Below are 56239 nucleotides of genomic sequence, written 5' to 3'. Positions count from 1 at the left end.
TCGAGCGCCGCGATCCAGGCCTTCAGCGTCGGCATCGGCGGCTCGTTCGGGTTGGCGGCCATGATGCCGGCGACGCCGATCTCGACCGGCGGCTCCTCGCTCGCAAACAGGATCTCGTTCAGGCGCTCGCCGGGCCGAATGCCCGTGAACACGATCTCGACGTCGTACCCCGGCTGCAGGCCCGACAGGCGGATCATGCGCTCGGCGAGCTCGACGATGCGAACCGGCTGGCCCATGTTGAGCACGTAGACCGAGACATCCGGACGCTGCGGCGCCAGCGCATGCGAGGCTGCCGTGATCACCAGATCGCAGGCCTCGCGAATGGTCATGAAGTAGCGCACCATGTCCGGGTGGGTCACCGTGACGGGACCGCCCGCCTCGATCTGCGCCTTGAACTTCGGCACCACCGAGCCGTTCGACGCCAGCACGTTGCCGAACCGCACCGAGATCAGCCGCATCGGCGGCCGTCCCGCCGGCCGGTCGGCGAGCTGGCGGTCCAGCGCCTGGCAGTACATTTCGGCGAAACGCTTGGTGAGACCGAGCATCGACACCGGCTCGATCGCCTTGTCGGTCGAGATCATCACCATCGCCTCGGCGCCCGAGGCCACCGCGGCATCGGCGACGTTGATCGAGCCGAAGATGTTGGTCTTGACGCCCTCGCTCCAGTCGCGCTCGAGGATCGGCACGTGCTTCAAGGCGGCGGCATGGAACACCAGCTCCGGCTTGAAATCGCCGATCAGCGCGAACACCCGGTCGCGATCGCGGATGTCGGCGATGCGCCCCTCGACGGCGACGGCAGCCTCGGGATCGGCCGCGAGCGCCTCGGTGATCGCGTAGAGCGCCGGCTCGGAATTCTCCAGAATGAGCAGCCGCGCCGCGCCGAATGCCACGACGCGCTGGCAGATCTCGGCGCCGATCGAGCCGCCACCGCCGGTCACCACGACGGCTTTGCCGCGCACCAGCGCTTCCAGCCGGCCGTAATCGATCTTCTCACTCGGCCGCAGCAGGAGGTCCTCGACCGCGACCGGCGCGAGCCGTGGCGCATCGCCGCTCTCCAGCGACGGCAGGCGGCTCACGATCAGGCGCAACCGGCGCGCCCGCATCAGGAAGGTCTCCGGATGGCAGTCCGGATCGAACGCCGTCGGCATCATCAGGGCGCGCGCGATCGGCCGGTCCCGCCGGGCAAAGTCGGCCGCGACATCCTCGACGTCGTCGATGCCGCCCAGCACCGGCACGCCGCGAATCAATTGGCCGCGGTCGGCGGCCGACGGCGAGAGAATGCCGATCGGCCAGATCCGCTTGACCGCGCCGCTCTCGATGCCGCGCAGCACGACCTCGGCGTCGGCCGCACGGCCGATCAGGAGCGCGGGCGCCGCGTCCTCCGACCGCGCGTGCCGCCGGACCCGCGTGTAGCGGAAATAGCGATAGGCGAACCGCAGCGCGCTCAGCGCAAAGATCTCAAGGAACCAATAGAGAATGATCGTGAGCTTGCCGAAGAAGAACGTGCCGCGGACGTTGGGCGCAACGATGATGTAGTCGAGCACCAGCAGCGCCAGCGTCAGCACCGTCGCGACGCGGACGATGTTCAGCGCGTCCGGCAACGAGATGAACCGCCATTTCGTCGTCAGCAGGTTCGAGAAGTAGAAGACGACGAAGCTGAAGGCGATGAAATATGGCAGGATCTGAAAGAGCAGCGGCACCCGCTCCCAGAAGGTGCTGGCGCCCTCGAAGCGGATGTAGAACGCGGCGAACAGCGCGACGACGCTGACCAGGAGGTCATGCGCGGCAATCAGCATATTCCGGTAGGTCAGTTGAGACGGACGCGTCATGGCTCGAGCGTCCCTTGCACCGTGTCAGCAGACGTCCGCGATTGCAGCACCATTCCGCCGGCCACGCCGACGCCGACGACATACATCCACCCCTCATGGAAATCGAAGATGTGGGAGTTGAACAGCGAGGTGAAGATGTTCTGCACCACCACCAGCAGCCCGATCCAGGGCACAAGTCCGTCGCTGCGGAACAGCAGGAGATGCGCCGCCCACATCGCGTAGAGGATCACGATCCCGAGCGCGCCCCATTGGACCGCGACGTAGAGCGTCTGGTTGTGCGGGTTGCCGACGACCTGGCTCGAGGAGAGGTCGCGCGACCCGCTCGCGGCCAGCTCGAACAGGTGACGCGTCGAGCCCGAGCCGTGTCCGATCAGCGGCGCGTCGGCCAGGAACCGCAACGACTTGCGCCAGAACTCGAGCCGCTCGCCGATCGACGTCACGGCGCGATCGTTCCTGTAGTCCTGATATTGGCTCGTGAACGTCGCCACCTTGCCCTGCAATTGCGGGGACACGGTCCATGCCGCGAGGCCCAGCGCAAGGGCAACGGCCGCGATCAGCAGGTTGGCGCGCCATTTCAAGTGGATCAGCCCGAACACCGCGAGCAGGATCGGGATCGTCACCAGCGCGGTGCGCGACACCACGATGAAGATCATGTTGGCGAGGAACGCGACCATGATCGCGGTGAGCAGGCCCGCCGGCACGAAGCGGCGAGCACGCAGCAATTGGGCGATCGGATAGGCCAGCGCCACGGCGCAGAGCGAGAACTCCTGGCCCTGGTCGATGTAGTTCTTCACGAAGATGCCGCGGTCGGCGTTGGCCTTGAGCGCAAGCGCCGGATTGAACGCGACCGCGGTCGACATCGCGACCATCAGCACGCAGGAGGCGAGAAACGCGGTGAAGACCCACAGCCCGCGCTCCGACCGCTGGAAGTGATAGAGCAGCGCCGGCAGCACCAGGAGCTTCGCCGCCGGTCCCACCGCATAGAACCGCGCGCCCCACGCCACGTCCGACCACAGCGTTCCGATCAGCGCCAGCAGGAACAGCGCGATCGGCGCCAGCGCGATCGGCCGCTTCAGGACCTGCAGCAGACGTTCGACGTCGAGAAACGGCAGCATCGTGATCAGCATGACGACGCCCAGGATCGACACCAGCGAGGTCGACCACGGCAGCGAGGCGGCCAGCAGAATCGCCACGACATCGACCGTCGTCCGCCACGCCGCCGGATCGCGCCAGCGGCGCGCCAGCAGCGCCGGGCCGGGATGACCTGCCAGCGTGCTCATCGCGCCTCGCTCCGGGCGCGATCGACCAGCGCCGTCGTGCTGTGCCCTTTCAGGATGTCGATCAGGATCACCTCACCGCCGCCGGCCTCGACGACCTCGTGCCCCACCACCTGCTCGCGCGTGTAGTCGCCGCCCTTGACCAGGACGCTCGGCCGGACCAGCTCGATCAGGCGCAGCGGCGTGTCCTCCGCGAAGATGGCGACGAGATCCACCGCCTCGAGCGCGGCCAGCACCTCGGCGCGCGCGCGCTCGTCCTGCACGGGACGGCTCTCGCCCTTCAGCCGCTTGACGGAAGCATCGCTGTTCAGACCGACCACGAGACGGTCGCAGGCGGCGCGCGCCGCGGTCAGCACCTTGACGTGGCCGGGATGCAGAATGTCGAAGCAGCCGTTGGTGAAGCCGACGCGCAGGCCCTCTCCCCGCCATCCCTCGACACGGGCGGCGAGTTCGTCGTCGCTCTCGATGATCTTCTCCTCGGCCGCGCGATAGGCATGCGGCAGGATCTTTCGGCGCAGTTCGGCCGACGTCACGCTGGCGGTGCCCTGCTTGCTGACGGCCACAGCCGCCGCGGCGCTCGCCATCCGCAACGAATCCTCCCAGGCGGCGCCCGCCGCGAGCGTCGCGGCAAGCACGGCGACGACCGTGTCGCCGGCGCCGGAGACGTCGCGCACCTTCACGGGATAGGCCGGCACGTGAATCGGATCGCCCTCGCGCGGGACCAGCGTCATGCCGCGCTCGCTCTGCGTCACCAGGATCGCCTCGCAGTCGGCGAGATAGATCGCATCCTGCGCGGCCGCGGCGATCTCGTGATCGGTCTCGGCCCGGCTGCGGGTCGCTTCCGAAAACTCCTTGCGGTTCGGCGTCAGCACGCTCGCGCCGCGATAGATCGCGAGATTGGCGCTCTTGGGATCGACGATGACGCGCTTGCCGGCCTTGCGCGTCGCGTCGATGACGTTGCGCAGCACGCGCGCCGTCAGCACGCCCTTGGCGTAGTCGGACAGCAGCACGATGTCGGCCCGCGCGATCAGCGGCAGGATGGCCTCGATCAGCTTCTGCTCGATCTCGCCGGACGCCGGTGCGGCGCGCTCCCAGTCGGCGCGCAGCATATGGGTTGAGAAATGCTCGGAGACGAACCGCACCTTGCGCGTCGTCGGGCGCGAAGGATCGCGCACCAGCACGCTCTCGATGCCGGCCTCCCTGGCGAGCTCGGTCTCGAGCTGGTCGCCGGCCCCATCCTGGCCGACAAGGCCAACGAAGATGCAGCGGGCGCCGAGCGCGGCGATGTTGCGCGCGACGTTGCCGGCGCCGCCGATATTGGTCTCGCTGCGCTGGACCGCGATCACCGGCGCCGGGGCCTCGGGGGAAATCCGCGACACCTCGCCATAGACGAACTCGTCCAGCATGAGGTCGCCGATGCACAGCACCGTCTGGCGGGCGATCGCTTGCGAGAGATCGTCAAAGTCGAACATCAGCGGCAGTCTCGGTGCAATGGTCGGAACCAGATCGTCTAGCGGAAGCGGTCGGAGGAATCGAGATAATCTCGGACATAACCGGCGACCGCATCCTCGAGCGACGTGAAGCCGCCGTTGTAGCCGGCGGCCAACAGCCGGTCGACGTTGCTCTGGGTGAAGTACTGGTAGCTGCCGCGAATCGCTTCGGGCATGTCGATGTACTCGATCCGCGGCGTCGCACCGAGCGTGGCATAGGCCGCGAGCATCATGTCCTTGAAGCTGCGCGCCCGGCCCGTGCCGACGTTGAACAGGCCCGACACGGAGGGAGAAGCCAACAGCCACAGCATCACGCGAACGACGTCGTCGACATGGATGAAGTCGCGGCGCTGGTCGCCATCGGCGATGCCTTCGCGGTGCGACTTGAACAGCTGCAAGGTGTGCCCGGCCTTGATGTCGTCGAAGCGTCGGGTCAGCACGCTCATCATCGATCCCTTGTGGTACTCGTTGGGACCGAACACGTTGAAGAACTTCAGCCCAACATATTGCGGCGGCAGCCGCTCGCCGCGCTCGGCGCGCGCAGCGACCGCCATGTCGAACAGATGCTTGCTCCAGCCGTAGAGATTCATCGGCCGCAGCGTCCTCAGCGCGGTGAGCGACGGATCATCGACGAAGCCCTGCGCGCCGTCGCCATAGGTCGCCGCCGACGAGGCGTAGATGAACGGCGTGGTGTTCGCCGTACACCAATCGAGCAGCCGCAGCGAACTGCGGAAGTTGCGCTCCATCACCAGGTCGCCGTCGACCACCGTGGTCGCGGAGATCGCGCCCATGTGCAGGACGGCCTCGAGCCTGCGACCCTTCAGCCAGGCGTCCAGATCGGATGGCGGCACGACGTCCGCCAGTTGCCGCTTGGCGAGGTTGCGCCACTTGCCCTCGCTGCCGAGCGTGTCGCAGACGACGACATCGGTGCGGCCCGCATCGTTCAGCGCCGCAACCAGATTCGATCCGATAAACCCGGCGCCGCCGGTCACCAGCAACATTCAGCAACCCGTCCTGATCCCGAAAACCCCGGCCCTCGCGTAGCGCATGCGACGGCAAAGTGTAAGCGCTTTGGTGACGGCCCGCTCGGCCCACTTTACGTGCGGCGGCCGAGCGGCTACCAGCGCGCCTGAGCCAGGCAGACAAAGAATGAATTCGAATTCGACCAAGGTGGAGGTGGACACCGCGGACACCAGCCCGATCCTGATCATTCCCTATATGTGGATCGGCGATTTCGTGCGCGGCCATACCGTGGTGCGGGTGCTCAAGGAGCGCTGGCCGAACCGGCCGGTCGACCTGCTGGTGACCTCGCTCTGCGCCCCGCTGGTGGATTACATGCCCGGCGTCCGCTCCGGCATCGTCTGGGACCTGCCGCGCAGCCGGTTGGCGCTCGGCCGGCAATGGCAGCTCGCTGCGATGTTGCGCGAACGCCACTATCGGACCGCCCTGGTGATGCCGCGGACCTGGAAATCGGCGCTGGCGCCCGCGCTCGCCGGCATCCCCGAGCGCGTGGGCTTCGTCGGCGAGGTCCGCTTCGGCCTTCTCAACCGCTGGCGCTGGGGCGAGAAAGCGCTCCCCCGCTTCATCGACAAGAATGCCGCGCTGGCGCTGCCCGACCGGGCGCCGCTGCCGCCGGAATGGCCCGTCCCGCAGCTGCGGGTGCCTCGGGACGACGTCGCACGCTGGCGCGAGGCCCATGGCCTGGGCAACCGCCCGGCCGTAGCACTGGCCCCGGGGTCGGTGGGCGCCGCCAAGCGCTGGCCTTTTTACGGCGAGGCGGCCCGGCTGCTGCGCGAGGCCGGCCTCGACGTCTGGGTGGTCGGCGGGCCAGGCGAGAAGGCGCTGGCCGCCGAGATCGTCGCCACCGGCGGCCCTGCCGTCCGGGACCTGACCGGAACCGACCTGCGCAACGGCATCCTGGCCATGGCCGCGGCCGGCGTCGCCATCTCCAATGATTCGGGGCTCATGCACATCGCCGCGGCGCTGGGGACGCCGACCATGGGCATCTTCGGCCCGACCAGCCCGTACCATTGGGCGCCGCTGAACGGCCTCGCGGCGACGGTCCAGACCAGGACCCAGCTCCCCTGCCAGCCCTGCCACCGGCCAGTCTGCAGGATGAACGACCACCGCTGCATGCGCGACATTTCGGCAACCGACATCGCCGCCATCGCCCAGCGGGTCCTTGCCGATGCGGCGATACCGGTCGCGCCCTAGCTTGCGGAGCGGCACCGCGCCCCATACACCGGCCCTGACGTAACCCGAGCCGCCACCGTGACCCGCGCATCCGACCCGATCGCCAGCCATCTCGCCCGCTCCCGCGCCGCCATGGAGCGCGCGGCCGACGATGCCGCGATGCTCGCCTGCGCCGGGCGGATCGCTGCGACGATCATCGCTGCGCTGCGCGGCGGCCACAAGCTGCTGATCGTCGGCAACGGCGGCAGCGCGGCGGATGCGCAGCACATCGCCGCCGAGATCGTCGGCCGCTACAAGCAGGAGCGGCCGGCTTATGCCGCGATCGCGCTGACCACCGACACCTCGGCGCTGACCGCGATTGGCAACGACTACGGCTTCGATCACGTCTTCGCCCGCCAGGTCGAAGGGCTCGGCAGCAGCGGCGACGTGCTGCTGGCGATCTCGACCTCCGGGCGGTCGCCGAGCATCCTCAACGCGCTGCGCAAGGCGCGCGAGCGCGGGCTGGGCACGATCGGCTTCACCGGCGCCAAGGGGCTGGCGATGGGCGAACTGTGTGACGAGCTGCTGGTGGCGCCGAGCGACGACACGCCGCTGATCCAGCAGATCCACCTCGCCACCGCGCATGGCATCTGCGAGGTGATCGAAGCGGCGCTGATGCAGGACGAGGGCTAGATGACGACCGATCAGCTCAAGCCGGCGGCGTTTCTCGACCGCGACGGCGTCATCAATCACGACGACAATTACATCGGCTCGCCCGATCGGATCCGCTGGATGCCGAATGTGGCCAATGCGATCCGGCGGCTCAACGACTCCGGCTATCACGTCTTCCTGTTCACCAACCAGTCCGGCGTGGCGCGCGGGCTGTTCTCGGAGGACGACGTGCTCAGCCTGCACGACTGGATGCGGGCCGAGCTCGCGGCGCAGGGGGCTGTCATCGACGACATCCGCTACTGCCCCTACCATACCGAAGGGTCCGTCGAGCGCTATCTGCGCGAGCATCCCTGGCGCAAGCCGGCGCCGGGCATGATCCTCGATTTGATGCAGCACTGGCCGATCCGGCGCGAGGGCAGCTTCGTGATCGGCGACCGGGCCTCCGACATGGCCGCGGCCGAAGCCGCCGGCCTGCCTGGCTTCCTGTTCGCCGGCGGCGACCTCGACGCGTTCGTCGCCGACATCATCGCTCAGACCAGTCCGCGATAGACTTCGGCGATCTTCTCGGCCTCGGCCTCGAGGCTGAACTTCTCCACCACGCGCGTCCGCGCCCGCTCGCCCATCAGCCGCGCCGCATCCGGATCGCGCAGCAACGGCTCGAGCGCTGTGACCAGCGCATCGACATCCCCCGGCGGCACCAGCTTCCCGGTGACACCCTCCTCCACCACGATCTCGGCAGCACCTGCACGCGCCGCCACCAGCGCGGCGCCTGCTGCCATCGCCTCGATCAAGGTGAGACCGAAGCCCTCGTTGCGCGAGGTGAAGGCGTAGATCGTGAGGCGCTGGTACCAGCGCTGCACGTCGGCGATGTCGAGTTCGCCCGTGATGACGATGCGCTGCTCCAGGCCCGCGGCAGCGATCTGCTTCTTCAGCTCGCTCGCGAACGGCATCTGCTCGGGCGTCACGGCGCCGACCAGCACCGCGGAAAAATCCGGAAAACGCGGCAGCAGCCGGCACATGGCGGCGACGAACACGTCGCTACCCTTCTGCGCGCGGACGCGGCCGAAGCAGCCGATGGCATATTTGCCCGGCAGGCCGCTCTCGGCAAAGGCCGCCGCGCGATCGGCCGGCGGCGCGTAGATCTCGGTGTCGACGCCGTGCGTCACCACCGTCGCCGCGCGCTTCAGATAGGACGCCGAGATGTCGCTGGTGGCGATGATCGCGTCCATGCGGCGGATCAGCCAGCGCGTGATCCAGCTGTGATGGCGCTGCGCGGCCGAGGTGAACACCAGCTTGAACGGCCAGCCCAGCGCCCGCAACAACACGCCGACGATCATCTCGTCGTTGCGGCGCGCGTGCCAGATCAGCGGCCGCCGCCGGCCCCACAGCTTGAACAGATCGGCCGCTCCGATCCGCGCAATCCCCTCCGGCGCGTAGGAGCCGAGCCATGCCGCGCGCACGCGCTGCGCCAGCTTCGGCGCCACCATCCGGTTGGTCGCGGTCACGCCGGAATAGCGCCGGTGCAGGTTGGGCACGATGACGTCGAGATCGGCGGCAGAAACAGGCTCGGCTTGCACTACTCACTCCAATTGCAGCGGTTCCCTATACGCAACATTAAGCATCGCCGCCAGTTCGCTATGCACGCAACAGGTCCTTCATTTCGCGGGCGTTAGTCTGCGGCAAAACAAACAGGGATCGCGTCAAACAATGACCGTGCTCGTGACCGGCGGCGCCGGCTATATCGGCAGCCACATGGTGCTCGCGCTGGCGGAAGCCGGCGAAAGCGTCGTGGTGATCGACAACCTCTCGACCGGCTTCTCCGCCTTCGTGCCCGACGGCGTGCCGCTGTTCATCGGCGATGCCGGCGACGAAAATCTCGTGGACGGCGTCATCAGCCAGCACGGCGTCGACAGCATCATCCATCTGGCGGGCTCGGTCGTGGTGCCGGAATCGGTGCGCGATCCGCTGCTCTACTACCGCAACAACACCATGACCACGCGCAGCCTGTTGAATGCGGCAGTCGCGCGCGGCGTCAGCCGCTTCGTGTTCTCCTCGACCGCCGCGGTCTACGGCAATCCGGACGAGGTTCCGGTGCCCGAGAGCGCGCCGACCCGGCCGACCTCGCCCTACGGCACCTCGAAGCTGATGGCCGAGATCATCCTGCACGACGTGGCGTCGGCGCATGACCTCAACTACGTGGTGCTGCGCTACTTCAACGTCGCCGGCGCCGATCCGTTCGGACGCAGCGGGCTTGCGACCGTCGGCGCGACGCATCTGATGAAGATCGCGATGGAGGTCGCCACCGGCCAGCGCGCCAAGATCGACATCTTCGGCACCGACTATCCGACCCCCGACGGCACCTGCGTCCGCGACTTCATCCATGTCTGCGATCTCGCCCAGGTGCACCGCTCCGCGCTGGCCTATCTGCGCACCGGTGGCGGCTCGGTCACGCTGAATTGTGGGTACGGCCGCGGCTATTCCGTGCTCGAGACCATCGAGGCCGTCCGGCGCGTCTCCGGCCGCGCCATTCCCGTCCAATACGCGCCGCGCCGCCCCGGCGACATCATGAGCATGGTCGCCGACACCAGCCGTTTGAAGGCGCTGCTCGACTGGACCCCGACCTATGACGATCTGGAGACGATCGCCGCCCACGCGCTGGCCTGGGAGGAGAAACTGTTCCTGGAACGCCACAGCGGCGCGCTGCAGCGGGCCTCGGCCTAGAATCAAGCACTTAGCCGGAGGCCGGGGGGCTTGAAAAAGCCGCCCCGAGCGGGCAAGCACACTTGGCCGCCCGGCGATTTGCCCCGGCGGCCAGGGACCAGAATGGCCGACTTTCCGAAGAAGATCACCGACGATCCCTATGGCGCCGCGATCCTGATCCGCCGCCTCGTGATGGAACAGGGCCTCGCCTACTGGCGCCGCTATCTCACCGCCTTCGCGCTGATGGCGGTGGCGGCCGGAGCGAGCGCCGCGGCGACCTACGTTCTCGGCCAGGTCATCAACAAGGCCTATGTCGAGAAGAGCATCCCGGGCATCGTCGTGCTCTCCGGCGTCACGGTGCTGCTGCTGTTCGTCAAGGGCGTGACCACCTACGGCTACGCCGTCATCCTGTCGAAGATCTCCAACGCCATCCTCGCCAACAATCAGCGGCAGCTGTTCGCCAAGCTGATGAACGAGAGCGTCGGCTTCTTCTCCGAGCGCCATTCGTCGGAGTTCCTGGCGCGGCTCACCTCCGGGGCCAAGTCGATCACCGACATCCTCAACATGCTGATCAACGCCATCGGGCGCGATCTCGTCACCCTGATCGCCATGATCGGCGTGATGGTCATGCAGGATCCCTGGATGTCGCTGCTCGGCCTGCTCGTGGTGCCGCCGGCGATGCTGGTGCTGCGCAAGCTGGTCAAGCGCATCAAGGGCCTCGCCTACAACCAGTTCACCGGCACCGCCGACATCCTCGAGACGATGCAGGAATCGCTGCAGGGCATCCGCACCGTCAAGGCGTTCACGCTCGAGGACACGATGCGCGCGCGGATCGACGAGAACATCGCCGTGGTCGAGCGCAACGCCAACAAGATGGCCCGCGTCTCCAACCGCTCCAACCCGCTGATGGAGATGCTCGGCGGCTTCGCGGTCGCCGGCTGCCTGATGTATGCCGGCTACTCGGTGGTCGCGCTCAACGCCACGCCGGGCCAGTTCTTCTCGTTCATGATCGCCTTCCTGATGGCGACCGAGCCGGCGAAGCGGCTGGCGCGGCTCAACATCGACCTCAACAGCCAGCTCGTCGGCGCCCGCATGCTGCTCGAGGTGGTCGACAGCCCCGCCAGCGAGCAGCCCGACGACGACAAGCCGGCGCTGAAGCTCAGCGACGCCAAGATCGAGCTGCGCGACGTCTCCTTCGCCTATCGCGGCAACGAGCCGGTGCTCAACCGCATGAGTTTTGTCGCCGAGCCCGGCAAGGTCACCGCGCTGGTCGGCCCGTCCGGCGGCGGCAAGTCGACGGTGCTGGCGCTGCTGCTGCGGTTCTACGAGGCGACCGCGGGCGACATCCTGATCGACGGCCAGCCGATCGCGCAGGTGTCGCGCCGCAGCCTGCGCGAGCAGGTCGCCTATGTCGGCCAGGACGTCTATCTGTTCCGCGACTCGATCCGCGCCAACATCGCCTTCGGCAAGCCCGGCGCCACCGAGGCCGAGATCATCGAGGCGGCGAAGGCGGCCTGCGCGCACGATTTCATCATGGGCTTCCCGCTCGGCTACGACACGCCGGTCGGCGAGCACGGCACCCAGCTCTCCGGCGGCCAGCGCCAGCGCATCGCGGTCGCCCGCGCGCTGATCCGCAACGCGCCGATCATCCTGCTCGACGAGGCCACCGCGGCACTGGATTCCGAATCCGAGCGCCAGGTGCAGGAGGCGATCGAGCATCTCTGCCAGAACCGCACCACCATCGTCATCGCGCATCGCCTGCACACCATCATGAACGCCGACGCCATCCTGGTGGTCGAGGCCGGCGACATCGTCGAGCGGGGCCGGCACGACGATCTGTTGCGCCGTGGCGGCCGCTATGCTTCGTTCTTCCGCCTGCAACAGCGCGACATGGGGCCGAACGTCATCCCCATGACCGCGACTTCGTGACCGCGACATCCTGAAAAGCCCATTTCACCGCATCGAGACCTTTCATGAGCGCCTCCACCGTCATCCCGGCCTTTCCGCAGCCCTCTCTTCCTGTCGTCGGCGAAGCCGGTGTCTTCCCGGTCCGCCGCATCTGGTGCGTCGGCCGCAACTATCTCGAGCACATCCGCGAGATGGGCAATGACGAGCGCGACCCGCCGTTCTTCTTCGCCAAGCACGCCGACATGCTGGCGCCCGAGGGCGCCGTCATCCCCTACCCGCCGCTGACCACGGACATGCATCACGAGGTCGAGCTGGTGGTGGCGCTGAAGAGCGGCGGCCTGAACATCCCGACCGACAAGGCGCTCGACCACGTCTACGGCTACGCCGTCGGCATCGACCTCACCCGCCGCGACCTGCAGCTCGCCTCGCGCAAGATGCAGCGCCCCTGGGAGGTCGGCAAATCGTTCGACCATTCCGCGCCCTGCTCGGCCGTGGTGCCCGCGGCCAAGATCGGCCACCCCGCCAAGGGCAAGATCTGGCTGTCGGTCAACGGCACCGAGCGCCAGACCGGCGACCTCTCCGAGCTGATCTGGAACGTGCCGGAGATCATCTGGAAGCTGTCCCAGCAGGTCGAGCTCGCCGCCGGCGACATCATCATGACCGGCACCCCCGCCGGCGTCGCGGCCGTGGTGGCCGGCGACAAGATCGAATGCGGCGTCGACGGCGTCGGCACGCTGAAGGTGAGCATCGGGCCAGCGGCGAAGTAAGCCGCCAACGCCTCCAAGCTTCGAACGACAAAAAGGCCGCGCCCCGCGCGGCCTTTTTCATTGGGGGCAAGTCGCCGAGAGCACGAACACGCCCGCCGCTCTGGCGCCCCACTCCCCTCGCGGCGGGCAATCCGAACTGACGATCGGCGTGCTGCGCTCGCCTCTTTCCAGGTCGTCATGGCCGGGCTTGTCCCGGCCATCCACGTCGCTCGGCATGCGCAGGACGACGTGGATGCCCGGGACAAGCCCGGGCATGACGGAGTCACAAACTGCCCCGGTCCATCGTCGCGGCAGCCCCACGTACTCGTAGCGGCGCACCACGCCGCGCAAGCATTATCATCTCCACATTCTCAAACAGCATCGCGTCGATCCGGGGCGAGCATCGACGGCCTCGCGACGCATCCCGCGCCCGAGTGATGCTCCAATTCCCGCCCTCTCCAGATGGAGGGCGCAGGGAAGGCCGGGCGCTGGCCGCGCCCGTGGCCCGCCTGCGAAAAAAATGCAGGCGGCAGGTACCACAGGTCTGGCCGAACACACCCGGCCCTCCCCGCGCGATGGTTTTAACAGGCTATAGCGCGCTCTTCCTGGTGCACCGGGCTTTCTGGCCACCATCCGCTGCGCGACGCGTTAGCGTCGTCGCAACGTTGACACTAGCGTCGGAGTGTCAGAACCACACGCCTTCACCGTCCGCAGGGCCAGCGTTCGTCCGTGCTCATCACACGCCGCCACCCCGCGTCCACCGCTCCCCGCTGCCAACGTCCGTGACGACCGCGAACCGTCCCCTACCGTGCAACGAGATGGGCGGACTGTAATGCTGATTTGGCGAAATTGTCAAGCCGCTTATGTTTTTCGGAAGCGCTTGACAGGATATTCTGATTACCGTGATTTGACCGACAACTCGGTAAGCCTGGACGCGGGTATCAACTAATCACCTCTTTGACCGTCCAATGACCCGGAACAGACTTAGGAAGCTCGTGGCTCAAGCACCGCCGCCAAAGAGCGGTCTCCCAGAATCCTACTGCCGGGAGGCAGACTGTCTCTTGTCAGAAACGGGAGCGAGACGACCACCCGCCAACGTTGGTCGAGTGGCACCGATGGATCGCGAATGTTGAAATGCACAACATGAAAATTCGCGTCAGCGTCGAAATGCTTGCCATCCGGCTTCACTACGCGCACCCGATGAGAGCCATTTTTCCAACCTGCCTCCGGGACCGAGAAGTCGGGCACGATAGCCAAACCGATTCCGTCAAGTTGGAATACTTGTTCGACAATCAGGAGTTCAGTCTGCGACATACGGCAACACGATATATCCATATTGAGGTCGACGACGGGCCCGAGCGAGCGTAGGGCGGATTGGCCGCAGGCGTAAGCCGCCGCCCATCCGGAACAACGACGGTGGATTACGCCGCGCCAATCCTCCCTACTCCGTCCGCTAGTTCACAGCACCGAAGATAAGTGCATGGAGCCACAACAACAGCGCGCCTATGGCGAGTACCGCAAAAAAGGCAACGGCCAACCACACTGATCGACGCCACGAACCGTAATACTCTTGCGAAAATCCGCTGGGGAGTGGCCTTCTGAGTGAGAAGAGGCTGCCGCGTCGATCGCGGTACTCACCGGCTCTGACCAACGTCTGCTGAACTCCCAAAAGGAGAAGCACAGCGCCGCATCCGAAATCGACAAAGATCAACAGGTGAAGAAAGCCGCGCAGTGCTTCGCGAAGCATGACCTTGGTCCTTACCCCACCTCGCGAGCGTAGGGCGGGTTAGCCGCAGGCGTAACCCGCCGCTCGTCCGGAACAACAACGGCGGATTACGCTACGCTAATCCGCCCTACTCTGCCATACCTGTTGCGCGACAAGCAGCGGCAACGATCACCTCGGCAAACACAACGCCAAGGGTCCATCCTTAGCAGCCAAACGGGACCAGCCGGGTTTGCTTCCCTTAATCAGTCTGGCCAACACCACTTCCGACACGCGAATGCAGGCAGCCGTCTCGGAGCCCAGCCGATCCCAGCTGACCGTGACGGAAGAAGCAGACGACGGTGGAAAGAATTCGGCCGTCTGATCTACGAAGGCCAGGGGATTGGCATATGGCGCCGCGTCGCGATCGGTCCATTCGGGCTGCTCAGGAGCTGAGCAGCGGTTGTAGAGCCAGACGTCGCCGCAGATCGCTCGCTCGGAGTCGAGCCAATAGGCATAGGCGACCCGGCCATCGTCTTCGACCATGATCGTCGCCGTACCATCCGGCGAGACGAACTCGCGAAGAAACCCCTCGTTCAAGATCAACTCCCGGGAGCGTATGCCGCCCATCAACTAGAGACGCATCGAGGTTCCGGCTTTAGCGACAACCATAGGGCGGGTTAGCCGCAGGCGTAACCCGCCGCGCATCCGCGGGCAACGACGGCGGATTACGCTTCGCTAATCCGCCCTACTCCGTCCCACTCACCGAAACGCCGACACCACGATCGCGCCGACGATGGCGACCGTCAGCGTGTACTTCGCCGCATAGTACACCGTCCGGTTCCACGCCTTCACCTTGCGCGTCGCCAAATGAAACTCGTACAGCTTGCCGAACACCTTGTTCAGCACGCCGACGTGCTCGCCTTCGACGTTCTGCGTTGCTGAGGCCTTGACGATGTGGTGGCTGACCCAGCGGTTGATGGCGGTCATGGCGCCGTATTTCATCGGGCGCTCGACGTCGCAGAACAGGATGATGCGGTTGACATCCGTGGCGTTCTCGGCGCTGTGAATAAAAGTCTCGTCGAACATGAAGGCCTCGCCGTCGCGCCAGACGCAAGGCACGCCGTCGACCAGGATGCGGCACTTGTCGGAGTTCGGCGTCACCAGCCCCAGGTGATAGCGCAGCGAGCCGGCGAAGGGATCGCGGTGGGCGCCGAGCTTGCCGCCGGGCGGCAGCATCGCGAACATCGCGCCGTGCACGTTCGGGATGGAGTCGAGCAGCTCCACCGTCTTCGGGCACAGCGTGCGCGCCGACGGCAGGAAGTCGTCGTACCATTTCAGATAGAAGCGCTTCCAGCCGCTCTTGAAGAACGAGTAGAAGCCCCAGTCGTTGTTGGCGGCGGCGGCGCGGATGAAGCCCTCGTCGAACAGACGCACGGCCTCCTCGCGGATCTCCTGCCAGTTGTCGGTGAGCCTCGAGAGCTCTGGAAACTGCTCGACCGGGATGACCGGCGTGTTGGGCACGGCCGAGCCGGCATACATCAGCACATTGTAAGGGGCGAGATAGGTCGAGTGGTCGCCGAGCTGCCGGGCGAAGCGCAGCCGCTGCTTGCCGCGGAAGTGGACGTAGATGGTGGCCCCGATCAGGATGTAGAGGCCGATGAGCTGAGGCGCGAAGAGCTGTCTGAGCATGTCCGGTACCCATGATCCGGCCGCTCTGAGCGTGTTGCGCAGATATGTCGCCTTTTTGGCGATCGAAATGGTGCTCTGATGCCAGCCGCTAGAGCCCCAATTTAGCCGCAAGTGCGGCGGGCCGCATCATTCGCACGTCGGTTGCAGGCGGACATCCGGGTTGAAAGTTCTGCGCCGTGGCCCCGTTGCAACAGCCCCCCGGCCCCGGCTCGCGATCACGCTAGACCCGCGTCAGCTCCTGCAGGCCCTTGAACGTCAGCCGCTTGGGGTCCCGGACGCCGGCCAGATACATGCGGCGGATGAAGGCGGCCACCGCATCGCGGTCGCAGCCGGTCAGGACGACGATGGCATCCACCGCGGTCTTCTGGGCCTCCATGGGACTGGTCCTCCTGGCAATGCACCCGGCACGCGCAGGCTGTCACGATGCCGATTAACATCGCGTTAACCGTGCGGACGGCCGCCAGTTCCCATGCCGCGATTCCCGCCGCCGCTCCATACGCGAAACCGCGCAGGCCGGAGCGGCCGCCTGTCGCGCGCCGCGGCAGCGCCGCCGTCACACCATGAAGAAGTCCTCGGGCGCCCCGATCAGGCGGTCATCGCCGTGGGCCACGAGATTCCGCCGCATCGGGCGGACCGGCGGCGTGATGACCCGACGCTCCAGTTCATTGGCGCCCGGCAACTGGTCAACGAAGCGGACGGCGAAGCCGTCGGGAAAATGCCGGATGACGCGGCCGATGCAGCTGCCCACCGCCAGCGGCGTGCCGATCTCCGGCTGGATCTCCGCCGAGACCGCGGCGCCCGACATCGAGGCATCGATCACGAAGCACGGGATGATGCTGCCGTCGGCGAGCGTCAGCGCCGAATGCGGCGAGTTGGGCACGAAGCGCGCGTCGCGGCGGGAATCGCGGATCGACGGATCCTTCTGCTTCTTCTCCAGCCAGACCAGCTTCTCGGCGAGCTTGGCGCGCTCGGCGCGCGTCATCTCCAGCTCGAGCAGAAAGCCGCCATGCACGGTGTCGCTGATCTCGCCTTCGAACTTGCCGAAATCGCGGAAATACGAGGTCAGGCGATCGCCGACCTTGCCGACGACGGGCACCTCGAGCAGCGCGCGAAACGGCGACACCCGCGTGGTGCGGCAGGCGAAGGATCGCAGCCGTCCTTCCGGGGAATACCAGTTCGGAAGCGTGTAGGACCCGACCGTCTGAATCCTGACCGCGCGCTGCTTCAGGAATCGAGCAACCGACATTGCACGTCTCCCCTCGCCCCCATGATGTCCCCGACGATGGCCCGGCCGCCGCCGCGGCACGATGCGCTAATTACAATTTCTGCGTGCATTTTAGGTCGTACTAAATCGAATTGGGCATGACCGCCGTGCCCGGACCGTGCGCGCAAATTGTTGAGGAAATCTGAATGTCGAGACGGAAATCCCGCTCAACGGAATCGTATGTCCAACCCGTTTCCGCTTTCTGAAGATGCGGCCCCGTCTGATTACGGTGCAGCACGGCATGCAGTGTCGGCATCGTCGCCCCCATGGAGAGTTCAGCGCGGATGTTTCGCGTGGCGCAGAGGCAAGTCGTGATCGGCCGATCCGCGCTGCCTCGCGCGACGGCACAACCTCGTCGACGGGGTCGTGTTCCTACGCTCGTGTTGTTAGCAAACGATTCAGCTTAACGAGATTCCCACTGAGGCGCGGCTGCAACTCATGATCTCATTCTGTCGCGCGCGCGCCGACGGATGCGTGCAGGCGCGCCGTGCGCAAATAGCTAACACATTCGCGGCGTTTCACTATTTGCACGCTAACAACCTGTTCACCACTTGCGCAATCGTTGCTTGATGCGGGTGCCGCGGCCCGCCGCGTTCAAGTCTGCTTATACCATTGGCGCTTAGTCGTTAGTGAGGGAGAACGGCTGTCAGTCGTCAGCGTGTTTGCTTCCGGTGTATGAGTAACAGAGTAGTCACGCGTATGATGACCGCACGCATCGTGGTGTTAACCATCGCTCTCGGCGCGGGCGGCGTTGCGGCCTATCTGGTCAGCAATTCCGACGGCCAGCGGCAGGCTCCGGTGGCGCCGGTCGTGCAGTTGCCGACGGTCGAGGTGCTGGTCGCCAAGACCGACATCGGGCTCGGACAGGCGATCAAGCCCGGCGACCTGATCTGGCAGACATGGCCGGAGGCTGCGAGCAACATCTTCATCCGGCGCGGCGACCGTCCCGAAGCGGCCAATCAGCTGGTCGGCACCATCGCCCGCTCGCCCTTCGTGATCGGCGAGCCGATCCGCGAGCAGAAGCTGGTGAAGGCCGACGGCTCCGGCTTCATGGCGGCGATCCTGCCCGCGGGCATGCGCGCGATCTCCACCGAGATCTCGCCCGAGACCGGCGCCGGCGGCTTCATCCTGCCGAACGACCGCGTCGACGTCATCCTGTCGAAGCGCGACAAGAATCCTGACAAGCCCGGCGCCGCCGACTTCGTCAGCTCCGAGATCATTCTCTCCAACGTCCGCGTGCTCGCGATCGACCAGGCACCGAAGGAGAAGGAAGGCCAGAACACCGTCGTCGGCAAGACGGTGACGCTCGAGCTCAGACCCGAGCAGGCCGAGACCCTGGCGCGCGCGCGCCAAGCCGGCTCGCTGGCGCTGGCGCTGCGCAGCATCGCCGACGTGAACGCAGCCGACGGCAACAAGACCGAGGCACAGCAACAGCAGCAGCAGATGGCGCGACGGGGCAGCGCCATCGAGATCATTCGCTATGGGATCACGAGCTCGCTCACGGCGCAGAAGTGATCGAAAGGACGTGGAAGATGATGGGTGGGCATCAACGCGCAACGTTCGGGACGTGGGTCGTCCGCGCGCTATCGACATCGGCCGTGATCGGGCTTGCGCTCAATCCGGCGCTGACGCCGGTGAAGGCGGCTGACGACAGGCTGGAGACACCCGTGGTGTCGGTCGGCTCGTCGAAGATGCGCTTCCTCTCCCTCGGCATCGGCAAGTCCGTCGTCGTCGACTTCCCGCAGGACGTCAAGGACGTGCTGGTCGCCGATCCCAAGGTCGCCAACGCCGTCGTCCGTTCGGCCCGGCGCGCCTACATCATCGGCGCGGCGGTCGGCCAGACCAACGTGGTGTTCTTCGACGGCGAGGGACAGCAGGTCGCGGCCTACGACATCGCGATCAAGCGCGACCTCAACGGCGTGCGCCAGGCGCTGAGCCAGAGCATTCCCGGCGTGAAGATCGACGGCGTCGGCGAGGGCGTGATCCTGACCGGATCGGTGTCGAGCCCGGTCGAGGCGCAGCAGGCCGGCGAAATCGCCGCACGGCTGGTCGGCGGCGCCGACAAGGTGGTCAACTCGATCGTCGTGCGCGGCCGCGACCAGGTGATGCTGAAGGTCAACGTGTCGGAGGTCCGGCGCGAGATCGTCAAGCAGCTCGGCATCGATCTGAGCGCCAGCCTGAACTACGGCACCGCGGTGGTCAACTTCAACAACACCAACCCGTTCACCGCCTATGGCAAGTCGCTGGTCGGGACCAACGGCCTGTCCGCCACCGGCGGCGGCTTGTCGTCGGTCTCGGCGACGCTGCGCGCGATGGAGACGGCCGGTGTCGTCAAGACGCTGGCCGAGCCCAACCTGACCGCGATCTCCGGCGAATCCGCGACCTTCATCGCGGGCGGTGAATTCCCGATTCCCGGCGGCTATTCGTGCGATCCGACGACGCGGGTGTGCAGCACGTCGATCACCTACAAGAAGTTCGGCATCTCGCTCAACTTCACGCCCGTGGTGCTCGGCGAAGGCCGCATCAGCCTGCGGGTGATGACCGAGGTGTCGGAGCTGTCGAACGACAATGCGATCACGGTGTCCTATGCGCTGACCTCGGCCTCGACCTCGTCGGTGACGATCCCCGCGATCCGCACCCGCCGCGCCGAGACCACGGTCGAGATCCCCTCGGGCGGCTCGATGGCGATGGCCGGCCTGATCCAGAACCAGACCAAGCAGGCGATCAACGGCCTGCCCGGGCTCAATCAGCTGCCGGTGCTCGGCCAGTTGTTCCGTAGCCAGGACTACGTCAACAACGAGACCGAGCTGATGGTGATGGTGACGCCCTATGTGGTGCGCGCCGTCGCCCAGAAGGAGCTGTCGCGTCCGGACGACGGCTTTGCGCCGGCCACCGACTCGGAGTCGGCGCTGCTCGGCCGCATGAACCGGCTGTACGGCATCGCCGCCAAGGTCGACGCGGCCACGGGGCAGCCGGCCGGCTTCGGCTTCATCATCGACTGAGGTTGCGGGACGACGGGGGACGGGGGAACGATCATGTCGGCAACATCCACACCAGACGGCGGACGCACGCTGCGCCGGATCGGCGCCATCGCGGGGCTGGCGCTCACGCTCGGCGCCTGCAACGCCACCACCGGCGAGGTCGTCGCGACGATCCCGGACGACTACAGGATCCGCCATCCGATCGCGATCGAGGAAGGCCGGCAGTCGACCGTCGTCTTCATCGGCAGCGGACGCGGCGGCCTGACCTACCAGCAGCGCGTCGACGTCGCGGGTCTTGCGCGCTCATGGCTGCGCGAAGGCACCGGCGGGATCATGGCGGAGGTGCCGACGGGCACGTCGAACGCGCGCGCCGCGGCCGACGCCTATCGCGAGATCCGCGCCGTGCTGACCGCCGGCGGCGTTCCCGGGCACGCGATCACACTGCGCAACACCATGCCCGATGATCCGCGGCAGCTCGCCGTCATCCGGCTGAGCTATCCAAAGATCGCCGCCGTCGCCGGCCCCTGCGGGCTGTGGCCGGACGATCTCGGGCCGAACCTCGACAATCGCGGCTACAGCAGCAACCAGCACTATCAGAATTTCGGCTGCGCCACGCAGCGCAACCTCGCCGCGATGATCGACAACCCGGCCGATCTCGAGCAGCCGCGCTCGGAGATGGCCGCCTACACGCCGCGCCGTTCCGCTTTGTTCGAGAAGTACCGCAAGGGCGAATCGACGGCGGTGGCGTATCCGGAGTCCGACAAGGCCAAGCTCAGCGATACAGGCAAATGATCAACGCGTCCCGTCAGAGCCAGGATGAGCAGCCCGGCCCCACCGGCCCGGCCCTCGACGATCACATCGCGCCGGTGCCGCGCGTCTCGGTGCAGGCATTCTGCGAAACCGACCAGACCTCGTCCGCGATCCTCGCCGCCAGCCAGGACCGCCGGCTCGGCAAGGCGCACATCACGATCAAGGCGGGCGGCATGGGCCGCGCCATCGAGACCTATCATTCGCAGCCGACGCCGAACGTCATCGTGATCGAGACCAGGCCCGGCGGCGACATTCTCGGCGGCCTCGACGATCTCGCCAGCGTCTGCGATCCGGGCACCCGCGTGGTGCTGATCGGCAGCCCGGCCGACGGCGTCGCCTATCGCGAGCTGGTCCGGCGCGGCGTCAACGACTACGTCATCGGCCCGGTCGAGACCATCGACGTCATCCGCTCGGTCTGCAGCCTGTTCTCGGCCTCGGAGGCCGTGATCACCGGCCGCATCATCGCCGTGGTCGGCGCCAAGGGCGGCGTCGGCGCCTCCACCGTCGCCCACAACGTCGCCTGGAGCATGGCGCGCGACCTGACGCTGGATTCCGTCGTCATCGATCTCGACATGGCGTTCGGCACCGCGGGACTGGACTACAACCAGGATCCGCTGCAGGGCATCGCCAACGCCGTGTTCCAGCCCGACAGGCCGGATACGGCGCTGATGGAGCGCCTACTCGCCAAATGCACCGAAAATCTCAACCTGCTCGCCGCACCCGCGACCCTCGACCGCGTCTATGATTTCGGCGCCGACGCGTTCGACGCCATCTTCGACACCCTGCGCATGACCCAGCAATGCATCGTGCTCGACGTGCCGCACCAATGGTCGGCCTGGACGCGGCACGCGCTGATCAATGCCGACGACATCCTCGTGGTCGCCGAGCCCGATCTGGCGAACCTGCGCAACGCCAAGAACCTGCTCGGCGTGCTCAAGGCCTCGCGTCCCAACGACCGGCCGCCGCTGTACTGCCTGAACCAGGTCGGCATGCCCAAGCGGCCGGAGATCGACCTGAAGCGCTTCGCCAAGACGGTCGAGGCCGAGCCGGTCGCGATCATCCCGTTCGACTGCAAGCTGTTCGGCACCGCCGCCAACAACGGCCAGATGATCGCGGAGATCGCGGCGCTGAGCCGCACGCCAAAACTGTTCCAGGACATCGCCAACCGGCTGACGGGGCGGATCGACCACAAGCCGCAGCGCAGCTCGCTGCTGGCGCCGATCGCAAAGCTGCTCGGCGCGAAATAGCGCCTGAGATCATGATGCGATGCCACGGAATCGCATCATGATCTCATCTCTCTATTGAGCATGATTTCCGCGCAAACGCCTTCGGCGTTCGTCGCGAGGGAAAACCGGCTTTCCTAGTCGTCGGACCGGCTGAGCGCCCGCGCCAGCGCCTTGTCGGGCTCGCCGGCCACCGGACGGTCACGGCGCGGCGACAGCTCGCGCTGCGCGATCTTGCGGCGCTCCAGGATGCGCTTGACATAGGCGACGCTGGCGCTGGCCTGCTCCGGCGGCAGTCCTGATCGCGCGATGCTCTCGGCCTCGCTCATCCGGCCCTCCAGCCCGACGATGACGGCGAGGTTGGTCCTGACCCGCGGGCTGGCATCGGGATGCGCGCTCGCCTTGCGCAACTGCTCCTCGGCCTTCGGCAGCTCGTTCGTGAGCGCGTAGGAGAGACCGAGATTGGACAGCACGGACGGGTCGTCAGGGGCGATCTTCAGCGCCGTCATGTAGTATTGCCGGGCCTCCTCGTTGCGCCCCATCTGGTCGAGCGTGGCGCCCTGCGCCGACAGGATGCGCCAGTCGGGATCCTCGGGCGAATGCGCGCGGCTGAGCACGTCGAACGCCTGCTGGAAATTGCCGTTGTCGGCGAGCGCACGGCCATAGGCCGCAAGCAGCGTCCTGTTGCCGGGGCTTGCGATGCTCGCCTGCTCCAGCACGGCGACGGCCTGCGAGCGCTGGCCGGTGGCGCGCAGGGCGCTGCCATAGCGCAGCGCCACCTCGGGATCGTCGGGACTGGCGCGGAAGCGCTCGCGAAGCTGGTCGATCTCGGCGCGCGGGTCGGCGGCGGCAGCGCGGCTCTTTTCGGGATTGCCGCCCAGTGCCCCCGTGACCTCGCTGAGATCGGTGGTCTGGCAGGCGCCGAGACCGAGCAGCACGGCCGTGAACGACAGCGCGAACGCGGCCGGCCGGAGCAGAGGGAGAGAGCGGAGGGGCCGCGTACGCATGCAACTGAACTACTTCGGGACCAGATGATCTGCACGCTGGCAGATTAACCCTAAGGTCCCGTTAAGCGGGCGCGGCCGGCCCGCCTCAATCGATGAATTCGGCGCCGAACTCGCAGCCGATGCGCCAAGCCAGCCGGCACTTGCGCTGGTGGTCGGGCGCGAAGACGATGGTGAACTGCGGGGGAATCTCGACGAATTCGGCGATCACCTTGACGCCGCCGTCGGAAATATCCGTGACCGTGCAGTCGCGCGGCAGGCTGCCGTTGCCGTAGTGAATCTTCGCGATCCTCCTGCACAGCCGACGTTCACTCTTGCGACGGTTCGCCAACATCAACATTTCGACGTCTCACCCACTCGATCGTCCATTCCGGAGACCTCGTTTGTAGCGAGGAAACCTTGGGATCTGACTAGCGCCAAGCCCTGAAATCCAGGGGCCGGATTTGGATTTCGTTTACCCTCTGCATCCCTCAGCGGACCGGCAGCAGCACACGATCGAAATACGCCGACAGCCTCCTGACGTCGTCGAGTGGCAGGACGTCGGCGACATACTGATCGGGCCGCACGATCACGATGCAGCCCGCCGCGCGATCGATGCCGCGCATCGCAAAGATGTCCTGGCCGCTCTTCAGATCGGCACAGAACATCTTCTCGTAGTCGATGAGGCCGTAGCGCCCCTTGCGCGGCAGCAGCAGCTCCGGCATTCGTTCGAGCGCGAGCTCGCGATGCCCCTGCTGGAACACCGCGCGCAGATCGATCACGGAGTCGATGTCGGCGCCCGCCGGGGTGTGGCGGCGCAGGGGTGAGGCGGAATCCTCGCTGAGGAATGTGCATAGGCGGCGGATCGCGGACCCCGGCGCGGCCGGATCCTCTGCCTCCGCGAAGGCGAAGATGCGGAAGCGGCCGTCGGCCTGGACGACGTGGCCGAGCTGCACCGGCTTGGCGTCGCCGAGCCGGATGACCGGCGCCGAGTGAAAGCGCTTGCCGATGACGAAGCCTGTGGCGAGCGGCTGGAAGGTGTCGTCGCCGGTGAGGACGGAGGGCCGATAGTGCGTGGCGGTGCCCGCCGTGTAGCGGCCGTGACGCACGAAATAGTCCTGCGTCTTGGCCGCATCGGCGCCGCCCTGCTTGGCGGCGGAGGCGAGAATTCCTGCCCATTCGCGATCGAAATCGATCAGCTCCTGGGCGATGGCCCGCCGCTCGGCTGAATAGCTGTGCAGGAGCTCCGGCGCGCAGCGCTCGCCCAGCACGGCGGCGAGCTTCCAGCCGAGATTGAACGTGTCCTGCATCGAGACGTTCATGCCCTGCCCCGCCTTCGGGCTGTGCGTGTGGCAGGCGTCACCGGCGATGAAGACGCGCGGCAGCCGCGTTGCGACCTCCGCCTCCGGCACGTCGTCGAACTTGTCGGTGATGCGCTGGCCAATCTCGTAGACCGACCACCACGCGACCTCCTTCACCTGAAGCGTATATGGCGCGAGAATGCGCTGCGCCTTGGCGATCACTTCGTCGACGGTGATGTTGCGGCCCGCCACGCGCTCGCCGACCTCAAGCTTGGCAAGCTCGACATACAGCCGGACGAGATAGCCGCCCTCGCGCGGGATCACCAGCAGGCTACCGTCCTTGGAGGACTGGATCAGCGACTTGAAGCGGATGTCGGGAAAATCGGTGACGGCGAGCACGTCCATCACGCCCCAGGCGTGATTGGCGGAATCGCCGTGCAGCTCGCGGCCGATCGCCTTGCGCACGATGCTGCGTGCACCGTCACAGCCGACCACGTAGCGCGCCTTGATGGTCTCGACCTGGCCTTCATGCTCCGGATCGATGCGGTCGAAGCTGACGGTCACGCCGTGTGCGTCATTGCCTGCGGACGGATCGATATGAAGGTCCCGCAGCCGCCGGGCGTAGTGCGGCTCGAGCTTCGCGGCCGAACGGCGCATCACGTCCAGGAAGAAGTCGTGCACGCGGGCCTGGTTGAGCACGACATGCGGCATCTCCGACAGGCCATCCTCCACGTCCTGCACGCGGCCGCTGCGCGCAATATGCGCGCGGTTGGCGTCATCGGGCTTCCAGAACGTGGTCTCGTTGATCCAGCAGGCTTCCCTCAGCACTTTCTCGGCGAAGCCATAGGCCTGGAACATCTCCATGGTGCGGCAGGCGATGCCGTCGGCCTGGCCGAGCAGCAGCCGGCCGGGCTTCTGCTCGACGATGCAGATCTTGATGTCGGGGAACGCCGAGAGCTGGGCGGCGAGATTGAGGCCCGCCGGGCCGCAGCCGACGATGAGGACGTCGGCCTCGGCCGGCAGCGGGCTGCTCGCGCCGGCGCTCGCGACACGTTTGGCCGTGTCGAAGATTTCGGGATCGCCCGGCTGGAAGCCATTGAGATGAAACTGCACGTGACCACCCTCCCTCGCTGTTCCTTATTGATCAGTATGCTGATCATCAGTATGCTTGTCAAGCTGGTGACAGGAGATTCGAATTGACCGAGATGCGGGACATGCCGGGGCACCTGGCGCGCCGGTTTCAGCAGATCGCCGTGGCGGTGTTTCTGGCGGAGGTGGAAGCGGCCGGCTTCGACCTGACGCCGGTGCAATATGCGGCGCTGGCGGCGATCGCGGCCAACCCGGCGATCGACCAGATCACGCTCGCTGGCCTGATCGCCTATGACCGCACCACGATCACCGGCGTGATCGACCGGCTCGCACAGAAAGGCCTCGTTGTCCGCCGAGCGAGCGCGCGCGACCGCCGGTCACGGGAGCTGTTGATCACCGATGAGGGGAAAAGGACGCTGGAGGCGATCACGCCGGCGGTCGAGGCCGCGCAGCGGCTGATGGTGCGCGGCCTCAGCGCGGCCGAGGCGAACGAGCTGGTGCGCCTGATGCGCAAGGCGATCGCCGCCGCCAACGACCTCAGCCGCGCGCCGCTGCGGGAGGGGGCGGCGGAGGAGCGGTGAAGGTTGCTCCTGCTCCACCCCACCATGCGCACGGTCGCGCCCGATAAGAACTGACGCTGACACCGTCGTTGCGGCCATCCTTCGAGACGCCCGCCTGCGGCGGGCTCCTCAGGATGAGGATCGAGTGCGTGGCGAAATCCTCTGCGGTGGCGAGATGTTTCCCCTCATGGTGAGGAGGCGCGAAGCGCCGTGTCGAACCATGAGGCCCGAGATCGCGCCGACGATCCGACGGAGCGCCCTGCCCTCACGAATACCGCATCACGCCATCGTCGACCTTGCCGAAGCGCAGGGAGACGATATCGAGGGCGTAGTTCTGGTACAGCCGCCACGGCCGCTTCGAGCCTTGTTTCGGCAGATCGGCGACCGAGCGCTGCACATAGCCGGAGCTGAAGCTCAGCGACGGCAGCGGCGTGACGGTGGCGTCGTCATTGTGCGGCACGCATTGGCGGTAGCCGTGCCGGTCCATGTAGTTGAGGAGCCGGCAGACATATTCGCAGGTAAGGTCGCATTTCAGCGTCCACGACGCGTTGGTGTAGCCGAGCGTCGCCGCCAGGTTCGGCACGTCGGAATACATCATGCCCTTGTAGTTGAGCGTCTTGGCGAAATCGACGGTGCGGCCGTCCACGACGACCTCGAGGCCGCCGAGCACCTGCAGCACCAGGCCGGTCGCGGTGACCACGACATCGGCCTCGATCTCGCGGCCGTCGGTGAGGCGCAGGCCGCGCTCGGTGAAGGTCTCGATCCCGGCCGTCACGACCGAGGCACGCTGCTCGCGAATGGTCTTGAACAGGTCGCCGTCCGGCACCAGGCACAACCGCTGGTCCCACGGGTTGTAGCGCGGCGTGAAATGGGTGGCGACGTCGTAATCGGGACCCAGCGCGGCGCGCACCCCGCCCAGGATCAGCTGCTTGACCCGCTGCGGCTTGCGCCGGCTGAGCTGGAAGAAATACATCCCGAACAGCACGTTGCGCCAGCGGATCAGGTGATAGGCGAGAGCAGCGGGCAGATGCCGGCGGAGCTTGTTGGCGAGCGCGTCCTGCGCGGGGCGCGACACCACATAGGTCGGCGAGCGCTGCAGCATCGTCACATGCGCGGCGGACTTGGCCATCGCCGGCACCAATGTGACCGCGGTCGCGCCGGAGCCGATCACGACGACGCGCTTGCCGGCATAGTCGAGGTCCTCAGGCCAGGCCTGCGGATGCACGATGCGGCCCTTGAAATCGGCCATGCCCTTGAAGTCCGGCAGGTAGCCCTTTTCGTAGCGGTAGTAGCCGGAGCACATGAACAGGAAGCCTGAGGTCATCCGCACGGTCTCGACCGTGCCCTGCTCCGTCCGGCGCTCGGCCTCGACGGTCCAGCATGCGTCCGCGCTCGACCACGACGCACGCCGGACCCGATGGTTGAACCGGATGTGGCGGTCGATGCCGTTCTCGGTCGCGGTGTCCTGGACATATTTCAGGATCTGCGGCCCGTCGGCGATCGCCTTCGGATCTGTCCACGGCTTGAACGAATAGCCAAGCGTGTACATGTCGCTGTCGGAGCGGATGCCGGGATAGCGGAACAGGTCCCATGTGCCGCCGATCGCGCCCCGCCCCTCCAGGATCGCGAAGCGCTTGCCCGGGCACTTGTGCTGCAGATGATAGGCGGCGGCGATGCCGGACAGCCCGGCGCCGACGATCAGCACGTCGACATGCTCTGTTGACATACGGTGTTCCTGGCGTTTCCTGGTGCAGCTTTCTTGCTCTGGCTGCGGACAGTCGCAACCCGGCCCGTCGCTGTCAAATCGCCGGCGCATTCGTCGTCGGTCAACCCTCCTCCGCTATCAGCGGGAAACACCCTCGATACGGATCTGGCGATGAACGCTCCCCACCCGCGCGACGACAGGCCCGGCGACAATGACGGCCCCGGCGGCAGTGGCGCGCCGTCACAGCGCATCGCCCTGGGCTTCTCGCTGTTCGCAATCGGGCTCGCAGCCTGGTCGCTCTTCCCGAGCTTTCCGGCCGGCCAGCTGATCGCGGTCGTCACCGTCATTCCGCTGCTGGCGCTCGTCCTCACCTTGCGCTTTCCCGGGCGGTTCCGCATCGGCCTCGGCTCCGGCTACGGCGCCAATCTCGGCACCGGTTGCATCGTGGCGGCCGGCACGCTCGCCGCGCGCACGCTGTCGGACGTCAATCTCGTCAGTTGGCTGCCGCTGACGGCCTTCGCGGCCGCGGTCGCGATCATTTTCCTCATCGTCGCCGCGCGGTTCGAAACCCAGCTCCGCCGGCGCGGCTGGCGGCTGCTGCTCGCTGCCGTCTTCGTTGCCGCCTATGCGTTCGGAGCGCTCGGCCAGTTCAACACCGCGCTCGACCGCTCGGCGCCGGCGCTGCTGCGCAGCCGCGTGCTGTCAAAGCATCTCGGCCATAGCCGGCTTGCGACCTACCAGGTGACGCTGGAGCCGTGGGGGCCGTTTGCGACGGCAGCCGATGCGCATGTCGCGCAGGCGCTGTATGAGCGGCTGCAGCCGGGCGACACCGTATGCCTTCGCCTGCACGACGGCGCCTTCCGCATGGCGTGGTTCACGGTGGCGGCGTGCCGGTGAGGCGTCGCCTGCCGTCCAAGTTGCGCGGACGAGCGACGCTGCGTATGTCTAGGAAAGGATCGTAGCCCGCATGAGCGCAGCGACATGCGGGGTCTCACGCGCAATCTCGATGAACCCGGATGTCGCTGCGCTCATCCGGGCTCCGACCGTGAACGGCCTCGCATGACCGACTTCCTGCCTCGCCCTTTCGCCGTCGATCATCCCGACGTGCTGGAGCTCGACATCACGGCGCTCGACGCACGGCCGGGCGCGGTGCTCCTGGCGCGCTCGCCATTCTATCCCGGTGGCGGCGGCCAATTGCCGGACCGTGGCACGATCGCGTGGAATGGCATCGTTCGCGACGTCGTGGGCTTCGAGCCGACCGCTGCCGGCATCTGGCACCTGATCGGGGACGACGCCATCCCCGACGGGGTGATCGAGCTTCAGGTCGATCCGGCGTTCCGGCAGCGCATGAGCGAGCAGCACACGGTGGCGCATCTCGTCAACAGCGCCGTCTACACCCAGTTCGACGGCGCGCTGCTGACCGGCGTCCGCATGACCGAGACCGACGAATTCAGCGTCGACTTCGACCTGCCCAAGGTGGCGCCGGAGCAGCTGCGCGCGGTGGAGGACGCGGTCAACGCGGCGATCTCGGACGATCGCCCGGTACGCGCCTTCGACATGCCCTATGACGACGCGCAGGCGACCGCGGGACTGTTCCGTGCCAAATCGGTCGCACCGCCGCGCCAGGCCGACGGCCTGATCCGCATCGTCGACATCGACGGCCTCGACCGCCAGGCCTGCGGCGGCACGCATCTCACCTCGACGGCGCGGGCGCGGCGGATTCGTATTCTCAAGGTTGATAACAAAGGCCGGCAGAATCGGCGCTTCAGGATCGGGGTGGGCAGCGCGTAGAGCGGATGAGTGAAGCAACATCCGGGCTCTCACGCGCTGTCCTGGCGAACCCGCATGTCGCTGCGCTCATCGGGCTACGCAACTGCCTTGGGTTTCCATGGGCTGGACGATCACGTTGAACCCTTCGTCCGCCGTCGGCGCCACGAAGTAGCTCGTGAACAGGTCGAACTCCTCGTCGGTCACCGTGAAGGCGTGGCGGCCTTCTGCGTTGCGGGCGCGCAGCCGCGCCTTGCAGACCTCGTCGGGCACGTCGAGATGGTGCAGCTGGTGCGGCACGCCCGCTGCCTCGAACAGGCCGCGCATCCAGGCGCGGCTCGCCGGCGTGTTGGCGGGAAAGTCGAGCACGACCGAAACGCCGGCCCGCAGTAGCGCGACGACGTGCGGCCCCATCACGCTGCGCAGCCGTGACGAATTGCGCACGTAGTCCGCCAGGGTGCTCTGCTCGCCGGGATAGAGCCGCGCCAGCCAGTCGTCCTCGGCGATCACGACGTTGCCTGGGAGCTGGCCCAGCGCGGCGGTCAGCGTCGATTTGCCGGCAGCGATCTTGCCGCACACGAGGTGCAGCGTGGCAGGATGAGAAGACATGGAGGGACCTCGCATACGGCGCCGCTTCGGACGCCAACAGCATTCACAGGCAATTCTCGCAGGCGGAAGCGCCCGGCCCGACGGATCAGGCCGGGTCGGTAATTCGGCTGCTCGGTGCAGCGCCTGCGACGTGAATGCGGAAGGTCATGAGGATGTATTTGACAGTTGTTGGCGACGGTGTCCAGGCCCGGTCTCATCGGTCGCTCGAGACCGCTTCGCGATTGAGTTCGACTCGCAGGACGCGTCGATCAGCATTTCACGCCCGCTGCGGCTCGCGACTGAGTTGAAGCTACTTCACTGTGGCCGAATTGATCCACTGCGACGGGAGAAGACGACATCGCACATACTCCATTGCCATTGCGATGCCCGCTCCTGTAGGTCATTCCAAGGGACGGGAGCGTCAGCCGGTGGCTCGCCAGGGGCGTCAACGACAAGGCATCGCATCAGGACGACGTGAGGCGCGCATGCGCTCGGCGCGGCGGCGCGCGGCGCTGTCGCGGTTCGGCGCCGCTCTCGTCTGGTTCGCGGCATGGGCCCTGATCTTCCAGTCCGCGCTCGCGCTCTCCGCGATGAGCGCTGCGGCTGCGGCGCCCGACGCCGTCGCCATCATCTGTCAGAGCTCCACCGACGCTCCGACGTCCGACGACATCGGCACTGCGGCCAGGCAATGCGCGAGCTGTCCGTTCTGTGCGCTCGGACGCGGCGTCACCGTCCCGCACGCCCCCGCCATCGCGCGGCCGATGCCGGTGGCCGTGGCGATCCTGATCGAGCGGATCGACGTCGTTGCGGCGCCCCGGCCTGCGCTCGAGCTGCCGGTCGCTCGCGGACCACCTGCAGCCATTTAGGCCGACACTCCAGACATCTCATCCCGTCACGATGCGGCCGGTCTCGTCGGCGCGCGCTGTAGGCTGCCGTCCGGCGGCCGCCGCAGCGTGCCCGCAGCCGCCTCGTCGCGACATGTTCACGAGGCCACGGCGCGCTCGCCGCCAGGCGCCTCTTCCATTCCTATTCCGAGATCCCATCATGGACCATTGTTCGACACCCGTCCGGCGGGCGTTGCTCCGCTCAACCACCGTGCTGACATCGCCGACGCTGCTGGCATTCGCCCTTTCGAGCCCCGTGCTCGCACAGGACCCATCGCAGGCTCGCTCCGGCACCACGTTGCCGCAGGTGACGGTCACTGTCCCGCAGCCCCGCCCGGCCGCCCGAACGGCAGTCCGCCGCAGGGGCGCACATGCGGCGACGATCAATCCGGCAGTTGCGCCACCGCCGCAGGCGGCCTCATCCGACGGCGTCGCCACGCCTCCCGGCGCCACTTCGGTTGCGCCGGGTGACATCCTGGCGAAGCGGGCCACCACGAGCGACACGGCTGCGCTGTTTGCCGATGTGCCCGGCGTCAGCCTCTATTCGGCCGGCGGAGTCTCGAGCCTGCCAGCGATCCATGGCCTCGCCGACGACCGCCTGCGCATCAAGGTCGACGGCATGGACACCATCGCCTCGTGTCCCAATCACATGAACCCGGCGCTATCCTACATCGATCCGGCCCAGGTCGCCGCGGCCAAGGTCTGGGCGGGCATCACGCCCGTGAGCGTCGGCGGCGACTCGATCGGCGGCACCGTCGCGGTCAACTCGCCGGCGGCCCTGTTCGCGGCGCCGGGGCAGAGCCTGCTGACCAAAGGCAGCATCGGCACGTTCTACCGCAGCAACGGCAACGTGCGCGGCGTCAACCTGTCGGCCACCATGGCCACCGAGAACTACAGCGTCAGCTACAGCGGCGCTGCGGTCAAGGTAGACAACTATACGGCCGGCGGCAACTTCAAGAACTTCACCCTGAGGAGCTCGATCACGCCGGTGCTTCCCCTCGATCAGGTCGGCTCATCCGCCTACGAGACCAGGAATCATCTGATGGGCGTCGCCTGGAGCAAGGACGGCCAGCTCATCGAGCTGAAGGCGGGGGTGCAGGAGGTCCCCTATCAGCTCTACCCGAACCAGCGCATGGACATGCTGGGCAACGATGCCTACAGCGTCAACCTGCACCATCTCGGCCGGTTCGACTGGGGCGATCTGGACACCCGCCTCTACCATCAGTCCGTCGATCACTACATGAACTTCGGCGGTGATCGGCTGTTCTCGTATGGCACGCTGAAGCCGCCGAACACGACGGGAGCAAGCTATCCGGTCAACGGCATGCCGATGTATACGCGCACCAAAACCAACGGCCTGACCTCCAAGGCCGACATCACGCTGTCGCCCCGCGAGGTGGTCCGCGTCGGCGTCGATCTGCAGACCTACCGTCTCGACGACTGGTGGCCGCCGGCCCCCGATTGCGGCGTCGGCAACTGCATCGGCGGCATGGCGCCGCTGACGTTCTGGAACATCAACGGCGGCAAGCGCGACCGGGCCGGCGTGTTCAGCGAGTGGGAGGCGAAGTGGAGCCCGTCCTGGCTGTCGCTGCTGGGCGTCCGGTTCGAGCGCGTCGAGACCGATACCGGGCCGGTCGTCGGCTACAACACCAGCACCACGCCGCTGACATCGGGGTTCATGTCCGGCATGTACGAGACGAGCTCGGTCGGCTCCCGCGCGGCGTTCAACGCCATGGATCGCTCGCGAAAGGACAACAATATCGACCTGACGGCGCTGTTCCGGAACACGCCGAGCGCTCATCTCACCTTCGAGTTCGGCGCGATGCAGAAGACCCGGTCGCCGAATCTGTACGAACGCTATTCCTGGTCGCGCAACACCATGGCGCTGGAGATGAACAACTTCGTCGGCGACGGCAACGGCTATCTCGGAAACCCCGATCTGAGACCCGAGGTCGCCCATACCGTGAGCTTCACCGGCGCCTGGCACAGCGCCGACCATGAGGCCGAGCTTCGGCTCACCCCCTACTACACCCATGTGCGCGACTACATCGATGCGGTGCAGTGGAAGGCCGCCACCAACACCGCTGCCGTGCCTGCCGTCGCCAACCAGTTCGTGATCATGAAGTACATGAACCAGCAGGCACGGCTGTACGGCTTCGATCTGTCCGGCAAGGTGCCGCTGGGCAGCACGCCGGTCGGCGATTTCGGCCTGAAGGGAGTCCTGAGCTACACCAACGGCAGGAACCTCGACACCGGAAGCGGCCTCTACAACATCATGCCGATCAACGGCAGGCTGACGCTCACGCACCGGCTCGACGGCTGGGACAGCGGCCTCGAGCTGGTGATGGTGGGCCGCAAGTCCGACGTCTCCGTCGCGCGCAACGAGCTGAAGACCCCGGGCTACAGCCTGGTCAACCTGCGCAGCAACTACACCTGGCAGAAGCTGCGCATCAGCTTCGGCGTCGAGAACCTGTTCAACAAGCTCTACTACCTGCCGCTCGGCGGCGCCTATGTTGGCGAGGGCGCATCGATGTCGTTCAACAAGGAGGCCGGGACCGTCGCTGCCACCGGCGGCGGCGTATCGGGCACCGCGACGATGTGGGGCACAGCCGTTCCCGGTCCCGGACGCTCGTTCTATCTGGGGGCGAACCTGGAATTCTGACGCCGGCATTCGCAGCACTGCCCTGTCCCGCCGCCCGGGACAGGGCGAGAGCGGACGCCAGCCCACAGCGTCGCGACGGGCGGCACGAGCGAGACGTAACGTCGCGCATCACGCCGTCTGCGATTCTCGGCCGAAATGGCGGCTCTCACGAACTTGGAAAAGCTCTAAGAGCAATTCCAGGCGTCGCTCCGTTGACACATCGGGGCGGTTGCCGTCTCCACTGATCCCACGATGCATCGTGTTTGAATTTGCTCATTGGAGGGATTGATGAGACTGACCATCGCGGCCGTGCTCGGTGCCGCACTCGCCGGCTTCGCCATCTCGCCGGCTCTGGCCGACGGCTACAAGGACTGCACCAAGCTCGACAAGGCCTCGTGGAAGCCGGCCGCCGAGGCGGAGGCCAAGGCCAAGGATGCGGGCTACGAGGTACGGCGCTCCAAGGTCGAGGGCAGCTGCTACGAGGTCTACGGCGTCAAGGGCGGCAAGCTGTACGAGCTGTTCTACAGCCCCGAGGACCTCAGCCTGAAGCACACGATCGCCAAGTAGTTGGCGCAAGCGTCGTCCAGCGTGCTGGACGACGTGACGTGAGAGCCATGCACGGCACAGCCCCCCGAGCCAGCCTGAAACGCCAGGACATCGCCGACACCGTGCAGGTCTGGGACCTGCCGCTGCGGCTGTGGCATTGGATGCTGGCCGTGCTGGTGCTCATCGCCTGGGTGACGCCGAACGTCCATGACGGGCTGCACCGGATTGCGGGCTACGCGATCCTCGGCCTGCTCGCCTTTCGCCTGATCTGGGGCATCATCGGCACCCGCCATTCGCGCTTCCGCAGTCTCCGTGCCCGGCTGCGCGCGACGCCGGCCTACCTGTGGAATCTGCGGCGCGGCAGGACCGGGCGCTATCTCGGGCTGAATCCCGCCGGCACGGCGATGCAGCTCGCATTGCTGCTTCTGCTGATCGTCTCCGCGGTGACCGGCGCGATGCAGGTGACCGTACGGTTCTTCGGCGTCTGGTGGGTCGAGGACACCCACGAGGTGACGTCCTATCTGCTGATCCCGCTGGTGGTGCTGCATGTCGCCGGCGTCGTGCTGGTGAGCCGCCTGCAGCACGAGAATCTCGCCCGCGCCATGCTGACCGGACGCAAGCTGCTGCGGCGAACGATGCAGCGTGGGCAGCAGTCCAGCGCAAGAGTCGACTCATAAGCGACACACGGAACTCACAATCGCGCACCGTTGCGCTGATGTCACAGTTCCCGCAAAAGCCGCTCGCCACGGGCGTCGTGTTATTGCACCTCGCCGCCAAGCGCCGAACAATCGCAGGTATCGGATACCTGACCGCCCCTCACCAGCAGGGGCTCGGATTTTGGGGAGACCGGATGATGAGCTCGCAGCAGCTTCTGACGCGTGCGTTGTGTCGGTCCGTTGTCCTGGCAGCTTGTGCGGCGGCTTGGCCCGCGGCCGCCGCCGAGATCGAGGCGGCGACGCCGCCCATCGTCGCGGAGCCGATCGCGACGTCGCCGCAGCCGACCGCAGCCGAGCCTGCGCTGACGACCGCGTCGATCACCCCATCGGCCGTCCTGCCGATGGACGAACAGGCCGCTCCCAACGCGGCAACCGAACCGCCCCGGCCCACCGTCGCCAGCGCCGACCGCATCGAGATCCTCGACGAGTGCCCCGACATCGATGCCTGCATCGACCGCTATCTGTTCGCGCTGTATGAGCGCGCCCCGAAGCTCGACAAGATCCGGGAGACCGAGCGCCGCGTCGTCACGGTCAAGCGCAAGGGCCGCATGGTGAAGGTGACGCGCGCGTTCACCAAGCTCGTCGACAATGACTTCACCTGGAAGGATCCGAAGGCGGCCGAGCGTGTCGGCCGCAGCATGGCCGAATACGTGATCGGCGGCATGGACCGCGGCTTCAAGCTGAAGCTGTTTCACACCCTGCACGCCGCCGAGGCCGCGGGTCTCGCGCCGGGCATCACCAGCGGATTCCGCGACGACTATCGCCAGGAGATCGCGAGCGGGCTGAAGGCGGCCAGCAATCGCTCCTATCACGGCGGCAGCCTGCGCGGCGGCTACGGCCATGGCCTCGCGGCTGACATCGTCAGCGTCAACGGCGCGACGCGCGCGCAGCGCTGGGTCGCGACCGAGGCGCTGTGGAAATGGGTCGACGCCAACGGCGAGAGCTTCGGCGTCGGCCGGCCCTATCTCGACCGCGACCCGCCGCATGTCGGCCCGGTCGACGGCGAGGAATATGCCAAGCATCGCGCGCCAGCCGTGAAGGTGGCGGCAGCGGAGACGAAGAAGCGCAAGCGGATCGCCGCGCGACCGGAGCATCATGCGGCCAAGCGGGCGAAGGCGGTGCGGGCGTCGGCGCTGGCGTCGCGGCGGACGGGGTGATTGCAAGCGTAGATTGCTACGCGTGTCGCTAAACCACGGACTTGACGACATCCTTCAGTGCGGTGAGCGATGCAGCGCCCTCTCCCCTTGTGGGAGAGGGCATCTCCGAACCGCCACGCACGCGGTCGGGTGAGGGGTCTCTCTCCGCGAGCGTTGCTCGTGGAGGCATACCCCTCACCCAAACAGATTTGTGGCAGTCACCACCTTGCCCTCTCCCACAAGGGGAGAGGGCGCATTCATGGGCATCGCACTCGACTTGTCATCCTCAATCGCTACGATTGAGTTTGATAGTTACTTCGCGATCAAAACAAAAAAGGCCGGGGCAATGCCCCGGCCTTCGTCGTCTCGCCGCGCGTCGTGCCGGAACTCAGTAGCGGTAGTGGTCCGACTTGAATGGGCCTTCCGGCTTGACGCCGATATACGAAGCCTGGTCGGGACGCAGCTTGGTAAGGGTCACGCCGATCTTGGCGAGATGCAGCATCGCCACCTTCTCGTCCAGCGACTTCGGCAGCACGTAGACTTCCTTCTTGTACTTGCCGTCCTTGTTGTTGGCGTAAAGCTCGATCTGCGCCAGGGTCTGGTTGGTGAAGGACGCCGACATCACGAAGGACGGGTGGCCCATCGCATTGCCGAGGTTCACGAGGCGGCCTTCGGACAGCAGGATCATGCGCTTGCCGTCGGGGAAGGTGATCTCGTCGACCTGCGGCTTGATGTTGGTCCACTTCAGGTTCTTCAGCGAGGCGACCTGGATCTCGTTGTCGAAATGGCCGATGTTGCAGACGATGGCGCGATCCTTCATCGCGCGCATGTGCTCGATGGTGATGATGTCCTTGTTGCCGGTGGCGGTCACGAAGATGTCGGCGCGCGGCGCGGCGTCCTCCATCGTGACGACCTCATAGCCCTCCATCGCCGCCTGCAGAGCGCAGATCGGGTCGATCTCGGAGACCATGACGCGGCAGCCGGCCTGGCGCAGCGAGGCGGCCGAGCCCTTGCCGACGTCGCCGAAGCCCGCGACCATCGCGACCTTGCCCGACATCATCACGTCGGTGCCGCGGCGGATGCCGTCGACCAGCGACTCGCGGCAGCCATAGAGGTTGTCGAACTTCGACTTGGTGACGCTGTCGTTGACGTTGATCGCGGGCCACAGCAGCGTGCCGGCCTTCTGCATGTCGTACAGGCGATGCACGCCCGTGGTGGTCTCCTCCGAGACGCCCTTGATCGACTTGGCGATCTCGGCGAAGTAGCCCTTCGGCTTCTCCTTGAGCTGCTTCTTCAGAAGCGCGAAGAACACCTCCTCTTCCTCGGAGGCCGGCTTGTCGAGGAACGCCGCATCGCCGTTCTCGGCGCGCAGGCCGAGATGGACGTACATGGTGGCGTCGCCGCCGTCATCGAGGATCATGTTGGGATGGCCGCCGCCATGCCAGTCGAACAGTTTTGCGGTGTAGTCCCAGTAGTCGACCAGCGTCTCGCCCTTGACGGCGAACACCGGAATGCCGGCGGCGGCGATCGCGGCGGCCGCGTGGTCCTGGGTCGAATAGATGTTGCAGGAGACCCAGCGGATGTCGGCGCCGAGCGCCTTCAGCGTCTCGATCAAGACCGCGGTCTGGATGGTCATGTGCAGGGAGCCTGCGATGCGCGCGCCCTTCAGCGGCTGCTTCGGGCCATACTCCTCGCGCGTCGCCATCAGGCCGGGCATCTCGGTCTCAGCGAGCGAGATCTCCTTGCGGCCGAACTCGGCGAGCGAAATGTCCTTGACGATGTAGTCGTTGAAGGCGGTCATGAGATCATCCTCTGTCTTCGCGCGAACGCGACATTCAGCAAATCGAACAGCAATGGTTCGTCATGCCCGGCCTCGTGCCGGGCATCCACGTCGTCAGTCGTATCAGTCACCTCAACTCAAGACGTGGATGGCCGGGCCTCCGCCTCGCCGAAGCGGCTTCGGCCGCGCAGGCGGGACAAGCCCGGCCATGACGCCTCGAACATTCAGGCGGCAAGCGCCGGCAATGCTTACACCGCGCGCTTGAACGCCTCGGCGAGGTCGGTCTTCTCCCAGGAGAAGCCGCCCTCGTTGTCCGGCGTGCGGCCGAAATGACCGTAGGCCGCGGTGCGCGCGTAGATCGGGCGGTTGAGGTCGAGGTGCGAGCGGATGCCGCGCGGGGTGAGGTTCATCACCTCGGCCGCCGCCTTCTCCAGCTTGTCCTCGGAGACCTTACCCGTGCCGTGGGTGTCGATGTAGATCGACAGCGGCCGCGCCACGCCGATCGCGTAGGCGAGCTGCAGGGTGCAGCGATCAGCCAGACCAGCGGCCACGATGTTCTTGGCGAGGTAGCGCGCAGCATAGGCCGCCGAGCGGTCGACCTTGGTCGGATCCTTGCCGGAGAACGCGCCGCCGCCATGCGGAGCCGCGCCGCCATAGGTGTCGACGATGATCTTGCGGCCGGTCAGGCCGGTGTCGCCATCGGGGCCGCCGATGAAGAACTTGCCGGTCGGGTTGATGTGCCAGATCGTGTCCTTGGTAATCCAGTCCTTCGGAAGCGCCTCGCGGACGTAGGGCTCGACGCGCTCGCGCACCTGCGCCGAGGTCATGTCCTCGACCAGATGCTGATGCGAGACGACGATCTCGCGCACGCCGACCGGCTTGCCGTTCTCATAGCGCACGGTGACCTGGCTCTTGGAGTCCGGGCCGAGCACCTTCTCGACGCCGGAGTGGCGGGCTTCGGAAATCAGGCGCAGGATCTTGTGGGCGTAGAAGATCGGCGCCGGCATCAGATCGGGCGTTTCGTTGCAGGCGTAGCCGAACATGATGCCCTGGTCGCCGGCGCCCTCTTCCTTGACTTCGCCGGGCTGCAGCGCGTCGACGCCCTGGGCGATGTCGGCCGACTGCGGATGCAGCAGGATCTCGATGTCGCAGGTCTTCCAGTGAAAACCTTCCTGCTCGTAGCCGATGTCCTTGATGGCTTCGCGCACGACGTGCTCGATGTGCTCGTTGGTGACCGAGGCCGGGCCGCGGGTCTCGCCGGCGATCACGACCTTGTTGGTGGTGGCAAGCGTCTCGCAGGCGGCGCGGATCTGCCAGGGGTCGATGCCGGCCTTCGGCCCTTCACGGTAGAACAGGTCGACGATCTCGTCGGAAATACGGTCGCAGACCTTGTCCGGATGGCCCTCGGACACCGACTCCGAGGTGAACAGATAAGACGCGCGCATCAAGCAACCCCTTCTTTGCCGCCCACGGCGGTCATTTGTATTGATCCCAAGTCTCTCGATCCCAAGTCTCTTGATCCCAACTGTCCTGATCCCAGGATGTCAGTCGCGACGCCGCGAGATGACGTAGGACTCGTCGTAGAACCACAGCCCGTTGTGCTTTCGCAGAACCTCTCTGGCGGCGTCGAGCGCACGAGACGAGTGGGCCACCTCGGTCAGGCGGTCTTCCTCGATCTGCGCGACATACACCGCCGCGTTCCAGGCTGCAAAGGCCGTCGAGGTTCCGATCGCACCGGTGACCTCGTTGGGCAGAGCCTCCATCTCATACCTGAAAATCGAGCGATTGTCCGCATAGGCGTTAAAATTTAAGTCTCGCCCACTGGAGCCCAGCTCGTATTTCACGGCGCGCAATAGCTCATGGCGGCTGACCGAGAAAGGATTTTCTCCGGGCCAGACCGCCTGGATGATGTCCAGGCCGGGATCCTGGCCGTGGGAGTGGATTCCGATCAGCCGGCCGCCCGGCTTTAAGGCACGCGCCAGCGGTGCGATGATGCGCTTGGCGCGAAAATTGACCGAGGACCGGGCACGGTAGGGCTGGGAGGCGATGATCAGGTCGAAATTGGCCTCGACCCGCCCGGCCCGCGGGATGATGCCGTCGAGCAGGAAGCGGTGGTCCTCGCGGTACAGCACCAGCGCGATCGGCCGTTCATAGACCGGCATGCCGGTGCGCTGCGAGACGTTGGCGCGCCAGTTCTGCTCCAGAAACGGCTTCAACGCGGTGATCTGGGCCTCGAAATCCCCGGACGAATCGCCCTGCAGCACGACCTCGTGCCAGATCATCGACGCCGCGACCGAAGGCGATGCCGGCGTCAGCCAGGGCGCCTCGGCATAGTTCATGTTGGTGAACACGAACACGCTGGCCGGATGCTCGAACAGCCGGTCGGGCACCTTCTCCAGGGTCAGCCGGACGTCCTCGAGGCTCAGCTCCTTGCCGGCGACATAGAACGGAATGTGTGGAAAACGGCCGTGCATCGTGCGCAGCACCTTCGACAGCACGGTGCCGTCGCCGACGCCGGCGTCGAACAGGCGCAGCGCCGGCGGCCGCGGATGGATGCTGGCGAGCTCGAGACCGACGCGCTCGGCCACCACCCGCTTCTCGCTGCAGGTGTGCACGAACAGCAGGTATTTCTGGCGGTTCTCGAAGAAGCGGAAATTGCTCTTGGGATCGCGCTTCTCGGGCACGACGTCGAGCCGCGGCGGCGGCAGCGTGCCAGTCGATGCTGCGATATAGGCCTGGATGCGGTCCAGCGTGTCGATGGTGATGCGCTTGCCCTCGCGCAGCCGCTGCACGAGCTTGCCGTCGTTCACGGCGCGGCGGCCGAACGTCGATTCCGCCATGTCCGACTGGCGGCAGAACTCCGTGATCTGGGCGAGCAGCTGGTCGTTCTTCATTCGGTCCGACGGGTGGGAAATGCAAGTGGGCAGCGTGCCCTTGGCCCAATCTCCTAGCACCATCTGCCCACCATTGGAAAGAGCCTGAACCCGGACCCTTCCGGACGCAACAAACCGGATAGGTTCCTGCCTCTCGTCCCCACGGTCCGTGCCGATGCGCCGCTCCCTCCTGCTGCTGATACCGCTGCTGGCTGCCCTCTGGACGTCTCCCGCCCTCGCCCAGTCGAAGTCCCAGCTCGGCCCGCTCTGCACCACCGAGACGACGCCTGCGGACCAGATGATCGCCGCCTGCAACAAGATCATCGCCCTGAAGGCGTTTTCCGGCCGCCAGCTGGCGACGATCTATTTCTGGCGGGCGGTCGGCTGGAACAAGAAGGGCGACTACACCCACGTGATCGTGGATGCCACCGAGGCGCTACGGCTGGCACCGGCGCAGGCGATCTATAATCTGCGCGGCTCGGCCTACTACGACAAGGGCGAGTACGAGATCGCGATCGCCGACTTCAACGACGCCATCAAGAGCGGCGCGCCGAGCGGCACGCTCTTCCACAACCGCGGCAACGCCCATCGCGGCACCGGCGACTACGCCAAGGCGATCGCCGACTACGACCAGGCGATCAGGCTGATGCCGAAATCCGCGCTGTCCTGGCAGAATCGCGGCATCTCCAAGGAAGCGACCGGCGACCTCGATGGCGCGCTTGGCGACATCAACGAGGCGATCCGGCTCGATCCGGCGCTGGCCTCGCCGCTGATCAACCGCAGTGTGATCTGGCGCGCCAAGGGCCATCTCGACCGCGCCGTCGCCGACGCTTCGGAGGCGGTCCGGCTCGCGCAGAATCCGCCGGCCAACGTGATGACGCCGCCGGGCAGCGTCGTCATCGCTGCCCATGTGCATCGTGCGCTGGCCTATGAGGCCAAGGGCGAGTTCGACGCGGCCAAGGCGGATTACGCCGCGGCGCTGACGCCGACCGCATCCGATGCCGGCAGCAAGGCCAACCAGGCCACCGCCAGGGTGCGTCTGTCGCTGCTGTCGGAGGCGGTGGTGCGCCCCCAGCCGCGGCCGGAATCCACGGCCCCCTCCTCGGCCGCAGCGGCGCCGACGGGGCAGCGCATGGCGCTGGTCATCGGCAACGGGGCCTACGCTCACGTGCAGCCACTGCCCAATCCGCCGCGCGATGCGCGAGCAATCGCCAGGAGCCTGCGCGACATCGGCTTCACGGTGACTGAGGGCATCGATCTCGACCGCGCGGCGATGCAGGCCAAGACGCGCGACTTCCTGCGCGAGGCGACGCGGGCGCAGGTGGCCGTCGTGTTCTATGCCGGCCACGGCGTGCAGATCGACGGCCGCAACTATCTCCTGCCCACCGACATCGCACCGTCCGCGGGCAGCGATGTGGTCACGGCAATGGTCGACATGGACCAGATCCTGGCCGGGCTCGACGACCAGGTCCGCACCAACATCCTGATCCTCGATGCCTGCCGCAACAATCCGTTCGCGCCGCCGGAGACGGCAAGCGCCGGACCCGGCCGGGGTCTCAGCGCCACCGGGCTGGCCGCACCATCGTCGCTCGGTGCTGGCGCGACGTCCGGGGCCGGCACGCTGATCGCGTTCGCGACCGCGCCGGGCAAGGTCGCGCTCGACGGCGACGGCGACAACAGCCCGTTCTCGGCGGCGCTGTCGCGCCACATCGGCACGCCCGGGCTCGAGGTGCAGCAGATGCTGACGCGCGTACGCGCCGAGGTCGTGGCCGGCACCAAGAACCGGCAGGTGCCGTGGTCGAATTCCTCGCTGCTTGGCGAAGTCTATCTGGCGGCGAGATAAACCTGGGGCTGGGCAGGCACTGCCACAGCCCGACCATCACAGCCCGCGAGACAGGTGCGGCACGCCCGAATCCTGATATCCTTTCTGAACAATGGAGACCAAGCGTGTCGCCGTCGGCCCGCCGCATCGCCGACACGATCCGCTAGCAACAAGTTCGTCTCGAAGGATGAGGGAGGCTCGCATGATCGGTCGTTTCGTTGTCGGACTAGGTGTGTCGCTCGCGCTGGCGGCAGGCCCGGCGCTCGCCGACGATGTCAGCGGCGTCTGGCTGCGCGAAAGCGGCGCCTCCAAGGTCAGATTCGCGCCCTGCGGCGGCGCCATCTGCGGCACGCTGGTCTGGATCAAGGAAGGCACGGTTACCCCCGCCAAGGTCGGCCAGCGGCTGTTCTCCGGCATGAAGCCGACCGGACCCAACGCCTGGGCCGGCAGCTACAGCAATCCCGACGACGGCAAGACCTACGATGCCAAGATGACCCTGTCCGGCGGCACGCTGACCACGGCCGGCTGCGCCTTCGGCGGCGTCATCTGCCGTTCCTCGACCTGGACGCGGACGAATTAGAGCTCCGTTTGCGAATTCATACTACGGTCGGGTCACATCAGGGCATCGATCGTCCATATGGCAGCGAAAACGCAGGCGCGGCTGGGATTCGTGCTGTTTGCGGTGATCACCGCGGCAGCCGCGACGTTCGTGCTGGCACGCCGCTCGGCGACACCGTCCGGCAGCGACCACCGCATGGTCCGCCAGCTCGTCGTCCACTACAATCTGCTGGCTCGCCCCGATGACCCGATCATCGTGCTCGGTGACAGCATCGTCGAGGCGGCGACGCTGCCGGCCAGCGCCTGCGGGCATCCGGTCGTCAACGCCGGTCTCGCCGGCGCCGGGACGCGCAGCGATCTCGCCGGCTGGCTGAAGCCCGCACTCGGGCCGAAACGGCCGTTCGCGATCATCGTCTCGCTCGGCGTGAACGACGCGCTGGCCGCCAAGCCCGACTCCAGCGAGGTCTTCGCTGCGCGCTACGAGGCCCTGCTGCGCGAGCTGTCAAAGCTCACCACGCGCATCTTCATCGCCGAGTTTCCCTCCGTCGAGGCGCGCGGGCCATTCACGCCGGCCATGGAGAAGGCCGCCGCGGCGAGCATCACCGGCTATCGCGCCGTGCTGCCGGACCTCGCAAGGCGCACCGGCGCGACCTTCCTGCCCCTGCCGCCGATGGAATCGCCGTTCACGCTCGAAGGCATCCATCTGAATGCCACGGGCTATCGGTCCTGGGACCAGGCGATCCTGCAAGGAACCGAGCTCGCCTGCCGCTGATCCGCAGGCTGCGAAAACATTCCTTCACTTCGCGCCGGCTAGGATTGGGCGCACATCCCGTCGAGACGGTTAACGATCACCGCATGGCCCTGCCTCACACATCGACATCGTCTGGGACTCACAAGCTGCTCGGGCTCGAGCTGCTGCGTTTCATCGCCACGATCTCGGTGCTGTTGTGGCACTATCCGCACTTCGCCTACGTCGCCGACGCGCCGGTCGATCTCGTCCGAAGCGAATTGCCATTCTACCGCGTGCTGTTCCCGTTCTACGAGCTCGGCGAATACGGCGTGGTGATCTTCTGGTGCATCTCCGGGTTCATCTTCTTCTGGAAGTACAGCGCGCTCGTCCCGGATGGCGCGGTCGACGGCTGGACCTTCTTCGTCAACCGGCTGTCGCGGCTCTATCCGCTGCATCTCGCAACGCTGCTGCTGGTCGCGGGGCTGCAGGCCCTCTATGTCGCGCAGCACGGCTTCTTCTTCGTCTACCAGAGCAACGATCTCGCTCATTTCGTCGCCCAGCTTTTCATGGCGAGCGACTGGCTGCCGCCGACCGGGGTCAGCTTCAACGGCCCGATCTGGTCGGTCTCGATCGAGGTGCTGGTCTATGCCGCGTTCTTCCTGGCGCTGCGTTTCGTCACCGCATCGCCGCTGTTGAACCTGGCGATGATCCTGGCCGGGATCGCGAGCGGGACGCTGGTCGGAAAATGTTTCGTGTTCTTCTATGCTGGTGGCCTCGCCGCGATGGCGCGGCAGAGCGTTGCCGATGCCCCGTACCGGCCAAAACTGGAGGCGCTCGCCGCCTGCGCCGTCGTCGGCATTCCCTTGGCGCTGCGGGTGTCAGGCATCGCGCTCGCCGAGCGCGCGGCAGCGCTCCTGCTCGTCTACACACCGCTCCTGTTGTTCGTCTGCACAACCCCGCTGACACTGCCCAAGCGTGTCGAAGATCTGCTGCAGGCCGCGGGCAACATGACCTATTCGTGCTACCTGCTGCACTTCCCGATCCAGCTGATGATCGCGCTGGCATTCGCGTCCTGGGGCCAACCGATCCCGTACGGCAGCCAGCTGTTCTGGATCGGCTTCATGGGACTGACCCTGACGGCGGCATATCTCACTTATGCCGGCTTCGAGGCCCCCGCCCAGCGACTGATCCGCCGCGCGCTGCTGCGCAAAAACGAAGCGGGGCGGATTGCTCCGGCCCCGCTTCCACGTCATTGATCATCGCCTGATCGCCAGGCGCGCTGCCTCAGGCAGCTGATTACTTGCCCCAGATCTCCTCGGCGAGCTCGACGCAGAGGCGCAGCTTGGCCCACTGCTCTTCCTCGCTCAGGATGTTGCCTTCCTCGGTGGAGGCAAAGCCGCATTGCGGCGACAGCGCGAGCTGGTCCAGCGGGGCGAACTTCGAGGCCTCTTCCAGGCGGCGCTTGATGTCGTCCTTCTTCTCGAGCTCGCCGACCTTCGAGGTGACGAGACCGACGACGACGACCTTATTGCCCTTGGGCAGGAAGCGCAGGGGCTCGAAGCCGCCGGCACGCTCGCTGTCATATTCCAGGAAATAGCCGTCGTAGTTGGTGTTGGCGAGCATGGTCTCGGCAACCGGCTCGTAGCCGCCCGAGGAGATCCAGGTCGAGCGGAAATTGCCGCGGCAGACATGGGTGGTGATGGTCATGTCGGCGGGACGCTCGGCGATCGCGTAGTTGATGATGCGCGAATAGATCTGCTGCAGGCCGTCGGGATTGTCGCCGCGCTCGCGCGCCTTCTTCAGCTCGTCCTGCGAGCACAGATAGGCCCACACGGTGTCGTCGAACTGCAGATAGCGGCAGCCGGCGTCGTAGAACGCCTTCACGGCCTTGCGGTAGGTCTTGCCGAGATCCTCGTAGAAGGCGTCGAGATCGGGATAGACGTCCTTGGAGATCGATTTGCGGCCGCCTCGGAAGTGCAGCACGGCCGGCGACGGGATCGTCATCTTCGCCGTCACATGCGCGGTGTCGGCGTGCTTCTTGAGGAAACGGAAATGATCGAGCATCGGATGATCGGCCGGGAAGTCGAGCTTGCCGATAACGCGCACCGCGTCATGACGGGTCTGCACGCCGGTGAACTGAATACCGGCGTCCGGGTGAAACAGCTCGCAGCCGGTCAGCTTGGCGAGGAAGTCGAAATGCCACCAGGAGCGGCGGAACTCGCCGTCGGTCGCAAGCTTCAGGCCGGTCGAGGCCTGGCGATGCACGACCTTCTCGATCTCCATGTCCTCGATCTTTGCGAGGTCGGCCGCCGAGATCTCGCCCTTCTCGAGCTTGGCGCGGGCTTCCTTGATCTTCTGCGGCCGCAAGAGGCTGCCGACTTCGTCGGCGCGGAATGGGGGCTTGGTGCGTTGCATGTGCTCACTCCTTGGAAGGCGTCGATTCGTTGGATAGGGTTGTTGGACCCGCGATCTGTCCTGGCTGGTCACCTGGGCAAAGCGTGATGGACTGGGTCCATCCCCTACCCCGTATCCGGTCGGTATACAATTCTGTCGAAGAGAGATCGTGGAGAGGCACGGCGCAATCCATGCCAGGTGCGGTGGTCTGGCCAATTCCGACCGCGTTCGATGGGCAATCTTGAGGTGACCCCATCAAATCCGTCTCCAGGCAAAGCGCCCTCGGGATAACGAGGCTCCGGCCGCCAGGCCGTCACAACTGGATTCTGCATACCGATGTTGACGACGGCCGCGCCATACCGCCAGACCTTCCGCGCGACCTCGGTCGATTGCGCGAGCCACGCTGTCCCCGCAACCAATGATGACGCTTCAGCTCGTCGCGTTCAAGCCTATCGATCAGGTCAGTGCGCGGCGGCGCTCGCGACGCCGAGATGCCGCTCCAGGGGCGCCGGATCGGCCTTCAAGGCGCTCGACGGCGCATCGTGCACGATGGTGCCGCGCTCCAGGATCACGACACGGTCGGCCAGCGCCAGCAGCTTCTGCGCGTGCTGCTCGACGATGATGGAGCACAGCCCGCCGGCGCGGCTGATGGTGCCGATCGCAGCCAGCAGCTCCTCGACGATGATCGGCGCGAGGCCTTCGGTCGGCTCATCCAGCAGCAGCACCTTGGGATTGAGCGTCAGCGCGCGGCCGATCGCCAGCATCTGCTGCTCGCCGCCGGAAAGCTGGTTGCCGAAATTGTTGCGCCGCTCCTTGAGCCGCGGAAACATCTGGTAGACGCGCTCGACCGTCCAGGGTCCGGGCTGCGCCACCGCGGTCATGTTCTCCTCCACCGTGAGCGAGCGGAAGATGTTGCGCTCCTGCGGCACCCAGCCGATGCCGGCGCGGGCGCGCTGGTCGGCGCGAAGAGCCGTGATGTCGGTGCCGGCCAACGCGAGCTTGCCGGAGAAGCGGCGGGTGACTCCGACGATGGAGTTGATCAGCGTGGTCTTGCCGGTGCCGTTGCGGCCAAGCAGCGCCAGCACCTGCCCCTCGGGCAGCTTCAGCGACATGTCCGGCAGCACGACCGCCTGGCCGTAGCCGGCGCGCAGGTTCTCGATTGTCAGCAGATCGGTCATCACGCGGCCTCGCCGAGATAGACGGCCTTGACCTGCGGATCGCGCGCGACCTCGTCGGGCGCGCCCTCGACCAGCAGCGCGCCGGAGACGAGAACCGAGATGCGGTCGGCGAAGGAGAAGACGAGATCCATGTCGTGCTCGATCAAGAGCACCGTCACGTCGCGCGGCAGCGCCGCGACGGCGGCGAGAATATCCTTGCGCTCGCCCTCGGGCACGCCGGCGGCGGGCTCGTCGAGGAGCAGAACGCGCGGGCGCGCGGCGATCGCGACCGCGATCTCCAGCAGGCGCTGCTTGCCATAGGGCAAGGTCGAGGTGCGATCGTTCATCACGTCGAGTAGCCGGAAGCGTTCCAAGGTCTCGGCGATCTCGGCATTGATGTCGTCGCGCGTGCCCATGCGCCGCCACCAGTTGCCGCCGCCGCCGAGTCGCTCGGAGACCGCGAGCCCGATCGTCTCCAGCGGCGTGAGGTCCGGATAGAGCTGGTTGATCTGGAAGGTGCGCGACAGGCCGCGCAGCACGCGCTTGTGCACGGGCAGGTCGGTGATGTCCTGGCCTTCGAGCAGGATGCGCCCCGCGCTCGGCTCCAGCACGCCAGTGAGCTGATTGATGACCGTGGTCTTGCCGGCGCCGTTCGGACCGATCAGCGCATGGCGCGCGCCCGGCGCGATCTGCAGCGACAGATTGCGGGTGACATGGAGGCCGCCGAAATGCTTGTCGAGGCCGCGGGTTTCCAATGCGTAGGTCATGGCGCCTCGTTATCGGTGAGGGCCACCGCGGCCTTGCGGCCGACGATCTGCCGAAGGATGAGATTGGGCAGCCACAGCGCATAGGCGTGGATGCGATGGCGGCCGACCAGAACGATGACGACGAGCACGAGGCCGATCCAGAACATCCAGTATTGCGGCGTGATCCACTGGAACAGCTCCTGCAGCATCCGGAACACGGCGGCGCCGATCAGCCCGCCATAGAGATAGCCGGATCCGCCGATGACCAGCATCAGCACGAGGTCGGCGGAGCGCTCGAACGAGAACACGTCGAGCGAGGCCAGCGCCGTGGTCTGGGTGAACAGCGCCCCGGCAATGCCGGCGTAGAACGCGCCGACGGTGTAGATCGCGATCAGGCGCTTGTTGACGGGAATGCCGACGGCGGCGGCGCGCAACGGATTGTTCTTGATCGCGCGCAGCGACAGACCGAAGGGGGAATGCACGATTGTCCGCGCCAGCAGGAACAGCACGAACAGCACCGCGAGCGCATAGAAGAACCCGGTCTTGCCGAACATGTCGAAGGCGAACACGCCGAAGATCGGCTGGATGTCGATGCCCTGGAGACCGTCGGTACCGCCGGTGATGTTGGAGAAGCGCTCCGCCAGCGCCTCCATCAACAGCGCGATGCCGAGCGTCACCATCAGCCGCGTCAGGTCGACGCCGCGGATGACCAGGAAGCTGGTGGCGAAGCCAAGCACGGTGGCGGCGAGGCCGGCCACGATCAGCGCCAGCACCGGCTCGTTGATGATGCCGTGCACCGAGAGCAGGCCCGCGCAATAGGCGCCGACGCCGAAGAAGGCGGCGTGGCCGAGCGAGACGATGCCGGCATAGCCGAGGATCAGGTCGAGCGACAGCGCGAACAGCGCCAGCCGCAGGATCTCGGTCATGATCAGGTAGCGCGAGGGAAACGCCAGTCCGACCGCCAGCACGACGATCCAGAAGGCGAACTCGCTCCAGTGCCAGCGGCCGTGCTGCCTGGCGTGAAATCCGACCTCGGTTTGTGCGTTCGTGGTCATGCGATCCTCACCGCGTCGCCGTGCGGCCGAACAGGCCGTTCGGACGCCAGATCAGGATCACGATCATGATGGTGTAGATGACGAAGGGGCCGAGCTTCGGCACATAATATTTGCCGGCGACGTCGCCGATGCCGAGCAGCAGCGAGGCGAGGAACGGGCCGGTGATCGACGACGAGCCGCCCACGGTGACCACGATCAGGAAGTAGATCATGAACTTCAGCGGGAAGTATGGATCGAGGCCGAGGATCTCGGCGCTGAGCGCGCCGCCCAGGCCGGCGAGCCCGCAGCCGAACGCGAAGGTGAAGGCGAACACCTGCGGCACGTTGATGCCGAGGCCGCTCGCCGCGCGCGGATCATCGACGGCGGCACGCAGCCGGCTGCCGAACCGCGTCTTGGAGAGCACCAGCTGCAGCCCCACCGTGAGCAGCCCGCAGATGACGATGATCATCAGCCGATAGCGGCCGATGCCAACGCCGAAGACGTCGAACTGGCCCTGCAGCACGTCGGGCAGATTGATGAAGATTCGCGAGGAGCCCATGATGTAGTCGACCGCGGCCACCGTCATGAAGACGAGCCCGATCGAGAACAGCACCTGGTCGAGATGGCTGCGCGCATAGAGATGCTGATAGAGCGTCCGCTCCAGCAGCGCGCCGATCATGGCGCTCGCGACGAAGGCCAGCGGGAGCGCCGCGAAGAACGGCCATCCCATCCGGTTGACGAGCACGGCGCAGACGTAGCCGCCGGCCATGGCGAAGGCGCCATGGGCGAGGTTGACGAAGTTCATCAGGCCGAGCGTCACGGCGAGCCCGCAGGCCAGCACGAACAGCAGCATGCCGTAGGCGACGCCGTCGAAGAGGTTGGTGAGGATGGCGGTCATGGAGTCTAGTTTCAGTCCCCAGTCATCCCTTCATCCGAAGGGCATGCATTCAATGCTTGCTCGGTCTGCGCCTCCCCCGCCTGCGGGGGAGGTCGGATCGCATCTGAACGATGTGATCCGGGTGGGGGACATCTCTCCACACGACGCGTGTGCCGTGGGGTACCCCCACCCCAGCCCTCCCCCGCACGCGGGGGAGGGAGCGCACCGTTCGTGCGCGCTCGATATGACGCCTATCGCGTCACTTCTTGGCCTTGCCCGGATCCTTGACGGCCTCGAAGGTCTGGAACTCGACGTTGTAGAGCTCGCCGTCGACCTTCTCGACCTTGCGGATGTAGACGTTCTGAACGATGTCGCGCGTCTCCGGATCGATCGAGATGGGACCGCGTGGGCTCTCCCAGGCCATGCCCTTCATCGCAGCAAGCAGGGAATCGCCGTCGGTCTTGCCACCGGTCTTCTTCAGCGCCTCGTAGATCAGATGGATGCCGTCGTAACCGCCGACCGCCATGAAGCCCGGACGGCTGTTGAACGCCTTCTTGTAGGCCGCGACGAACTCCTTGTTCTTCGCCGACGGATGCGCCGCCGAATAGATGTGCGCGGTGACGGCGCCGAGCACGGCGTCGCCCATGTCGTTGAGCAGGTCGTCGTCGGTGACGTCACCCGGTCCGATCACCTTGATGCCGCTCTTGTCGAGGCCGCGCTCGGCATATTGTTTCATGAAGTTGCCGCCCTGGCCGGCCGGCACGAACACGAACATGGCATCCGGCTTGGCGTCCTTCATGCGCTGCAGGAACGGAGCGAAGTCGGGGTTCGCCAGCGGAACCTTGATTTCCTCGACGATCTCGCCGCCGCCGGCGGTGAAATGCTCCTTGAACGAGGCCAGCGCGTCGTTGCCCGGCGCGTAGTCCGAGGTCAGCGTGGCGACCTTCTTGATGCCGTTCTTGACCGCCCAGTCGCCGATGATCGTCGAGGACTGCGGCAGCGTGAAGCTGGTGCGGACGATGTAGGGCGACTTCTCGGTGATGATCGAGGTGCCGGCGGCCATCACGACTTCCGGGATCTTGCCCTGGGTGGCGAGCGGCGCGGCGGCGAACGCGGCCGGGGTCACGCCGAAGCCGGCGATGACGTTGACCTTGTCGTTGACGATCAGCTCCTGCGCCAGACGCTTGGTGTTGTCGGGCAGCGCCGCGTCGTCCTTGAGGATGACCTGGATCTTCTTGCCGGCGACGGTGTCGCCGTTCTGCTGCATGTAGAGCTTGATGGCATTGTCGATCTGCTTGCCGGTCGACGCCTGGCCGCCGGTCATCGGCACGATCAGGCCGATCTTGAACACGTCTTCGGCCCGCGCCGCACCGGACGCGAGCGCAGCCGCGGCGAGCGCCGCACTGGCGGCGAGCGTCAGTGTCTTGTTTCGCACGAACATTGAAACTACCTCCCTGGTCGGATCAGGACCGCAGCCCCCGGCCATTGTTGTCTTAACCGTGCGATCTCGTTCACGATATCGCGGGCGCATCGCTGCGGACTTGGGACCCCGTTGTCAATGGCGATCATGGGAGGCTTCGTGAACGGTAGGTTTCCGCAACGGACCACCGATCCGTGATTGGTATATTAATACCCAAACCATCGAACGGCCAAATTTTACCAATTGATGGCAAGTCGTTAGGGTCCGGGCCGCGGGTCGCCCGCAGCACGAAAGGTCCCCCGTCAATGCCGGCCAGACGCCCCCACCGGACCAGGCTCTTTCCGGCCGCGATGATGCTTCTGGCCGCGGCCGGGCCGATCCTCGCCGGCTGCTCGTCGATCAATGAGAAGGTCGGCGCGGGGATGGGCGATCTGATGCCGCAATGGGCCGGCGGCCTGCCGGCCGACGCGCCACCCCGGCCGGGCACCCCCGAATACGACCGGTTCATGCAGGAGCGCGAGCGGCAGCGGCAGTTGCCGGCCGCCGAACGCGACAAGCAGACGCAGTCGAACGCCAACGCGCAGGCGACCGCCCCCGGCCGCTGACGGCGGCGACATCAATCCATGAAGACGACGGTCTTGCGGCCGTTGAGGATGACGCGGTCCTCGAGGTGATAGCGGATCGCCCGCGCCAGCACGCGCCGCTCGATGTCGCGGCCCTTGCGCACGAGATCGTCGGGGGTGTCGCGATGGCTGATTCGCTCGACGTCCTGGTCGATGATCGGGCCCTCGTCGAGATCGCGGGTGACGTAATGGGCGGTAGCGCCGATCAGCTTGACGCCGCGCTCATAGGCCTGGTGGTAGGGTTTCGCGCCCTTGAAGCCCGGCAGGAACGAATGGTGGATGTTGATGCAGCGGCCCGACAGGCTCGCTGACATCTCGTCCGACAGGATCTGCATGTAGCGCGCCAGCACGACGAGATCGGTCCTGGTCTCATCGACCAGCTTCAGGATGGCCTGCTCCTGGTCGCGCTTGGTGTCCTTGGTGACGGGCATGTGGTGGAACGGAATGTCGCCGAAATCGAGCCCGGCATAGGTCTCGCGCGGATGGTTGGAGACGATCGCGGTCGGAATCATCGCGAGGTCGCGGGTGCGCCAGCGATAAAGGATGTCGACCAGGCAATGGTCGAACTTCGACACCAGCAGCATCACCCGGCGCTGCCCGGCGCGGTCGCGCATCTGCCAGTCCATCGCAAAGCGTTCGGCAATCGCGGCGAAGCCGGTCTGCAGCGCCGGCAGGTTGACCGCGAGGTCGGCCGCCGTGAACACCACGCGCATGAAGAAGTGACCCGTCTCGAAGTCGCCGAACTGCTGGGCGTCGAGAATATTCTGGCCGTTATGGGCGAGGAAGGTGGAGACGGCCGAGACGATCCCGGGACGATCCGGGCAGGACAGGGTCAGGACATATTGGTGGTCGGACATGGCGTGACGTTACCGGGCGGATGACGAAGGGGTGAATGATGCGGCAGGCTTGGCGCCCGTTCGGGCCCTGCTCTATCACCCTCCGCGCGCTTGCGCCAACGCTCGGCCCGTGGGCAGGATGAACAAAACATCAACTCTCAAACTTCGAGCATCGTCATGGCTGACAGGCTGACCGGCAACCGCATCCTGATCCTGGAAACCCGCGAGGAGGCGCAGTTCTCGCGGCTGCTCGCCGAGCAGGGCGCCGACGTGCTGCAATGTCCGATGTTCACGATCGAGGATGCGCCGGACCCGGCGCCGATCGAGGCCTGGATTCGCCGCTGTAACGAACGGCCGTTCGACGATCTCGTGCTGATGACCGGCGAGGGGCTCAGGCGGCTGATGACGGTGGCGCGCCGGATCGGCGTCGAGGCCGAGTTCATCGCCGCGATCGGCAAGGCCCGGACCTTCACCCGCGGCCCCAAGCCGGGGCGCGCCTTGCGCGAGCTCGGCCTGGAGGCGCAGGTCACCACGGAGAAGCCGACCTCGGAAGGCGTGGCCGAACTGCTGGCAGGCTACGACCTCGCGGGCCATCGGCTCGGCCTGCAGCTTTATCCCGACAAGGATCATTCGGCGCTGATCAGTGCGATCAAGGCTGGCGGCGCCGAGGTCGATCCGGTGCTGCCCTATGTCTATGATGCCAAGGCGGCGGATGCGAACATCCTCACCGCGATCGACGAGATGATCGCCGGCAAGGTTGACGCGATCGCGCTGACGAGTTCGGGCCAGCCGCGGCGGCTGTTCGACGTCGCCAGGGCGCACGGCGTCGAGGCACGCCTGCGTGAGGGACTGGCACGCACGCAGATCGCCTCCGTCGGGCCTGTGGTGACGGAGGAACTGGCTGCGCATGGGCTGACGCCGTCGATCACACCGGCGGGCGAGGCCTATTTCATGAAGCCGCTGATCTCGGCGATGGCCAAGGCGCTGGGTGTGAAGGCGCAGCAATCGGCCTCCAACTAACGGTGTCGTCCCGGGCTTGACCCGGGGGCCCATAGCCACCGAACGGCGTGAGACGCGTGGAACGCGCGGCCTGCCCGTTTCAGACATCACGCGGTATGGGTCCCGGCGTTCGCCGGGACGACAGCGGAGGGTTAGGGGGCGGCCTGCCCCGTCTCCTGCAGAAACGCTTGATACGCGCGCGCGATGCCTTCCTTCAGCGACGTCGTCGCGCGCCAGCCAAGCTTTGCCAGCCGCGAGATGTCGAGCAGCTTGCGCGGCGTGCCATCGGGGCGTGAGGGATCGAAGCTGATCCGTCCCTGATAGCCGACCGTCGCCGCAACCACACGGGCGAAATCGGCAATCGTGATGTCCTCGCCAGTACCGATGTTGACCAGCCCCGCCTCCGAATAGGTCTTCATCAGGTGCACGCAGGCATCGGCCATGTCGTCGACATAGAGGAATTCGCGCCGCGGCGTTCCCGTGCCCCAGACCACCACCTCCGGCGCATCGGCGAGCCTCGCCTCATGGAAGCGGCGGATCAGCGCCGCAACGACGTGGCTGTACTCGGGATGGTAGTTGTCGCCGGGACCATAGAGATTGGTCGGCATCACGTTGATGAAATCGGCGCCATACTGGCTGCGATAGGCCTCGACCATCTTGATGCCGGCGATCTTGGCGATTGCATAGGGCTCGTTGGTCGGCTCCAGCGGCCCGGTCAGCATCGAATCCTCGCGCAACGGCTGGGGGGCGAGCTTGGGATAGATGCAGGAGGACCCGAGAAACATCAGCTTCTCGGCGCCGTTCACATGCGCGGCGTGGATGACGTTGGTGGCGATGGCGATGTTCTCGTAGATGAACTCGGCACGCAGCGTGTTGTTGGCGACGATGCCGCCGACCTTCGCCGCGGCGAGGAAAACGGCCTGCGGCCGGGCGCGCGCAAACCATGAGAACACCGCCGCCTGGTCGCGCAGATCGACCTCGCTGCGCGGCACCGTCAGCAGTTCGACGCCTTCGCTCGCCAACCGCCGCACCAGCGCGCTGCCGACCATGCCGCGATGGCCGGCGACGAAGACACGCTTGCCGCGGAGATCAAATGGCGTGGCCACTGCTCGCCTCCCGCCGTGCGGCGCACAGATCGCTGGCGACCATCTCCTTGACCAGTTGGGCGAAGCTCGTCCTTGGTTTCCATCCGAGCTTGTCGCGCGCCTTGCTGCAATCGCCGATCAGGAGGTCGACCTCGGTCGGGCGGAAATAGGTCGGGTCGATCCGCACCACCGCCTTGCCGGATCTCGCGTCGATCCCGGTCTCCTCGACCCCCTCGCCGCGCCATTCGATGCGGCGATCGACCTCGGCGAAGGCGAGCTCGACCAGCTCGCGCACCGAATGGGTCTCGCCGGTCGCCAGCACGAAATCGTCTGGCGTATCGGCCTGCAGGATACGGTGCATGCCCTCGACATAATCGCGCGCATGGCCCCAGTCGCGCTTGGCCTCGAGATTGCCGAGATAGATCGTCTCCTCCAGGCCGGTCTCGATGCGGGCGACGCCGCGGGTGATCTTGCGGGTCACGAAGGTCTCGCCACGGATCGGGCTCTCGTGGTTGAACAGGATGCCGTTGCAGGCGAACATCCCATAGGCCTCGCGATAGTTCACCGTGATCCAGTAGCCGTACAGCTTGGCGCAGCCATAGGGCGAGCGTGGATAGAACGGCGTCGTCTCCCGCTGCGGGATCTCCTGCACCAGGCCGTACAGCTCCGAGGTCGAGGCCTGGTAGAACCGCGTCTGCTTCTCCATGCCGAGAATGCGAATGGCTTCCAACAAGCGCAGAACCCCGAGCGCGTCGGCATTGGCCGTGTATTCCGGACTCTCGAAGCTGACGCCGACATGGCTCTGGGCCGCGAGATTGTAGATCTCGTCGGGGCGGATCTGCTGCACCAGCCGGATCAGGTTGGTGGAATCGGTCATGTCGCCGTAATGCAGCAGGAACGGGACGTTGCATTCGTGCGGATCC

At 66.4% G+C, this 56239-nt stretch carries 52 protein-coding genes (2 of these 52 cut by a window edge); 24 read left to right on the top strand and 28 right to left on the bottom strand.

Annotated features, from left to right (window positions below):
• The 4 genes in view from ACQR1X_RS22015 to rfaD are tightly spaced (at most 38 nt apart) and all read right to left on the bottom strand, a layout consistent with a single transcriptional unit that may run on beyond the window.
• A protein-coding gene (locus tag ACQR1X_RS22015) for a polysaccharide biosynthesis protein (RefSeq protein WP_434891960.1) crosses the window boundary here: on the bottom strand, nucleotides 1-1829 show its 5' portion. It extends 85 nt beyond the left edge of the window; 1829 of the gene's 1914 nt are visible here — the first part of the coding sequence; the start codon lies at nucleotides 1827-1829; its stop codon lies beyond the left edge, outside the window.
• Nucleotides 1826-3109 (bottom strand): O-antigen ligase family protein, encoded by a 1284-nt coding sequence (locus tag ACQR1X_RS22010; protein ID WP_434891959.1) that lies wholly within the window; start codon nucleotides 3107-3109, stop codon nucleotides 1826-1828. The genes ACQR1X_RS22015 and ACQR1X_RS22010 overlap by 4 nt, the downstream gene beginning before the upstream one ends.
• A complete protein-coding gene (gene rfaE1, locus ACQR1X_RS22005; RefSeq protein ID WP_434899546.1) occupies nucleotides 3106-4578 on the bottom strand; it encodes a D-glycero-beta-D-manno-heptose-7-phosphate kinase in 1473 nt (490 codons plus the stop codon). Before rfaE1 ends, ACQR1X_RS22010 begins: the two co-directional genes overlap by 4 nt.
• Before the next feature lie 38 nt (nucleotides 4579-4616).
• Complete coding sequence (rfaD, locus tag ACQR1X_RS22000) at nucleotides 4617-5597, bottom strand: ADP-glyceromanno-heptose 6-epimerase (protein ID WP_434848534.1); 981 nt, start codon at nucleotides 5595-5597, stop codon at nucleotides 4617-4619.
• Nucleotides 5598-5745: 148 nt separating this feature from the next.
• Here rfaD and waaF point away from each other — a divergent pair, with 148 nt between their 5' ends.
• From waaF to ACQR1X_RS21985, 3 genes are read left to right on the top strand one after another with little or no spacing between them, the layout of a single operon-like run.
• Entirely contained in the window at nucleotides 5746-6810 is a 1065-nt protein-coding gene (gene waaF, locus ACQR1X_RS21995) for a lipopolysaccharide heptosyltransferase II (protein ID WP_434899545.1), read from the top strand.
• A 57-nt stretch (nucleotides 6811-6867) separates the two neighbouring features.
• Nucleotides 6868-7461, top strand: a complete 594-nt coding sequence (locus tag ACQR1X_RS21990) for a D-sedoheptulose 7-phosphate isomerase (protein WP_434886440.1) — start codon at nucleotides 6868-6870, stop codon at nucleotides 7459-7461.
• The gene (locus tag ACQR1X_RS21985) at nucleotides 7462-7989 is read left to right on the top strand and encodes a D-glycero-alpha-D-manno-heptose-1,7-bisphosphate 7-phosphatase (RefSeq protein WP_434896380.1); all 528 of its coding nucleotides are present in this window, start codon (nucleotides 7462-7464) and stop codon (nucleotides 7987-7989) included.
• Here the strand turns inward: ACQR1X_RS21985 and ACQR1X_RS21980 are convergent.
• On the bottom strand, nucleotides 7971-9017 hold the full coding sequence (locus ACQR1X_RS21980; protein ID WP_434899544.1) for a glycosyltransferase family 4 protein: 1047 nt from the start codon (nucleotides 9015-9017) through the stop codon (nucleotides 7971-7973). The genes ACQR1X_RS21985 and ACQR1X_RS21980 overlap by 19 nt on opposite strands.
• 130 nt (nucleotides 9018-9147) lie before the next feature.
• On the opposite strand from ACQR1X_RS21980, the gene galE reads away from it, so the two are divergent.
• From galE to ACQR1X_RS21965, 3 genes are all read left to right on the top strand, one after another.
• Nucleotides 9148-10161, top strand: coding sequence for a UDP-glucose 4-epimerase GalE (gene galE, locus ACQR1X_RS21975; protein WP_315803515.1), 1014 nt, complete (start codon nucleotides 9148-9150; stop codon nucleotides 10159-10161).
• 102 nt (nucleotides 10162-10263) lie between these two features.
• A complete protein-coding gene (locus ACQR1X_RS21970; protein WP_434837806.1) occupies nucleotides 10264-12069 on the top strand; it encodes an ABC transporter ATP-binding protein in 1806 nt (601 codons plus the stop codon).
• 44 nt (nucleotides 12070-12113) lie between these two features.
• Nucleotides 12114-12815: a fumarylacetoacetate hydrolase family protein gene (locus ACQR1X_RS21965; RefSeq protein WP_434837805.1), complete on the top strand. Its 702-nt coding sequence runs from the start codon at nucleotides 12114-12116 to the stop codon at nucleotides 12813-12815.
• A 963-nt stretch (nucleotides 12816-13778) separates the two neighbouring features.
• Here ACQR1X_RS21965 and ACQR1X_RS21960 read toward each other — a convergent pair.
• The 6 genes from ACQR1X_RS21960 to ACQR1X_RS21935 form a co-directional block, all read right to left on the bottom strand.
• Nucleotides 13779-14108: a hypothetical protein gene (locus ACQR1X_RS21960; RefSeq protein ID WP_315803518.1), complete on the bottom strand. Its 330-nt coding sequence runs from the start codon at nucleotides 14106-14108 to the stop codon at nucleotides 13779-13781.
• A 139-nt stretch (nucleotides 14109-14247) separates the two neighbouring features.
• On the bottom strand, nucleotides 14248-14541 hold the full coding sequence (locus ACQR1X_RS21955) for a hypothetical protein (RefSeq protein ID WP_315803519.1): 294 nt from the start codon (nucleotides 14539-14541) through the stop codon (nucleotides 14248-14250).
• 147 nt (nucleotides 14542-14688) lie between these two features.
• Nucleotides 14689-15096, bottom strand: a complete 408-nt coding sequence (locus ACQR1X_RS21950; RefSeq protein ID WP_434880167.1) for a hypothetical protein — start codon at nucleotides 15094-15096, stop codon at nucleotides 14689-14691.
• Nucleotides 15097-15258: 162 nt separating this feature from the next.
• Nucleotides 15259-16188 (bottom strand): aspartyl/asparaginyl beta-hydroxylase domain-containing protein, encoded by a 930-nt coding sequence (locus tag ACQR1X_RS21945; RefSeq protein ID WP_434899543.1) that lies wholly within the window; start codon nucleotides 16186-16188, stop codon nucleotides 15259-15261.
• 220 nt (nucleotides 16189-16408) lie between these two features.
• A complete protein-coding gene (locus ACQR1X_RS21940; RefSeq protein WP_316180128.1) occupies nucleotides 16409-16564 on the bottom strand; it encodes a hypothetical protein in 156 nt (51 codons plus the stop codon).
• Between the two features lie 177 nt (nucleotides 16565-16741).
• Nucleotides 16742-17434, bottom strand: coding sequence for a PilZ domain-containing protein (locus tag ACQR1X_RS21935; protein ID WP_434863755.1), 693 nt, complete (start codon nucleotides 17432-17434; stop codon nucleotides 16742-16744).
• Nucleotides 17435-18151: 717 nt separating this feature from the next.
• Here ACQR1X_RS21935 and cpaB point away from each other — a divergent pair.
• The 4 genes from cpaB to ACQR1X_RS21915 are packed head-to-tail and all read left to right on the top strand — an operon-like array spanning nucleotide 18152 to nucleotide 22490.
• Nucleotides 18152-18967 carry a Flp pilus assembly protein CpaB gene (gene cpaB / locus ACQR1X_RS21930; RefSeq protein WP_315712864.1) on the top strand — a complete coding sequence of 272 codons (816 nt, stop codon included), beginning with the start codon at nucleotides 18152-18154 and terminating at the stop codon, nucleotides 18965-18967.
• 17 nt (nucleotides 18968-18984) lie between these two features.
• Nucleotides 18985-20454, top strand: a complete 1470-nt coding sequence (locus tag ACQR1X_RS21925) for a type II and III secretion system protein family protein (RefSeq protein WP_315803524.1) — start codon at nucleotides 18985-18987, stop codon at nucleotides 20452-20454.
• Nucleotides 20455-20487: 33 nt separating this feature from the next.
• Nucleotides 20488-21225, top strand: a complete 738-nt coding sequence (locus tag ACQR1X_RS21920) for a CpaD family pilus assembly protein (protein ID WP_434899542.1) — start codon at nucleotides 20488-20490, stop codon at nucleotides 21223-21225.
• Nucleotides 21222-22490, top strand: a complete 1269-nt coding sequence (locus ACQR1X_RS21915; protein WP_434899541.1) for an AAA family ATPase — start codon at nucleotides 21222-21224, stop codon at nucleotides 22488-22490. The genes ACQR1X_RS21920 and ACQR1X_RS21915 overlap by 4 nt, the downstream gene beginning before the upstream one ends.
• A 113-nt stretch (nucleotides 22491-22603) precedes the next feature.
• On the opposite strand, the gene ACQR1X_RS21910 is transcribed toward ACQR1X_RS21915, so the two are convergent.
• The 3 genes from ACQR1X_RS21910 to ACQR1X_RS21900 all read right to left on the bottom strand — a co-directional run bounded on the left by ACQR1X_RS21910 (nucleotide 22604) and on the right by ACQR1X_RS21900 (nucleotide 25863).
• Nucleotides 22604-23473, bottom strand: coding sequence for a tetratricopeptide repeat protein (locus ACQR1X_RS21910; RefSeq protein ID WP_315803527.1), 870 nt, complete (start codon nucleotides 23471-23473; stop codon nucleotides 22604-22606).
• Nucleotides 23474-23558: 85 nt separating this feature from the next.
• Nucleotides 23559-23804, bottom strand: coding sequence for a PilZ domain-containing protein (locus ACQR1X_RS21905; RefSeq protein WP_315712872.1), 246 nt, complete (start codon nucleotides 23802-23804; stop codon nucleotides 23559-23561).
• Between the two features lie 136 nt (nucleotides 23805-23940).
• Nucleotides 23941-25863 carry an FAD-binding monooxygenase gene (locus tag ACQR1X_RS21900; RefSeq protein WP_434899540.1) on the bottom strand — a complete coding sequence of 641 codons (1923 nt, stop codon included), beginning with the start codon at nucleotides 25861-25863 and terminating at the stop codon, nucleotides 23941-23943.
• Nucleotides 25864-25964: 101 nt separating this feature from the next.
• Here ACQR1X_RS21900 and ACQR1X_RS21895 point away from each other — a divergent pair, with 101 nt between their 5' ends.
• Complete coding sequence (locus ACQR1X_RS21895) at nucleotides 25965-26420, top strand: MarR family winged helix-turn-helix transcriptional regulator (protein WP_315803789.1); 456 nt, start codon at nucleotides 25965-25967, stop codon at nucleotides 26418-26420.
• Nucleotides 26421-26664: 244 nt separating this feature from the next.
• Here the strand turns inward: ACQR1X_RS21895 and ACQR1X_RS21890 are convergent, their stop codons facing one another.
• Nucleotides 26665-28125, bottom strand: coding sequence for a flavin-containing monooxygenase (locus ACQR1X_RS21890; RefSeq protein WP_316180118.1), 1461 nt, complete (start codon nucleotides 28123-28125; stop codon nucleotides 26665-26667).
• A gap of 150 nt (nucleotides 28126-28275) precedes the next feature.
• Between ACQR1X_RS21890 and ACQR1X_RS21885 the strand changes: the two genes are divergently transcribed.
• Nucleotides 28276-29001 (top strand): hypothetical protein, encoded by a 726-nt coding sequence (locus ACQR1X_RS21885; RefSeq protein WP_434863752.1) that lies wholly within the window; start codon nucleotides 28276-28278, stop codon nucleotides 28999-29001.
• 162 nt (nucleotides 29002-29163) lie between these two features.
• Nucleotides 29164-29895 carry an alanyl-tRNA editing protein gene (locus ACQR1X_RS21880; RefSeq protein WP_434863751.1) on the top strand — a complete coding sequence of 244 codons (732 nt, stop codon included), beginning with the start codon at nucleotides 29164-29166 and terminating at the stop codon, nucleotides 29893-29895.
• A 66-nt stretch (nucleotides 29896-29961) separates the two neighbouring features.
• On the opposite strand, the gene ACQR1X_RS21875 is transcribed toward ACQR1X_RS21880, so the two are convergent.
• Nucleotides 29962-30480, bottom strand: a complete 519-nt coding sequence (locus ACQR1X_RS21875) for an AAA family ATPase (protein ID WP_316216896.1) — start codon at nucleotides 30478-30480, stop codon at nucleotides 29962-29964.
• A gap of 464 nt (nucleotides 30481-30944) precedes the next feature.
• On the opposite strand from ACQR1X_RS21875, the gene ACQR1X_RS21870 reads away from it, so the two are divergent.
• The 5 genes from ACQR1X_RS21870 (at nucleotide 30945) to ACQR1X_RS21850 (ending at nucleotide 36403) form a co-directional block, all read left to right on the top strand.
• On the top strand, nucleotides 30945-31325 hold the full coding sequence (locus tag ACQR1X_RS21870) for a hypothetical protein (protein ID WP_434863750.1): 381 nt from the start codon (nucleotides 30945-30947) through the stop codon (nucleotides 31323-31325).
• A gap of 325 nt (nucleotides 31326-31650) precedes the next feature.
• Nucleotides 31651-34005, top strand: a complete 2355-nt coding sequence (locus ACQR1X_RS21865) for a TonB-dependent receptor (RefSeq protein ID WP_434899539.1) — start codon at nucleotides 31651-31653, stop codon at nucleotides 34003-34005.
• 267 nt (nucleotides 34006-34272) lie between these two features.
• A complete protein-coding gene (locus ACQR1X_RS21860; RefSeq protein WP_434899538.1) occupies nucleotides 34273-34551 on the top strand; it encodes a PepSY domain-containing protein in 279 nt (92 codons plus the stop codon).
• Nucleotides 34552-34598: 47 nt separating this feature from the next.
• Nucleotides 34599-35207 (top strand): cytochrome b/b6 domain-containing protein, encoded by a 609-nt coding sequence (locus ACQR1X_RS21855; protein ID WP_434899537.1) that lies wholly within the window; start codon nucleotides 34599-34601, stop codon nucleotides 35205-35207.
• Between the two features lie 173 nt (nucleotides 35208-35380).
• Nucleotides 35381-36403: a hypothetical protein gene (locus ACQR1X_RS21850; RefSeq protein ID WP_434899536.1), complete on the top strand. Its 1023-nt coding sequence runs from the start codon at nucleotides 35381-35383 to the stop codon at nucleotides 36401-36403.
• Nucleotides 36404-36770: 367 nt separating this feature from the next.
• On the opposite strand, the gene ahcY is transcribed toward ACQR1X_RS21850, so the two are convergent.
• From ahcY to ACQR1X_RS21835, 3 genes are all read right to left on the bottom strand, one after another.
• On the bottom strand, nucleotides 36771-38183 hold the full coding sequence (ahcY, locus tag ACQR1X_RS21845; RefSeq protein ID WP_315803537.1) for an adenosylhomocysteinase: 1413 nt from the start codon (nucleotides 38181-38183) through the stop codon (nucleotides 36771-36773).
• A 227-nt stretch (nucleotides 38184-38410) separates the two neighbouring features.
• A complete protein-coding gene (gene metK / locus ACQR1X_RS21840; protein ID WP_315803538.1) occupies nucleotides 38411-39607 on the bottom strand; it encodes a methionine adenosyltransferase in 1197 nt (398 codons plus the stop codon).
• Nucleotides 39608-39706: 99 nt separating this feature from the next.
• Nucleotides 39707-41056 carry a hypothetical protein gene (locus ACQR1X_RS21835; RefSeq protein WP_172112675.1) on the bottom strand — a complete coding sequence of 450 codons (1350 nt, stop codon included), beginning with the start codon at nucleotides 41054-41056 and terminating at the stop codon, nucleotides 39707-39709.
• A gap of 154 nt (nucleotides 41057-41210) precedes the next feature.
• Between ACQR1X_RS21835 and ACQR1X_RS21830 the strand changes: the two genes are divergently transcribed.
• From ACQR1X_RS21830 to ACQR1X_RS21815, 4 genes are all read left to right on the top strand, one after another.
• A complete protein-coding gene (locus ACQR1X_RS21830) occupies nucleotides 41211-42878 on the top strand; it encodes a caspase family protein (RefSeq protein ID WP_434899535.1) in 1668 nt (555 codons plus the stop codon).
• 181 nt (nucleotides 42879-43059) lie between these two features.
• Entirely contained in the window at nucleotides 43060-43437 is a 378-nt protein-coding gene (locus ACQR1X_RS21825) for a DUF2147 domain-containing protein (RefSeq protein ID WP_315803541.1), read from the top strand.
• 57 nt (nucleotides 43438-43494) lie between these two features.
• Nucleotides 43495-44187, top strand: a complete 693-nt coding sequence (locus ACQR1X_RS21820) for an SGNH/GDSL hydrolase family protein (RefSeq protein ID WP_316216903.1) — start codon at nucleotides 43495-43497, stop codon at nucleotides 44185-44187.
• A gap of 83 nt (nucleotides 44188-44270) precedes the next feature.
• Nucleotides 44271-45401 (top strand): acyltransferase family protein, encoded by a 1131-nt coding sequence (locus tag ACQR1X_RS21815; RefSeq protein WP_434886423.1) that lies wholly within the window; start codon nucleotides 44271-44273, stop codon nucleotides 45399-45401.
• Between the two features lie 40 nt (nucleotides 45402-45441).
• Here ACQR1X_RS21815 and ACQR1X_RS21810 read toward each other — a convergent pair whose 3' ends face one another.
• The 6 genes from ACQR1X_RS21810 to ACQR1X_RS21785 form a co-directional block, all read right to left on the bottom strand.
• Complete coding sequence (locus ACQR1X_RS21810; protein WP_315803544.1) at nucleotides 45442-46560, bottom strand: cobalamin-independent methionine synthase II family protein; 1119 nt, start codon at nucleotides 46558-46560, stop codon at nucleotides 45442-45444.
• A gap of 440 nt (nucleotides 46561-47000) precedes the next feature.
• Nucleotides 47001-47717 carry an ABC transporter ATP-binding protein gene (locus ACQR1X_RS21805; protein WP_315803545.1) on the bottom strand — a complete coding sequence of 239 codons (717 nt, stop codon included), beginning with the start codon at nucleotides 47715-47717 and terminating at the stop codon, nucleotides 47001-47003.
• The gene (locus ACQR1X_RS21800) at nucleotides 47717-48463 is read right to left on the bottom strand and encodes an ABC transporter ATP-binding protein (protein ID WP_315803546.1); all 747 of its coding nucleotides are present in this window, start codon (nucleotides 48461-48463) and stop codon (nucleotides 47717-47719) included. Before ACQR1X_RS21800 ends, ACQR1X_RS21805 begins: the two co-directional genes overlap by 1 nt.
• A complete protein-coding gene (locus tag ACQR1X_RS21795; protein WP_434899534.1) occupies nucleotides 48460-49497 on the bottom strand; it encodes a branched-chain amino acid ABC transporter permease in 1038 nt (345 codons plus the stop codon). Before ACQR1X_RS21795 ends, ACQR1X_RS21800 begins: the two co-directional genes overlap by 4 nt.
• 7 nt (nucleotides 49498-49504) lie before the next feature.
• Nucleotides 49505-50374, bottom strand: a complete 870-nt coding sequence (locus tag ACQR1X_RS21790; protein WP_315712905.1) for a branched-chain amino acid ABC transporter permease — start codon at nucleotides 50372-50374, stop codon at nucleotides 49505-49507.
• Nucleotides 50375-50612: 238 nt separating this feature from the next.
• Nucleotides 50613-51794, bottom strand: a complete 1182-nt coding sequence (locus tag ACQR1X_RS21785; protein ID WP_315803548.1) for an ABC transporter substrate-binding protein — start codon at nucleotides 51792-51794, stop codon at nucleotides 50613-50615.
• 284 nt (nucleotides 51795-52078) lie between these two features.
• On the opposite strand from ACQR1X_RS21785, the gene ACQR1X_RS21780 reads away from it, so the two are divergent.
• A complete protein-coding gene (locus ACQR1X_RS21780) occupies nucleotides 52079-52378 on the top strand; it encodes a hypothetical protein (protein WP_315803549.1) in 300 nt (99 codons plus the stop codon).
• Between the two features lie 11 nt (nucleotides 52379-52389).
• On the opposite strand, the gene purU is transcribed toward ACQR1X_RS21780, so the two are convergent.
• Nucleotides 52390-53253 (bottom strand): formyltetrahydrofolate deformylase, encoded by an 864-nt coding sequence (purU, locus tag ACQR1X_RS21775; protein WP_316180092.1) that lies wholly within the window; start codon nucleotides 53251-53253, stop codon nucleotides 52390-52392.
• 156 nt (nucleotides 53254-53409) lie between these two features.
• Here purU and ACQR1X_RS21770 point away from each other — a divergent pair, with 156 nt between their 5' ends.
• Nucleotides 53410-54252, top strand: a complete 843-nt coding sequence (locus tag ACQR1X_RS21770; RefSeq protein WP_434899533.1) for a uroporphyrinogen-III synthase — start codon at nucleotides 53410-53412, stop codon at nucleotides 54250-54252.
• A 131-nt stretch (nucleotides 54253-54383) separates the two neighbouring features.
• Here ACQR1X_RS21770 and fcl read toward each other — a convergent pair whose 3' ends face one another.
• The gene (gene fcl, locus ACQR1X_RS21765) at nucleotides 54384-55337 is read right to left on the bottom strand and encodes a GDP-L-fucose synthase (RefSeq protein WP_434899532.1); all 954 of its coding nucleotides are present in this window, start codon (nucleotides 55335-55337) and stop codon (nucleotides 54384-54386) included.
• On the bottom strand, nucleotides 55321-56239 hold the 3' portion of the coding sequence (gene gmd, locus ACQR1X_RS21760) for a GDP-mannose 4,6-dehydratase (protein WP_434899531.1). 137 nt of this gene lie beyond the right edge of the window; 919 of the gene's 1056 nt are visible here — the last part of the coding sequence; the start codon falls outside the window, past its right edge — the gene reads right to left on this strand; its stop codon occupies nucleotides 55321-55323. Before gmd ends, fcl begins: the two co-directional genes overlap by 17 nt.

This window comes from Bradyrhizobium sp. HKCCYLRH3073 (assembly GCF_051167995.1).
Classification (GTDB): domain Bacteria; phylum Pseudomonadota; class Alphaproteobacteria; order Rhizobiales; family Xanthobacteraceae; genus Bradyrhizobium.
The sequence above is the reverse complement of the archived record's forward strand: the minus strand, read 5'-3'. Positions and strand labels throughout refer to the sequence as shown.

Bases quoted from the DNA above. Each gene is read 5' to 3' on its own strand.
- ACQR1X_RS22010 (WP_434891959.1), bottom strand. From the start codon at position 3,109: ATGAGCACGCTGGCAGGTCATCCCGGCCCGGCGCTGCTGGCGCGCCGC.
- rfaE1 (WP_434899546.1), bottom strand. From the start codon at position 4,578: ATGTTCGACTTTGACGATCTCTCGCAAGCGATCGCCCGCCAGACGGTG.
- rfaD (WP_434848534.1), bottom strand. From the start codon at position 5,597: ATGTTGCTGGTGACCGGCGGCGCCGGGTTTATCGGATCGAATCTGGTT.
- waaF (WP_434899545.1), top strand. From the start codon at position 5,746: ATGAATTCGAATTCGACCAAGGTGGAGGTGGACACCGCGGACACCAGC.
- ACQR1X_RS21985 (WP_434896380.1), top strand. From the start codon at position 7,462: ATGACGACCGATCAGCTCAAGCCGGCGGCGTTTCTCGACCGCGACGGC.
- galE (WP_315803515.1), top strand. From the start codon at position 9,148: ATGACCGTGCTCGTGACCGGCGGCGCCGGCTATATCGGCAGCCACATG.
- ACQR1X_RS21970 (WP_434837806.1), top strand. From the start codon at position 10,264: ATGGCCGACTTTCCGAAGAAGATCACCGACGATCCCTATGGCGCCGCG.
- ACQR1X_RS21965 (WP_434837805.1), top strand. From the start codon at position 12,114: ATGAGCGCCTCCACCGTCATCCCGGCCTTTCCGCAGCCCTCTCTTCCT.
- ACQR1X_RS21960 (WP_315803518.1), bottom strand. From the start codon at position 14,108: ATGTCGCAGACTGAACTCCTGATTGTCGAACAAGTATTCCAACTTGAC.
- ACQR1X_RS21955 (WP_315803519.1), bottom strand. From the start codon at position 14,541: ATGCTTCGCGAAGCACTGCGCGGCTTTCTTCACCTGTTGATCTTTGTC.
- ACQR1X_RS21945 (WP_434899543.1), bottom strand. From the start codon at position 16,188: ATGCTCAGACAGCTCTTCGCGCCTCAGCTCATCGGCCTCTACATCCTG.
- ACQR1X_RS21940 (WP_316180128.1), bottom strand. From the start codon at position 16,564: ATGGAGGCCCAGAAGACCGCGGTGGATGCCATCGTCGTCCTGACCGGC.
- ACQR1X_RS21935 (WP_434863755.1), bottom strand. From the start codon at position 17,434: ATGTCGGTTGCTCGATTCCTGAAGCAGCGCGCGGTCAGGATTCAGACG.
- cpaB (WP_315712864.1), top strand. From the start codon at position 18,152: ATGATGACCGCACGCATCGTGGTGTTAACCATCGCTCTCGGCGCGGGC.
- ACQR1X_RS21925 (WP_315803524.1), top strand. From the start codon at position 18,985: ATGATGGGTGGGCATCAACGCGCAACGTTCGGGACGTGGGTCGTCCGC.
- ACQR1X_RS21920 (WP_434899542.1), top strand. From the start codon at position 20,488: ATGTCGGCAACATCCACACCAGACGGCGGACGCACGCTGCGCCGGATC.
- ACQR1X_RS21915 (WP_434899541.1), top strand. From the start codon at position 21,222: ATGATCAACGCGTCCCGTCAGAGCCAGGATGAGCAGCCCGGCCCCACC.
- ACQR1X_RS21910 (WP_315803527.1), bottom strand. From the start codon at position 23,473: ATGCGTACGCGGCCCCTCCGCTCTCTCCCTCTGCTCCGGCCGGCCGCG.
- ACQR1X_RS21905 (WP_315712872.1), bottom strand. From the start codon at position 23,804: ATGTTGGCGAACCGTCGCAAGAGTGAACGTCGGCTGTGCAGGAGGATC.
- ACQR1X_RS21895 (WP_315803789.1), top strand. From the start codon at position 25,965: ATGCCGGGGCACCTGGCGCGCCGGTTTCAGCAGATCGCCGTGGCGGTG.
- ACQR1X_RS21890 (WP_316180118.1), bottom strand. From the start codon at position 28,125: ATGTCAACAGAGCATGTCGACGTGCTGATCGTCGGCGCCGGGCTGTCC.
- ACQR1X_RS21885 (WP_434863752.1), top strand. From the start codon at position 28,276: ATGAACGCTCCCCACCCGCGCGACGACAGGCCCGGCGACAATGACGGC.
- ACQR1X_RS21880 (WP_434863751.1), top strand. From the start codon at position 29,164: ATGACCGACTTCCTGCCTCGCCCTTTCGCCGTCGATCATCCCGACGTG.
- ACQR1X_RS21875 (WP_316216896.1), bottom strand. From the start codon at position 30,480: ATGTCTTCTCATCCTGCCACGCTGCACCTCGTGTGCGGCAAGATCGCT.
- ACQR1X_RS21870 (WP_434863750.1), top strand. From the start codon at position 30,945: ATGCGCTCGGCGCGGCGGCGCGCGGCGCTGTCGCGGTTCGGCGCCGCT.
- ACQR1X_RS21860 (WP_434899538.1), top strand. From the start codon at position 34,273: ATGAGACTGACCATCGCGGCCGTGCTCGGTGCCGCACTCGCCGGCTTC.
- ACQR1X_RS21855 (WP_434899537.1), top strand. From the start codon at position 34,599: ATGCACGGCACAGCCCCCCGAGCCAGCCTGAAACGCCAGGACATCGCC.
- ACQR1X_RS21850 (WP_434899536.1), top strand. From the start codon at position 35,381: ATGATGAGCTCGCAGCAGCTTCTGACGCGTGCGTTGTGTCGGTCCGTT.
- ahcY (WP_315803537.1), bottom strand. From the start codon at position 38,183: ATGACCGCCTTCAACGACTACATCGTCAAGGACATTTCGCTCGCCGAG.
- metK (WP_315803538.1), bottom strand. From the start codon at position 39,607: ATGCGCGCGTCTTATCTGTTCACCTCGGAGTCGGTGTCCGAGGGCCAT.
- ACQR1X_RS21835 (WP_172112675.1), bottom strand. From the start codon at position 41,056: ATGAAGAACGACCAGCTGCTCGCCCAGATCACGGAGTTCTGCCGCCAG.
- ACQR1X_RS21830 (WP_434899535.1), top strand. From the start codon at position 41,211: ATGCGCCGCTCCCTCCTGCTGCTGATACCGCTGCTGGCTGCCCTCTGG.
- ACQR1X_RS21825 (WP_315803541.1), top strand. From the start codon at position 43,060: ATGATCGGTCGTTTCGTTGTCGGACTAGGTGTGTCGCTCGCGCTGGCG.
- ACQR1X_RS21820 (WP_316216903.1), top strand. From the start codon at position 43,495: ATGGCAGCGAAAACGCAGGCGCGGCTGGGATTCGTGCTGTTTGCGGTG.
- ACQR1X_RS21815 (WP_434886423.1), top strand. From the start codon at position 44,271: ATGGCCCTGCCTCACACATCGACATCGTCTGGGACTCACAAGCTGCTC.
- ACQR1X_RS21810 (WP_315803544.1), bottom strand. From the start codon at position 46,560: ATGCAACGCACCAAGCCCCCATTCCGCGCCGACGAAGTCGGCAGCCTC.
- ACQR1X_RS21805 (WP_315803545.1), bottom strand. From the start codon at position 47,717: ATGACCGATCTGCTGACAATCGAGAACCTGCGCGCCGGCTACGGCCAG.
- ACQR1X_RS21800 (WP_315803546.1), bottom strand. From the start codon at position 48,463: ATGACCTACGCATTGGAAACCCGCGGCCTCGACAAGCATTTCGGCGGC.
- ACQR1X_RS21795 (WP_434899534.1), bottom strand. From the start codon at position 49,497: ATGACCACGAACGCACAAACCGAGGTCGGATTTCACGCCAGGCAGCAC.
- ACQR1X_RS21790 (WP_315712905.1), bottom strand. From the start codon at position 50,374: ATGACCGCCATCCTCACCAACCTCTTCGACGGCGTCGCCTACGGCATG.
- ACQR1X_RS21785 (WP_315803548.1), bottom strand. From the start codon at position 51,794: ATGTTCGTGCGAAACAAGACACTGACGCTCGCCGCCAGTGCGGCGCTC.
- ACQR1X_RS21780 (WP_315803549.1), top strand. From the start codon at position 52,079: ATGCCGGCCAGACGCCCCCACCGGACCAGGCTCTTTCCGGCCGCGATG.
- purU (WP_316180092.1), bottom strand. From the start codon at position 53,253: ATGTCCGACCACCAATATGTCCTGACCCTGTCCTGCCCGGATCGTCCC.
- ACQR1X_RS21770 (WP_434899533.1), top strand. From the start codon at position 53,410: ATGGCTGACAGGCTGACCGGCAACCGCATCCTGATCCTGGAAACCCGC.